Genomic DNA, 56551 nt, shown 5'->3' with positions numbered 1-56551 from the left:
ATGTTACGGATAGCGGCCTAAAATTGGTAGAGCTGGCAGAAGGCGTCAGTTTTGAAGAATTACAAGCAAAAACGCCCGTCAGTATCGCCCAATAGGACGACTATTTTTAGACCATAATAAGGAACATATATGGCAACCCAATTACAGCGGGATTTAACAGGCAAAGTGGCATTGGTGACTGGCTCTGCAAGTGGTATCGGTCGCGATATTGCTGAGACTTACGCGCAGGCAGGAGCCGCGGTTGGGATTGCCGATATCAATATTGAAGCCGCGCAGCAAACGGTTGACGAGATTAAAGCGAATGGTGGTCAGGCACTTGCGGTTGAGATGGATGTGACCTCCGAGATTGCGGTAAATGACGGCGTACAAAAACTGGTCGATACCTTTGGCAGTCTTGATATTTTGGTGTCTAACGCAGGCATTCAGATTATCGATCCTATCCATAAAATGGCGTTTGATGACTGGAAAAAAATGTTAGCCATTCATTTGGATGGCGCATTTTTGACCACCAAAGCCGCCGTAGAGCACATGTATAAAGATAATAAAGGCGGCACCGTCATCTATATGGGATCGGTGCACTCGCATGAAGCGTCACTGTATAAAGCGCCTTATGTCACCGCCAAACATGGCCTGCTTGGACTCTGCCGCGTATTGGCCAAAGAAGGGGCTGAGCACAATGTGCGCTCACATGTGATTTGCCCAGGGTTTGTCAAAACTCCGCTGGTTGAAAAACAAATACCGCAGCAAGCAAGCGAGAAAGGTATCAGTGAAGAATCGGTGGTCAACGACATTATGCTGGTAAACACGGTCGATAAGGAATTTACCACGGTTGATGACATTGCCCAGCTGGCGCTGTTCTTAGCCGCATTTCCCAGCAATGTATTTACAGGCCAGTCTATCGTTGCCAGTCATGGCTGGTTTATGAATTAAGAGACAACGATAACGGCGAATACCGCAGCAAACCACAACCTCAGACCTACTGGCGTTGTGGTTTTTTTATGTGCCTAATTGAGCTACACTGTCACGGTAACAGGTTTGTCTGACATGCTCGCTTATGCTTACTGCTACTACCGTGTAGCAGAGAAGCCGCAGGATACGATGCGATGCAGCGATACGAATTAAATGATTTGCCAAACCTACCCACTTGTATAGGCAACAATGACCGCTATGTTTAACTTTATGAAGAAAAAAACGACAAAAACTGAGACCCCGCAGCAGCAGGCAGAACGTGATAGTGCTGTTGACAAAGTATTACTAGGCTATGAGATAGGATCGGTCAGTATAGCCACTATGGTTACAGGCCTTGAGCGTGATAATGATGCGCTGACGTTAGACTTGCGTTTGCCACAAGACAGCAACCCTGAAGCCATCCAGCAGGAGCTTGGACAGTTGCTACAGCCGCATGGTATTACCACGATTCATATGAACGTACGTCTACCTGCGCCAGCAAAAGGCGCTGGTGCAAGCTTACCAAAGCAAATGCCCAAAACGACAAATGCCATGGAGACAGCGCCTAAAAGCCAAACCAATAGTGTCAGTAGTACAGACAGCGCCAACGCTGAGCCGCCTATCACCAAGGCTGCACCAACCCAAGCCTCATTGGCCGCGCATCCTCGTATCCGTCACATTATCGTGGTGGCATCAGGTAAGGGCGGTGTGGGTAAATCAACGACGACGGTCAATATCGCCTTGGCTTTGCAGAAGCTGGGCAATCGCGTTGGTGTGCTTGACGCAGACATATACGGCCCTAGCATGCCAACGATGCTGGGCGTCGCCGATATCAAGCCGCAGTTAGAGAACGAGCAGTTTGTGCCAGTGGATGCGCACGGTATCGCGATGCTCTCTATCGGTAGTTTGCTTGACGGAGACAATACGCCAGTGGCATGGCGTGGACCAAAAGCAACAGGGGCGCTGATGCAGCTTTATAATCAAACCAATTGGCCGCAGCTCGATTATTTGGTGATTGATATGCCGCCAGGTACAGGCGATATCCAGCTGACCTTGGCGCAGCGTATCCCTGTTACAGGAGCTGTCATTGTGACCACACCGCAGCATGTTGCGCTACTGGATGCGCAGAAAGGGGTAGAGATGTTTAACAAAACCAATATCCCTGTACTGGGTGTGGTTGAAAACATGGCGCTACATACGTGTAGTAACTGCAATCATACCGAAGCGATCTTTGGTACAGGCGGCGGTGAAATTATCGCTGAGCAGTATCAGGTGCCGCTACTCGGGCAATTACCGCTCGCCAGTGGTATCCGCGCCCAAGTCGATAAAGGCGTGCCAAGCGTATTGGCGGATGACGAGTTTGCCACTTATTATTTGAATATTGCCAAAAACATCGAAACCAATATTAATAAATTTGCCAAGCCTGTCGATGATAAGCGGATCTTTTAAGACTTAATAGGTCGATGGCAAAACGTGCTGATGCCAAAAACCGATTTATAATGTCGTCAGTTTTAAAATTATAGCGACTCTATAAATTGAGCCATCAATTCCGTATAATCACCATCAATAACAACCGTCGCTATTAAAAATTTGCTAAGGAATAACAATGTCTATCAAGTCTGACCGCTGGATTCGTCAAATGGCCGAAGAGCATGGCATGATTGAGCCATACGAGCCAGGTCAAGTACGCTTCAATGATGCAGGCGAGCGTTTGGTGAGCTACGGCACCTCAAGTTACGGTTACGATGTACGCTGCGCCCCTGAATTTAAAGTCTTTACCAACGTTCATTCAGTCGTGGTCGATCCCAAAAACTTCGATGAAAAAAGCTTTATCGATATCGTCGGTGATGAGTGCATCATTCCACCAAACTCATTTGCCCTCGCGCGCACCATGGAGTATTTCCGTATTCCACGTGATGTACTGACCATTTGCCTAGGCAAGTCAACGTACGCTCGCTGCGGCATCATTGTCAACGTCACGCCACTAGAGCCTGAATGGGAAGGTCATGTGACGCTTGAATTTAGTAACACCACCAATCTGCCCGCGCGTATTTATGCTGGTGAAGGTGTGGCGCAGATGCTATTTTTTCAAAGTGATGCGGATGATGTGTGCGAGACCAGCTACAAAGATCGCGGCGGCAAATACCAAGGTCAGCGCGGGGTGACGTTGCCGCGCACGTAGTTGGCGTTTAATAAGTTTAGATTTATTTAAAAGCTGAGATATCTCATTATCTAAAAGCAATGCGACATTAGACGTCGCATTGCTTTTTTTGTACTTATTTGCCTGATAAAAGTTTGCTATAGTCATGTTGCGTTTCAAGCATCTTTTACTTACGGCATCATTATGAACTCTATCAAGCACGCCCAAATATCCGCGCGTCGGCGCGGTGGACAACCCAGCGATTATATTGCTATCCATCAGTTTATTGATAATACCAAAAACTTATGTAGTGACAATCGGCATCGCATTTTTCACACCATGTGGGCGGTAAATGAAATTGTATTACCTATGTTTGGCCATGTATTAATCAACAGCGATGGTGCTGAGGTGGATATCAAAGATGTGTGTGAAAAAGATCATCTGTTGGTAGATTTTCGCCATCGCTTTATCCCTACTATTGGTGATTTTGTGCAAGCCATCCAAGGTGAGCTTAGCGTGGCACAAAAAAACAGTATTGAGCAGTTTCATACTGAGTTTGCACAGAGCAATCCTGCTATCAGCCGCTTATTACTGTCACCACTTGCCATTACAGGTCAACTCAAATCACTATTATTGACCCACAATAGCTGGTTTATGTTGGATGTTATACCGAGGGTTACGGCGCTCAAACCATCGCAATTACCCCTTACTGACTTCCAGTTATCAGGCAGTACAATATTTGAAAAAATGGCGTTTGAATTGTGGATGGATAATGGGAACGACTATCCGCCATCTGCAAGGTCGGTTCATTGCCCCTCTTTTAATTAAAAACATAACAACATCAATCATAAGGAACCCTACCATATGAAAGAGTACAACTTCTTCGCTTTTCATCCTGAGCGTTTTGACCCGCGTATTGAGAGTACCAGCAGCGATGAGCCGATTCGCTGGCGCATTGAGCGTATCACTCCGCATCCGCCAGCGGACAATCAAGCACTGGTAAAGCTCGGTCATGTACTAGAGGACTGGGCAACGCGCCAAGATACCAATGAGATACATGATGCGCATGCTATCGAGATGTACAGTGACGACTGGCACTCTGGCTTTGAGGAGAGCGATGCGCGCTTTTTTTACTTGCAAGCATTGCCAAGTGATGGCCTAGATGACTTTTATTATCACATGATCACCACGGCCAACCAGCTGGGATTGATCGTATTTTGCGATATAGATGACGGCCTTTATTATCCTGATGGTACCAGTGATCCTGCATTTTTATACCCAAACCTGATCAAGCGTAAGCAACAAGCAGCGAAGATCGTAAACACTCAGTTTGATAGCGACACGCCATTACCTCGTTACGAAAAAGAAATATTACCCTTGCTCAAGCCGATGATGAGCGATGTTTTAGATAAGCTCGGAGTCACGGGTGCTACCTTTAAATACGCTGATAGATGCTGGTCTTCCACTATCAAGTGGCAGGATGCTACTATCAAACTTTCGGCGTATATAAAGAATGTACCTCCAACAGATAAAACGTTGTTTAAGCTCGCCTTTGTCATTCAGCCCAAAAGCTACTCAAGAAATAAAAGCTACAAAGTACTATTTACTGAAGACGACGTGCCCTCATATTTTCTAGATATGCGAGACGAAATAGGTATTAAGGTAGATATGAGTGTTTTAGAGGAATTTCGATTTTTTAGTCCTTTGCGTCATCACAACTATAGTGAGGAGGAGGCTAAGGAGGTTCTCGTCAACTATCGCCAAAGCTTGGGCGCGGATACCGAAAGGACGCTTTATGACTATATCAGTACGCAACTACAGGAAGTGTTTTCGTGGCTTGCAGGGCCTCAGTCGCTATATGAGCTATATAATGATATTTATGAGGATACCAGCCACCCGCTGCATGAGTATTACTGGGCGCCACCGTTTGAGCATGTTACTTTCAATAATATAAATTACGCTTATAGGAATCGGTCTAGCTTGTTATTGGCACGCTATTTACATCATCCTGACTTGTTAAAAATGCTTGAACAGTGGCAAGTTTTTGAGTTGATATACATTGATATTTGGGACTCAAAGGACAGTCTTAAGGCATTGCACAAAAATGAGTTAGCTTACTTTTGCAATGAACTGCAAAAAGGCTATGAGCCTAAATAATGTGAGCGTCGGCACAATCAAGCAAATACCCCACCCACTACTGCACAAGGACTGTTTTTATGAGTAAAAAATATGCGATCCACAAATTTGACTTTATGTACAATGATGAATGGTACGACGTCGATCATCACAATGAGACATTATATGACATTGTTGATGATGAAAAAACAGCACGGCAACGCTGGGCAGCGCTTGAGCGAGACTCACTAGAGGAATATCCTTTAGACAACCTAAACACCTTTGCCAATGGTGAACTGAGTGAAGAGCAGTATCAACAAATTATCAGCTTCATAAAAGATGATTGTGGCCTGCAATTAACTATTCCTAGACATGGCTTATGTGGTGAGGATATACCTGCCGATCAAATGAATGATGAGCAATTATTAACTTTTTTAGAGATGGCGCAGAGTAATCATTACATGGTAAAGGAGTATACCGCCAGCAAACCACGTTATGTGATTTTTACGGCACAGCACGGTTATATGCTAGTGGATCCCTCTGGCTATTCAGATCAGATTTGGTTCACGCATGACGCGTGTGATGTCATGGAGCAGTATCGTAGAGATGCCCATATTAGTTATGGCCAAGAAATATACGAAAAACAAACCATACTGACTACAGCGGACTTAGAAAATCCAATTGTACAAAGCCTTATCAGTCAATATCAAGATGAGCTGAGTATTGAGTACAATGCGGATGAGACAGAAGGAAGTATTGATTTTGAGGACAGTCCTGATGATGTGATCACGGCATTTAATGCTGTATTACAAATGCCCATTTATCGGGTGGAACAAGTCGATGATGTCATGTTTACCAAAATTAGCTAATAGTCATCAATGCTCATAGGCTAACGGCCTTTTAGCAAAGTAGCATAGATATACGAATAACCATAAAAAAGCTGAACCTGTGACGGGTTCAGATTTTCTGTACTTGATTCCAAAGAAAGCATTTTTGTTCAATACGGCGGCTGGCGTTTGATGCAGACTCAAGTTTTATATTTGTAGAAGACAATAATGAGTATTGCAATGATCGTTCCGATGGCCACGTTTGCTTTGGTCGCGTCTATCTCTCCTGGGCCTGTCAACTTAGTAGGGCTGAGTACTGGCTCACGCCATGGTCTAACCAAAGGCCTGATTTTTGTTACTGGTGCAACGATAGGGTTTATTTTATTATTTTTGGCCGTCGGCTATGGGCTGAGTTCGTTATTTACGGTCATTGCTGACTTTGAGCGGTGGTTAAGCTGGGTAGGGATTGTGTTTTTATTATATTTAAGTTATCGATTAGCATTTGATACAGGCACGATTCAAGTAGAAGACCAGTCGCAAGAGGAGGCTACAAAAGAGCGCCTCAAGCCATCAGGCTTTTGGACAGGATTTTTGATGCAATGGCTCAATCCAAAAGCATGGCTGGCATCGGCCGCAGGTATCAGCGCGTATACCCAAAGTGGCAACATAGAGCAAATATGGGTATTTGCGATGATCTATGTGCCTGTATGCTGGATGTCGTTAAGCTGCTGGGTTTGCGTGGGCGTATATTTACGCCAAAAAGTGCAACAACCCAAAATTATGCGCGCCATTAATCGCAGTTTGGCGGCCATGCTTGCTGGGAGCTGCTTGTTTTTAATGTTTGGATAATGAATGGCGATATTGGTTGGGCGTTGCAGCGACCAAACGTTTAAAGGTACGCTGAAAGTGTGCTTGATCGGCGAAACCTGCATTCAATGCCGTAGCCGCAATCGTAGCACCTTGCTTGAGCTGCTGCTGACTGAACTGGATGCGCTGATTGATGAGGTAAGCGTGAGGCGTCATTCCAAAATATTGCCTAAAACGACGAATAACATGGCTTGGGCTATAACCGCTCAGTGAACACAACTCATCAAGCGATATGTCTTCGGCGCAGTGCTGGCGTAAATAGTTCGCCACAGATTGCATGGTTTCTGGTGTTTCTACCTCACTGCGCCGCTGTAAGCTGGTGAGGCTTTGCATCAGTTCTGATAAAAAGCTGACCACTTGGGTTTGTTTTTCAAGCAATGCTCTGTTGGGATCAAGTAGACAGGCTGCCATCTGGCAAAAGCCATTAAAAAACAATGGGTCACCGAGTACCGCCGTATCTATGTCTTGCCAATGATCAACACCATTTAAAGCATCGATAGAGTGACGTAATTGAGTCAGCCAGTCTCTATCGACGTAGAGCATAAAATACGACCAAGTTTGATCTTTAAGCGGGTTACAGGCGTGCGGCCACTGCGGGTTCATGAGTACCAAGTCACCTTGGGCGATCAGATATTTTTTTTTTTGATATAAAAAAGTGCTTTGACCGTCAGTAATTGCCCCTAGCGACCATTGCGGGTGACTGTGCAGTGCGTAACTTACATTGCGGCCATCAGTGACATGACGCAGCTCCACATATGGCATGCGACTGTCGCGCCAAAAAATGGGTGTAGCGAGCATACTCATGACTCATCCTTGATTGAAATCCACTACCGTACTATCAGAGTGTATTGCAGTCGTCTATTTGAGCACTTTTAGCCCTGCTTTATTATCACGCTTGGGCTTGGGTGCAGCAATGTTGTTGCTGGTAGTCGGTGCCACATCATCTGCTGGCTGATAGTTCTCGTATTCAGTGGGATCAAAGAACATGCCTTGCTGGTTCTCTTTGGCATAAATACCCATGACCGCGGTGATGGGTATCCAAAGTTCTTGCGACACACCACCAAAACGGGCGCTAAAATGAATAAAATCATTTTCCATGCTCATATTGCCTGTCGCACGGCTGGCAATATTTAACACAATACGGCCATCTTGGACATGCTGGACGGGGACTTGTACATTTTCTACCGTGGCATCCACCATCAAATAAGGCGTCAATGCGTTGTCTTCGATCCATTGATATAGCGCACGTACCATGTAAGGGCGAGTGGGCGTGATTGAGGTTTTTTCGCTCATCTTGGGTTTCCTATATTAATCGTATAAAGTGGCACAAAGGGTGGTTCAATAGTCGCCTTACAGTATTTAGTGGCCCCTGTTGGTTCATTTTTATCAGCGAATACTTTTCTGGAAGCTCTCTCGTTCAAACAAACGAGTCTGATAATCAAACAATGGACGGCTGATATTACGCGGCAGCGCGATACCCATCTCATCTAAGCGCCATAGTAAGGGTGCAAGGAGTACATCGCACCAACCAAATTCATCGGCCATAAAAAAAGACTTATGGGCAAATAACGGTGATAGCGTGATTAACGAGTCTGACAGTTGTTTTTTTGCCATCGTCGCCTGCGCCTTATTAAAACTATCAGGGTGCCTTAACAAACGTTTGCCCAGCACCAGCCAATCATGCTGAATCCGCCATGCCAGTTGCCGAAATTGTGCGCGTGCTTGCGGCGTCTCAGGAAGCAATTTGCTGGTGTGGTAGCGTTCTTCTAAATACTCAAAAATGACGTTGATTTCATAAAGCGCAATTTCACGCTGCTGCAAGACAGGGAGCGTATGATAAGGATTTAGCTCAGTAAGGTCTTCAGGACGCTCAGAGTGCAAACGTGATAAGTAATATGCCAACTGTTTTTCTTCAAGAAGCAGGCGTACCACATGACTGTCGTAGCCATCGTCAGCATACAAAATCAGCTGACTACTTGGAATGTCATTCGCGTCAATCATGAAAGCCTATTATTATTGGTTAAGGCTGTCATCGTAAACAAAGTTACCGCGTTTATCAAGGCAGTAAGCGTAATCTGGACTTTTGAAGCTATATTTCACCTTGTGTATAGACGGGCATTTATTATCGTAAACAATAAAAATTAGCCGCTATGAATAAGCATTAAAAAAGGCTCTACCGAAGTAGAGCCTTTTTTAATGATGAGAATATGCGCTGGCTTATTTGATATCTTTCCAGAACTCTTTATTGAGTAGATATACTGGAATGAGCAATACAAGCAAGAACAGAATAACAAAGAAACCAATCACTTGGCGATCATGACGAGCAGGCTCACCCATCCATGCCATAAAGTTGACCAAATCGCCAATTTCACTTTCAAACTCTTCTTTACTCAAGTCTTCTTGCAGGTTATGCAATACATGCGGCATTGCTGCATTTTTGAGGACTAAGTTGTTCGCGCCCCAAGGACGACCTGGATCTTCGTAGAATGATAGCAAGTAGGTATACACCCAATCATCACCACGCAGACGGTTTTCAAGTGATAAGTCTGGTGGCGCAGCACCAAACCATGATGCTTGAATGTCAGGATCAATCTCAGCGGTAATGTGATCACCGATTTGATCGGTGGTGACCATCAAATACTTCTCGACCAACTCAGGCGGTATCTCTAAGTCTTTGGCAATGCGTGAATGACGGACATACTTTGCTGAGTGGCAACCCACGCAGTAGTTCATGAACATCTTCGCGCCGTTTTGTAGCGAGCCTTTATTGGTAAAATCAATAGGGGCTTCGCTACAGGCCAAATGAATGTCTTCGCCTTCAGCATTGGTAAACGTACCACAGCCATGACCACCCGCTGCCGTTGCTGTACCTGCCGTCAACGTCAATGCCGCGCCTAAGCCTAGACCCGCTAGGGATTTAATTAGCGTGCTCATTAGTGACCTCCGGTAACGCGTTCTGGTGGCTGTTTACACTTCTCGATGGCAGTGTAGAACGGCATCAGTAAGAAGAACAAGAAATACAAGATTGTGAATACACGAGCCATTAGCGTTGCTGTTGGCGTCGCAGGTGTTGCCCCTAAGTAGCCCAATACGATAAAGCTGATAGCAAAGACGGTCAACGCAATCTTAGACAAGATACCTTTGTAGCGTATTGAACGTACAGGGGATCTATCTAACCAAGGAATCAGGAACAATACCGCAATCGCGCCGCCCATGGCGATAACACCGCCAAGCTTGTTAGGAACTGCACGCAAGATGGCATAGAATGGCGTGTAGTACCACACTGGTGCAATGTGCGCTGGGGTTTTCAGTGAGTTCGCCGCTTCAAAGTTTGGTGGCTCAAGGAAGAACCCGCCGCCTTCTGGGAAGAAGAACACCACCGCAAAGAAACAGATAAAGAAGACCACGATACCAACCATGTCGTGCACAGTGTAGTAAGGATGGAACTCAACGCCGTCCAATGGTACGCCATTTTTGTCTTTTAGTTTCTTGATATCGATACCATCAGGGTTGTTAGAGCCCACATGGTGAAGTGCGACTAAGTGCATGAAGACCAAGCCAACCAATACCAGCGGAATAGCAACCACGTGCAAGGCAAAGAAGCGGTTTAGGGTGATACCTGAGATGATATAGTCACCACGTACCCACTCAGCAAGACCATCGCCAATCACAGGCAATGCGGCAGGTAGGTTCAAAATAACCTGTGCACCCCAGAATGACATGTTGCCCCAAGGTAGTAGGTAACCGAAGAAACCTTCTGCCATCAGCGCCAAATAAATACCCATACCGATGAGCCAAATCAGCTCACGTGGTTTTTGGTATGAACCGTATAGCAGGGCTCTGAACATATGCAGATATACCACCACAAAGAACGCAGACGCGCCCGTTGAGTGCATATAACGGATCAGCCACCCACCTTTAACATCACGCATGATGTATTCAACAGACGCAAATGCCCCTTCGGCACTTGGGTTGTACATCATGGTAAGCCAGATACCTGTGACTAACTGGTTGACCAATACCACCATGGACAACACACCAAAAAAGTACCAAAAATTGAAGTTTTTTGGTGCATAGTATTTTGACATGTGGTATTCATAGGTTTCAGTCGCTGGAAAGCGCGCGTCCACCCAATGCATGATTTTTTTACCCATACTCATATTAAGCCTCCCCAACCGTCAAGATGGTACCATCCATACTATATTCTGGGATGGGTAAGTTAAGCGGTGCTGGAACGCCACTATAGACGCGACCTGCTAAATCATACTTAGACCCGTGACACGGGCAGAAAAACCCGCCGTACCAGTCATTGCCACCCAAGTCAGCAGCGCCAACTTCAGGACGGTAGTTTGGTGCGCAGCCCAAATGTGTACACACGCCTTCGACCACCAATACAGTTGGTTCCAAAGAACGAGTAGGATTGGTACAGTATTCAGGTTGCAAAGATGCAGAAGAGTCAGGGTCAGACAGTAGTGGTTTGACCGACTCTAATCCTGCAATCATATCTTCAGTACGCTTAACCACGTAGATGGGTTTGCCGCGGTATTTTACGACGATCATTTGTCCTGATTCGATAGAACTGATATCTTGGGTAACCGCTGCGCCCGCAGCTTCTGCTTTGGCGCTCGGGTACCAAGAACGAACAAAAGGTGTTGCCACTGCAGCTACCCCAGCTGCACCAATCGCGGCAGTCGAGGCAATCAGAACTCTACGGCGTTGTATATTAACGCCTTCGGCATGGCTCATTAATACTTCCTCCAGGTGAATGAAATGGGATTATCCCACACTGGGTTTGTGGCTTAGAAACTGACAATACCAATATGTAAGCCACGTTAGCTGTGCCTAATTTTGCTAATTGTTGCTATTCTAAGCTATTTTGGTCATAAAATAAATTATTGTGTTAAAAATAACGCCACGATGACAGAACGGATAACGCTACCGAGCATCTGACAAAATGCTACAGCCGCCGTATATTAAGGTATGGCGTTAGGGCTTAATAAATAATGCTCAAGATACAATTACCCTATAGATAATAAGGGTATCTAACACTAGAGAATGATACTCGAAATTTGGACAATGTTCACTAACTTTCCGTATCTTTCCTAGTGTGACAGATGACTTGATGGTTATTTACAGCGCAGGGGGCAGTGCTCGAAATCTTACCCGCCTGCGTAGGTGATAGGGACAGATATCTATCCTTCAAGTTCGTCCCAGCGCTCAAGCTTGCTGAGCATGTCTGCTTCGATTGCTACCAAGCGCTCACTGGCACGAGTAGCGGCGTCAACATCTTTGATGAACCATGAGCCATCAGCCAACTTGTCTTGCAGGGTTGCTTGTTCGGTCTCAAGCGCAGCAATCTCTTTTGGTAGGTTATCGAGTTCGCGCTGCTCATTGTAGCTGAGCTTTTTAGCCGCTTTTGCAGGCTTGGTAGGGGCGGGTACAGATTTGTTGGCCGCTTTGGTATTGGTGACGCCATTAGTGCTTTTGTTTGCTTGCGCACGATCCTTTTGGATTAGGTATTCTTGATAGCCGCCGACGTATTCATTGACCACGCCTTTGCCATCTTCGGTTTGGTCGAAGACCCATGTTGAGGTAACCACATTATCCATAAACGAGCGATCATGGCTGATGAGCAAGATGGTACCATTAAAGTTACTGACTGACTCTTCGAGTAACTCAAGCGTCGCCATGTCCAAATCGTTTGTCGGCTCATCGAGTACCAAAATATTGGCAGGCTTGAGTAGCTGTTTGGCAAGTAACACGCGGTTACGCTCACCGCCTGACAAGGCTTTAACAGGCGTACGTGCACGCTCTGGCGCAAACAAGAAATCCTGCAGATAGCTCATGATGTGTGTTTTTCGGCCGCCGACTTCGATAAAGTCTGAGCCTTCTGAGACGTTTTGCGCCACGCTGGCTTCAAGGTCGAGCTGATCGCGCAGTTGGTCAAAAAAGGCGATTTGTAAATTAGTACCAAGATTGACGCTGCCGGTCTGAGTCACATCGTCATCAGACATGTCCAGTAGCGCTTTGATAAGGGTGGTTTTACCCACGCCATTTGGCCCAATGATGCCGATCTTATCACCGCGCATGATGGTGGTGGTAAAATTATCGACCAGTACATTGTCATCATATTCTAAGTGTAGGTTTTTAACTTTACAAACCAGCTTGCCACTTTTTTCGCCTTCACCCATGGTGATATTAACATTACCCACTTGCTCACGGCGGCCGCTGCGCTCTTCACGCAAGGCTTTTAGCTCACGCACACGGCCTTCGTTACGGGTGCGGCGCGCTTTGATACCTTGACGAATCCATACCTCTTCTTGCGCCAGTTTTTTATCAAAGTTGGCATTGTTTTTTTCTTCTGCCAGTAGCTGCTGCTCTTTAAGTTCTTGATAGCGCGCGTAGCCTTTAGCGCCTTGCGTGACGTCATAGCTAGAGAGCTTACCACGGTCAAGCTCAACGATGCGCGTAGAGAGCTTGTTAACGAAGGCTCTATCATGGGTGACAAACAATAAGGTCAGACCCTGCCAGTCAAGCAAAAAGCGCTCAAGCCATTCAATGCTGTCCACATCCAAATGGTTGGTCGGCTCATCAAGTAACAATAGATCAGGCTTGGTGACCAGTGAGCGAGCCAATAGGACACGGCGCTTACGGCCACCTGAGAGCGAGGACAGATCATCATCTGGATTCAGCCCCATGGTGGTGATCAAGCGGGTGGCCTCACGCTCCAAATCCCAGCCATGGACTGCATCAATATCGTGCTGCAGCGTGGCCATATGCTCACACGCCTGCATGTCACCATCAGCGCACAAGTCTGCCTGTTTATTGTAGTTGATTAATAGATCGGCAGTACGGCGGCTGCCTCCCATGACGATATCGAGAATTCTACCGCTGGTTTCTGGCACATCTTGCTCAAGCATCGCCACACGAATACTGCTATTGACAATGACTTCACCACTATCAGGTTGCAGTGAGCCATTAATCAGCTTAAATAGCGTGGATTTGCCTTCGCCATTACGGCCGATTAAACATACGCGTTCGCCTTCATTGATGCTAAAATCGATGCCGTCAAGAACAGGAGCCACGCCAAACGCGAGATGGATATTTTTTAAGTGTATCAGTGCCATAGGGTATCTTAAGCTTATATATAGTGAAGAATGTGATGATGCGACTGTGAATAAATATGGTGAACAGTAGGCGTTTTAAAAGTGGGTGCAGTATAGCATGCGGTTATGCGACTTTATCGTGCACGGCAAAACTTTATTGATAATCCCATTTTGGCATTTTTTATGCACAATATAAAGATACCTCATTGCTGTTATATTGCTATTCGCATGGTATATCGCAGATAATGCCCATCCACCCTTAACCACTATGGAGAATATCATGGAATCTGTGAACCCTTCCGAAAATACCAATCTGGTCAGTGAGGCAATGTCTTCTTTAGATACGAGTATTGTCAGCCAAGAAGATTTGGCCGCGCAAGTGATCGATCTGCAAATGACGGTAGCGCACTTAGAGCTGAGCTTGGAGCAGTTAGATAGGGTCATTGCCAAGCAAGATCAGCACATTCAAAACATGCAGCGTCAGTTGCAAATGATCTATAACCACGTAGAAAACAATCAGGCTGAAGGTGGCATTGCCCCCTTTGACGTGATCGCTGATAAACCACCACATTATTAACAATCAATGCATGAACCAGACTGATCGTCAAATCGCAAGTAAAGTGAAATGATTATTTGATCGTCAAACATCAAACCCCAGCAAGGCAGCATCATACATAATAGATAGAAGGGATTGAAGTAAAAAGTGGACACGAATAAGCAAATATGGTGCCTGTGGGCACGTTTGAGTGGTATAAAATGACTATAAAGTCACTATCAGACAATAATGCGCTCTTCCAGTTGTTTTCGTTTAAAAAAGCCATTAATATCCCCTGACTAGGATGCCACTTGAGCAGCACGTCTGACAGGTAGGTAAAACAATGAGGATGTTCGGAGAGATATAATGCGCCCTACCTTTCAATTAAAAACCCTTACGGTAGCTGTCGCTGCTTTTTCTATTGCCAGTGTGTCTCACGCTGCTGGTCTTGACCGTTCAGGACAAGACGTCACCGCTTTTTTGCAAGATGGCACATACGCTGAGGCCGTCTATACTTATATTGATGCCGATGTTTCAGGCTATGACACCGCTAACAAAGTGCCACAAAGCAATACCTATCAGCAAGGCAAAAAAATCGATGACATCGCCGAGTCTTATGACTTTTTTCGCTATGGCGTAAAAACTGATATCAATGATACCTTTAGCGTAGGCGTGTTATATGACGAGCCGTTTGGTGCTGCTGCTGACTATACAGGTGACAATAACTTTGTCGCACAAAGTGATGCCAACGCCACTATCAGTGCCATCTCTGCTGGACAGATTACAAACTTTGCAGGCGCCGAAAAACTGGTACAAGACCTACGGGAAAAAAGAGCGACAGGTGGTACTTTGACTGCAGAAGAACAAGCCCAGCTCCAAGAGTTAGCACCAGCAGTAGCCATTGCCAGCGCAGAGCTTAATACCAGCGGTGAAGGCACGCAGGTTGAAGTTCGTACCGAAAGCGTCACTGGTATCTTGGGTATGAAGCTGGGTGAGAATAAAAACTTTCAAGTCTATGGTGGCCCTGTTGCTCAGCGTCTCAAGGCTGATGTAAAACTGCGCGGTATTACCTATGGCCCTGCAACGGGTTATACGGCGCATATCAGCCCCAATCAAGATTATGGTTGGCTGGCGGGTTTGGCTTACAGCAAGCCTGAGATTGCGCTTAAAGCGGCGTTGACCTATCGCTCTGAAATCGAACACAATGCGGATTTGGCAGAAACGTATCCGTTCGCACCAGTGGTCGGGATCAATGGTACACAAGCTGATACTATCGAGATCATCACGCCCAAATCTATCAACCTTGATTTTCAGACAGGCATCAACCCAACCACCTTAGCGACTGCCAAAGTACGCTGGGTACCATGGGGCGACTTCGAGATTGTACCACCACTGTATAACGAAGTGAGCAAGCGTTCTACGGGCGATGACAAAGGGTTGGCCTTGGTCGACTACGATGATGACCAATGGTTGGTAGAACTAGGACTTGCCAAGCGTTTGACGCCTGCATTGGCGGTATCTGGTAATATTGGCTGGGATAGCGGTGTGGGCAATCCAGTCACTTCACTAGGGCCGATTGAAGGCTACTATAGTGCAGGTCTGGGCGCAAAATATAACCTCACTGAAAACTGGGCGGTCTCAGCTGGTGGCAAATATTTGTGGTTTGGTGATGCCAAAGGTCAGTTGCCCACAGAAAAAATCGTGGGTAATTTTGAAGACAATGATGGCTACGTGGTTGGTGTCAAAGTCTCTTATCAAGCCCAGTAATCAAATAGTGTGCATGGCTGCATAGCACGAGCTGTCTGTACTGACGTAAAAAAGCGATCCATGATGGGTCGCTTTTTTTGTGAGGCTTTTTGTTTATACTGATATTTTATATGCTTGATAATAAATAAAGTACATTTAAAAATATATATAATATCAATAGGTTAGTTTTTTATATATCTACATAGTCAGAATAAGGTTAGAAAACATTACTTTTCAGAACTGGGCAGTCATATTCATCAAATAAAGCATTTTGCATGTTGTTTTAGTCGACGAAAGTGATTACTATCGAAAGTAGGAGATCGTTTTGGTCACTATCGATGATTGCAGATGATGCTGTGGATGAGTGAGCAAAATGATAAAACAACAAGGATGTTTGGAGGTACAGGATGCGACCTAATTTTCATTTAAAAACCTTGACGCTAGCAGTCGCTACGCTCTCGATTGCCAGCTTATCGCAAGCGGCAGGCCTTGATCGTTCAGGCCAAGACGTGACCGCCTTTTTGCAAGATGGCACCTACGCGGAAGCGGTCTATACTTATATCGATGCCGATGTCACTGGTAAAGACAGTGCCAATGGCCTACCGACCAACAACACTTATGTAGAAGGTAATGACACGGGTGATATCGCCGAGTCCTATGACTTTTTCCGCTACGGTGTAAAAACAGATGTCAATGATACGTTCAGTGTCGGTATTTTGTATGATGAGCCTTTTGGCGCGGCGGCTGAGTACACGGGCGATAGTAATTTTGTCTCTCAAGGCGATCCAAATACATCTATTCAACGATTAACCAATGGTGCTTACAACGGCTTAACCCTCGGTCAGGAAATAAATACACAAAAAGCAATCGCGCAAGATGCCACAGCCACTGCTGCTGAGCGTGCAGCAGCGCAAGCAACGGCCACCTCACTTAGCACGATAGGAGCCATAGCACAAGCTGAAGCATTAAATGCAGGTGAAAATACCAATGTTGAAGTGCGCAGCGAAAGTGTGACTGGGCTTTTGGGCATGAAATTTGGTCAAAACAAAAACTTCCAAATTTATGGCGGTCCAGTCGCTCAGCGTATTCAAGCTGATGTGAAATTGCGTGGTCTGGCCTATGGCCCAGCCACAGGTTATACCTCGACCAGTAACCCCGATATGGACTACGGTTATATTGCAGGTATATCTTACAGCAAACCTGAAATTGCGCTAAAAGCTGCACTGACGTATCGCTCTGAAATTGATCATGATCTCGATATTGCTGAAACTTACCCAGTGTATGGCATCAGTGTTGCAGCAGGGGCTCAGCAGCAAGGCGTTCCTGCAGATCAAGCGGCCGCTTTAGGAGCCGCTGCCGCAAATCAAAGTAGTAAATATGAAGTCACCACGCCCAAGTCCGTCAATTTAGACTTCCAGACGGGTGTCAATCCGACCACGCTAGCTACCGCTAGAGTACGATGGGTACCATGGGGAGACTTTTCGATCACGCCGCCTTTATACAATGAAGTCAGTAAAAATCGTTTTCCGCCTGACGGTTTAAACTTGGTGGATTATGATGATGACCAGTGGCTGGTTGAGCTGGGACTCGCCAAGCGTGTTACTCCTGCGTTAGCGGTGAGTGGCACCATCGGCTGGGATAGTGGTGCGGGTGACCCAACAACCTCACTGGGTCCTATCGAAGGTTACTACAGTGCTGGTTTGGGCGCGAAGTATAACGTGACAGACAACTGGGCAGTCTCTGCAGGCGGCAAATACTTGTGGTTTGGTGATGCCAAAGGTCGTTTGCCCAGTGGCAAAATCGTTGGTAACTTTGAAGACAACGATGGCTATATCTTAGGGGTGAAGCTGTCTTATCAAGACAAGTGATCGTGAATAACACATAACAGCTCTGATAAATCCTATAAAAACGATGACAAAAAGCGACCTGAACGGGGTCGCTTTTTTTGGTCTGCTTAGTGCGAGAGCCATAAGTATCAGCGTAGTGGCGTTTAGTGATGATATATCGTGAGATCAGCTGATGGTGCGGCATGAGCATCTTGATATGAACGCCGCTGTCAAATTTAGACACGCCCTAGATAAGATAATAAAAAACCTCGCTACTTAGGTAGTAGCGAGGTTTTGGATAGGAAAAGAGTAAAATATAATGGCTGGCTTACTTTTGTAAGTAGGCTTCCATCTCTTTGTATTTTGCTGATACAGACTCTCTTGGACCACCAGTCATAATACTAACGGCAAAGATAGCAATGGTACTGATGATAAATCCTGGTACGATAGCAAATAACCAGCTGTTCAGCGCAACGCCTTCTGAGGTCTCAAAGCCGCCGTAGATCCATAGGATAACGGTTAGGGCACCAAGAACCATACCAGCAACAGCACCGTTACGGTTCATACCGCGCCACATCAAGCTGATGATGACAAGGGGACCGAATGCCGCACCAAAACCTGCCCATGCGTTAGATACTAGGTCTAAAACAGAGCTATCAGGATCAGAAGCCAATAAAATTGACACAATGGCAACCACAACGACTGAGATACGACCAACCAATACCTGACGAGCTTCAGGTGCTTCTTTATCTAAGAACAGCTTATAAACATCTTTAGTGAGTGAGCTTGATACCACAAGTAGCTGTGATGAAATGGTACTCATGATCGCAGCCAAGATTGCCGCTAACAAGAAGCCTGATACCAAAGGATGGAATAAGAACTGAGTGAATACAAGGAAGATGGTTTCAGGATCGTCTAAGGTCATGGCAGTTTTTTGCACATAAGCACGACCTGCAAAACCAGTCATCAATGCACCGATAAGGCTGACAATCATCCAGCTCATACCAATATTACGCGCGGTAGGCACATCCTTGACAGAGCGAATGGCCATAAAGCGAACGATAATATGCGGCTGGCCGAAATAGCCCAAGCCCCACGCCATCAGTGAGATAATGCCAATAGCAGACATGCCCTCAGTGATATTTAGCATGGTTGGATCAATATTTCTGACAGCGTCAGTAGTGGCAGAGACACCACCAAGATCAGTAAAGGCGACGACAGGTACGATCACCATCGCAAATAACATGATAACGCCCTGAACAAAGTCAGTCATCGATACCGCTAAGAAACCACCAAATAGCGTATAAGCCACAACCACACCAGCAGTTACCCAAAGACCGGTGCCATATGACATGTTGAGCGAGCTTTCAAATAGTTTACCGCCACCGACCAAACTTGCAGCAGTATAGACCGTGAAGAATAAGATAATAACAATCGCTGAGATGACACGCAGCATGTGCGATTTGTCTTCAAAACGGTTGGCGAAATAATCGGGAAGGGTGATTGAGTTGTCCGCAATCTCGGTGTAGACACGAAGACGCGGTGCAACAATGAGGTAGTTCAAAAAGGCACCCAAAGTCAAACCTAGGGCAATCCAAATACTGACAACACCGTCACTATACATATAGCCTGGCAGCCCAAGGAGCAACCAACCTGACATATCTGAAGCGCCTGCAGACAGGGCAGTCACTGCAGGGCCTAGGTTACGACCACCCAGCATATAGCCTTCTGAGTCATTAGCTTGCTGAAAATACGCGTATACACCAATCCCGATCATGACCAAGAAGTAAGCGCCTAGCGATATCAGCACGCCACTAGAAATTCCATTCATATAAACTGTCCTTAACCAACACCGTTGGCTGTCATGTTTAACTATAAAACGTTAATATTTAATTTAAAGGTGCTATCCGAAGATAACTAAAGTTATTAGGAATGAAGTAATGGCTTCTAACTTAAGATAAGTATTCGCTTTTAGTTTTACATGATTAACACTAGGTGATGGGAGGTGACCAGATACCTTTGGTGTGGCGCCCATAAATAAAATCAATCATTTAAAACTGTCAGAGCTGCTATTGGTTGATATAAAAGCAAATAGCAGGGATCAAACACAAAGCGCCATTTACAAACATATTTACTCATAAACATCTTATTCAAAACGATTCAAATCAGATTAATAACGTGCATTTGCAAAGTTTTGCTATCGTACCTTACTTGAATCATTCAGTAGGTGTCTATCAGTGCCATTCTAGTAACTGTATGTTATAAAAGCAAATGCAAAATTATTATAACGTATAGATTTTAGAATTGCGACCAAAGCCGTTCTTCATAATCAATCTTCTCCATCAGATTGATTTGTATAGTCAATGGGTGCAAGCAGTGCCAGTAAGGCTTCAACGCTACTTGATGGCGTTAATTTGGGATTGATAACCACCCCTAAATAACGTTGTAATTCTATGTTATCGGCCATATCTATGCGTTCTAAATCTTGACTGACCAAGGTTTGCGGCAGTACTGACCAGCCCAAACCTACCGATACCAGCATGCGAATGGATTCAAGCGGATTGGTACTCATGGTCGCATAGGGTTTTAAGTTGTGTTTAGCAAATTCTGCCAGTGTGATCTGACTGGTGAAGGTATTGGCAGAGGGTAAAATAGCAGGGTAGTGAGCCAGCTGCTCTAAAGTGACGTTGGTCTTTTTGGCCAGTGGCGATAGCGCCCCAGTCATAAAATACAGTGGATCAGACCACAGAGTATGATAGGTCAAACGCTTGTCATAGACGGGCGGCAGGGTCAAAAAGGCTAGCGATAGATTGCCATCGATGACGGCTTTATGAGCCTCCTCTGAATCAACGAAATGAACCTCAAGCTTTACGGCAGGATACTGCTGGATAAAATGTTTGAGAACGGGTGCCAGATGATGTAGACCAATGTGGTGGCTGGTGCCAATAACCAGCTTGCCTGATACGGTCTGTTGGGAGTTTTGTAGGCTAATCTTGAAATTTTTGTAATCTTCGAGCCAGCGTTTGGCATGTGGCAACATTTCATTGGCAGATTGTGTTGGCACGATACCACGTCCTACCGTGTCAAATAAGGTGATTTTAAACTCGTCTTCTAAGTTTTTAATGCGTTTGCTGACCGCAGGCTGAGTAATGAATAATTTTTCTGCTGCGCCTGAGATGCTGCCTGTTTGCATAACGGTCACAAATGTCGTCAAATTGGTAGTATTCAAACCGATATCCTCAGCTTATATAAGCCATAAGTAAAAAATGGGCAGAGTGATTCACAGCTATCAGAAAAAAAAGTTTGCGAATAGATAAAAATCATCAATTATTATTATAGGATTAGGCTGTTATAATCACAAGACATCGAGACGCTTTTTGATATTTTTATTCTAGTAGCACGATAGGCGATACTTTGCACCGCAAAATAGTCGCTGTACGATAATAATAAATGAGTGTCATCTAGCGCCAACGCTTAATCGGGCTTACTGATATGTTATGAGTGAGCCAACTGAATAAGCAATTAGCAACCAATAAAGGATAGTATTATGGCCGGTCAAACGTTATACGACAAACTTTGGAATGCCCATGAGGTCACGCAGCGTGATGATGGTTCAAGCCTAATTTATATCGACCGTCATTTGTTACATGAGGTGACCAGCCCGCAAGCATTTGAAGGCTTAGAGCTTGCCAACCGCGAACCTTGGCGTTTATCTGCCAATATTGCCAGCCCCGATCACAACGTGCCGACGGTTAGTAAAGAGCGCATGCAGGGCGTATCAGGGATCAAGGATGAGGTGTCACGCTTGCAGGTCGTCACTTTAGATGACAACTGCACCAAATTTAATATTGCTGAATTCACTATCAATGATGCGCGTCAAGGCATCATGCATGTGGTGGGTCCTGAGCAAGGTTTGGTACTACCTGGCATGACGGTGGTTTGCGGCGATTCACATACCGCCACACACGGCGCGCTTGGTTGCCTTGCCCACGGTATTGGCACTTCCGAGGTTGAGCATGTGCTGGCAACTCAGTGCTTGATTCAAAAGAAATCAAAAAATATGCAAATACGTGTCACCAGTACGCTCGGTGCTGGCGTGACGTCAAAAGATGTGGTGCTTGCCATTATCGCTAAAATTGGTACCGCAGGCGGCACAGGACATGCAATTGAATTTGCAGGCCAAGTGTTTGAAGAGATGAGCATGGAAGGGCGTATGACCGTCTGCAATATGGCGATTGAGGCCGGTGCGCGTGTGGGTATGGTCGCGGTAGATGACACCACGATTGACTATGTCAAAGGTCGTCAATATGCACCAACCGCGGAGCAATGGGATCAGGCAGAAGCCTACTGGCGTACGCTCTACTCAGACGATGATGCGGTATTTGATACCGTCATTGAAATGGATGGCAGCGAAATCGCACCACAAGTGTCTTGGGGTACTTCACCTGAGATGGTCGTCGATATTACGGAGTCTGTGCCCACACCTGAACAAGCGGCTGATGACACCCAGCAAGAAGGGTGGATGCGTGCTTATACTTATATGGGTTTAGAAGCAGGGCAAAAAATCACTGATATCCAGCTTGATCGTATCTTTATTGGTTCTTGTACCAACTCTCGCATTGAAGATCTACGTGATGCGGCGGCTGTTATCAAAGGGCGTAAAGTGGCTGATAATGTCAAAGAAGCCATCGTGGTGGCAGGCTCAGGACAGGTCAAGTTACAAGCAGAAGCAGAAGGTTTAGATCGCTTATTCACCGATGCAGGCTTTGAGTGGCGTGAGCCGGGTTGCTCAATGTGTTTGGCGATGAATGCTGATAAGCTTGAGCCACAAGAGCACTGCGCATCGACTTCAAACCGTAACTTTGAAGGGCGTCAGGGTAACGGCGGTCGCACGCATTTGGTCAGTCCAGCGATGGCCGCTGCCGCTGCCTTGGCAGGTCACTTCGTCGATGTGCGTAGCTTTTAATAGGTATGGTTTGAGATAAAGACAATGCGGGCAAGTAAGCGGTGAGATAAGCGCTATAGAGAGCACCACACCGCTGATATATGGATACAAACGTACTGTCTATTAGCCACGCCAGCATTCTTTATAAACCAATAATACTGATAATTTATAGGAAATTATGATGCAAGCTTATAACACCCAAACCGGTATCGTCTGTCCCCTTGATCGCTCAAATGTTGATACCGATCAGATCATTCCAAAACAGTTTTTAAAATCAATCAAGCGTACAGGCTTTGGGGTCAATTTATTTGACGAATGGCGCTATTTAGACGAGGGTTATCCGGGTCAAGACAGCAGTAAGCGCCCTGTTAATCCTGATTTTGTGCTTAATCAGCCGCGCTATGAAGGCGCCACTATTTTGCTAACGCGCAAAAATTTCGGTTGCGGTTCAAGCCGTGAGCATGCGCCGTGGGCGTTGTCTGAGTATGGGTTTCGTACAGTCATTGCGCCAAGCTTTGCTGATATCTTTTATAACAACTGCTTTAAAAATGGCATGTTACCCATTGTATTGGATGAAGCGACTGTCGATAGTCTGATGAAAGAGACGGTAGCCAATGAGGGTTATCAACTCTGTGCTGATTTGGAGCGTCAAGTGGTCATCACTCCAGCGGGTAAAGAATACCCATTTGAGATTGATGCGTTTCGTAAGCATTGCTTGTTAAATGGTCTTGATGACATTGGCCTCACTTTGCAGCAAAGCGAGGCCATCAGTGCCTATGAGCATAAAATGATGCAAAAAACGCCATGGATTTTTAATGATGTTCATGCCTAGAGTGCAACCGTCATATATTGAATAAAAGCCTGACAGTTGGGCTTGTGACGTTGAGTTATGATGGCGAACTGGCTAAAATGAAGGACCTCTATCGGTTTGCTGTGTCTGAATATGTACGCAGTAAACTGATGATGTTTATCGTCCTTTTCTTTTTATCACCATAGTAGCCGTTATTATGAATAAAAAACATTATGCTGTTTTAACAGGCTGTATTGTCGTTACCAGTACGCTATTGTCTGGCTGCCAGCTATTAACTGGTTACCAGAAAATTGAACAGGGCAGTACTGCTCCAACATGGGCAGGCGCCGTCCAACCTCTGGCTGGCGAGGTCAATATTACCTGCGCGGGCACTTACCACTGTGAGATCACGCAGATTGACAGGACATTGGTGATTGATCCAGATACGCATCAGCCTATCGATAACGATATGTTGGCACAGGTATCACAAACGGCTGTGATGGATAATGCCAAAGCAAAACATACCGCAGCAAATTATGTGCAAATGGACAAGACGCCATTGCAAAGTCCCAATGCGATCAAAAATGCGATCAAAGTAGTGCCCCTATCAAAATCGGGCATGGCTGGGCTGAGTAATTACTACGTGCGTATGATGCCAGCAAAGCGCGAAGTACACGTGGACTTTTATCCTGAGAACAACTTGGGCTATGTCGAACGCTTTGCCCTGATTCATGAGTTTACCCAGTCAGGTGTGTATCAGCTGCAGGCGTATCGCAAAAAATCTGTTCAAGCAAATGACAGCTTACTTGAAGCGGCGTCTCCTGCTCCCTTGTGTATCGATCTATTACAAAATGAGCGCCTTGAGCGCCGTTTTTGTAAACAGATGCATACAGAGCACCAAGGCGAATTTGTAGAAGTTAACGTAACGAACAAAAAATCTGCAAGCCGTATCAGCGAAACCAAGATAAAAGCGACAACATAAGGTCTGATCTGCTCAGATCAACTGATATTCACTTTTTTAACTATTCACAAGGATTAGTATGGCAACGATTTTAACATTAGCAGGCGATGGTATTGGCCCTGAAATCATGACGCAAGCCATCAATGTGCTAGAGGCGGTCAACAAAAAATTTGCACTTGATTTGAGTTTAGAGTCAGGCTTAATCGGCGGCGTTGCTGTCGATGCAACGGGTGAGCCACTGCCCGAAGAGACCTTGGCGCGCGCCCGTGCAGCAGATGCTGTCCTTTTAGGTGCTGTTGGTGGCCCTAAGTGGGATGCTATTGAGCGCAGCAAACGCCCTGAACGCGGTTTGTTAAAAATCCGTAGCGCCCTTGGCTTATTTGCCAACTTGCGCGTGGCCAAACTGTATCCGCAATTGGCCAATGCGTCGAGCATCAAGGCTGATATTATTGAGGGTTTGGACTTGTTAATCGTGCGTGAGCTAACCGGTGGTATTTATTTTGGTGAGCCTCGCGGTATTCGCACCTTAGAAAACGGCGAACAGCAAGGCTATAACACCATGGTGTATAGCACCAGCGAAATCCAGCGCATCGGTAAAGTGGCTTTTGAGCTGGCAAAAACGCGTGCCACCGCTTCTGGTAAACCTGCCAGTATCTGCTCAGTAGATAAAGCCAACGTTCTTGAGGTCACGGAATTGTGGAAGCAGACCATGATCCAAATGCAGCAAGCAGACTATACCGACGTGACGTTATCACACATGTATGCAGACAACGCTTGTATGCAGCTGATCAAAAATCCTAAGCAGTTTGATGTGATGGTCACGGGCAACATGTTTGGCGATATTCTCTCTGATGAGGCCGCTATGTTGACAGGCTCTATTGGTATGCTGCCATCAGCGAGCTTAGATGAAGATGGCAAGGGCATGTATGAGCCATGCCATGGCTCTGCCCCTGACATTGCAGGTCAAGACAAAGCCAACCCACTGGCGACCATCTTGTCAGTTGCCATGATGCTGCGTTATACCTTTAAACAAGAAGCGGCGGCGCAAGCGATTGAACAAGCAGTCAGTGACGTGCTTGATGACGGACTGCGTACGCTTGATATCTTGGATACCAAAGAAGAAGGCTTAACCCAAGTGGGCTGTCAGCAAATGGGCGAAGCAGTATTGGCAAAATTGGTATAAACCAGCATTTGCGCTAGAGGCGATGCACGCCTTTTTAAGATAAACAATAAACCCATAAATTGCTCAGCAGTTTATGGGTTTTTTTGTGCGACACACCTTGCACCGTGCCTTATTGTAAATAGATCAGTGCTTTCATTCACCCTATTAACAAAGATAGGGCAAGAATGACTCGTTATTAACATAAAGCCGTTAGGGCGCGTGACGGCGCTATGGCAAGATATCTTTATAATAAATTTTGATACATTTTGCGTCGCATCGTGATGAATTAGGAGGGTTTTATGTCTCAATTACTAAAGGTTGGCAGTCTTATCGTTGCCGTGGGTACAGCGTCAGCACTATTGGTCGGTTGTAACAACACCAATACCAATGAAGAAGAGACACAAACAACCAGCACTAGCGCGCCTTCTGAAAGCGCTACTACAGACAATAATATGGACGCCAATGCTACTACAGACGCGGCTACGGTAGACAAAGACACGGCAACAACGTCAGACAGTGACATGAATGCAGCCACTGATGCAGAAGCTGACATGAATGACAGCAGTAGCCAAAATAGTGACATGGACGATGGTGACGTGACCAATACCGATGGCACAAGCAACACGATGAACAATGATATAGATGGCACCACTTCAGATGGCGCTACGACAAACAGTGATGAGGTCAGTCCAGTTACCAATGGAGTGAGTCAGCAAATTAAAGGGGACAGCACCACTGCCAACTCACTAAATGAACTGCTGCCAAAAATCAAATACAGCACAAAAAATCTGTCAGAAACTGCCAAAAAAGTGAACCAAGCAACATGGACGGCGGACAGCAAAATTGACCGTAATATCGGTACTAAGGTGCAAGCACTATTGAACTGGAATCACAGCGGTGTCGGTGCTGTTGATGGCTATTGGGGAAAAAATACACGAAAAGCCATGCAAGCCTTTCAAAAAGCACAAGGATTACCCATTACTGAAAAGTTGGATACCACAACATGGCAAGCGTTGACCAAAAACAGCTCGCTCACTTCGCAGCCTGTATTGGTCAGCTACCAACTCACTGACGCCGATGTTAACGTCAAAACCACTCAAATTCCTGCTGGTGCTGAGGCAAAAGCCAAGCTTGATGGCATGTATTATGAGAGTGTCCTTGAAGCTTTGGGTGAAAAATTTCATATCAGTCGCGACTATCTAAAATTACTCAACCCCAATGCCAGCTTCAAAAGTGGCGAAACCATTACGGTTTATAATCCTGGTAATCCCAATACCAAGCCTGTGAGCCGCGTGGTTGCTGATAAAGGTACCCAAACCCTATATGCCTACGATGACCAAAATAATCTGGTCGCAAGCTATCCAACCACTGTCGGCAGCGCGGCCACACCATCACCAACTGGTACGCATCAAGTCAAAGTTAAAATTCATGAGCCCAATTATACCTATAGTGGTGATAATGGAGAGCAATCTATCATTCCACCAGGCCCCAATAATCCAGTCGGTTTGGTATGGATTGGCCTGAGTAAGCCTTCTTATGGTATCCATGGTTCACCTGATCCTGAGCGCATCAGTCGCCAAGCTTCAGCGGGCTGCGTGCGCTTAACCAACTGGGATGCACTAGCCTTATTAGGTACAATTAAAGAAGGTGCGACTGTTGAGTTCAAATAGTCGATGGCGATGTGCATGAGAATAGCGACAGCTATTAGAGTGAACTTCTAGACAAAAAAAATACCGCTTATGATGAGCGGTATTTTTTTATATCAGCAGGGGTAATAACTCGTATAGTTGTTGCCTGATGCGAACGTATCAATCAACCAATCTGTTGCCAATATAAAGACAGCCATTTTATATCGGAAATACGACCACCACTAGCAGGCATTCTGCCCTTTGGATCGTAGTGAATGGGTTATCGGTATTGTTGTTCGTATTGAGCAGATTGGAATGATCAACATAAATAACAGTCGTTAAAAACCGTTAGCATATATCAGTTTTTGCCGCGATAAGTAATGCGACCTTTAGAGAGATCGTATGGAGTCATCTCGACTTTAACTTTATCACCAGTCAAAATACGGATATAGTGCTTACGCATTTTACCTGAAATGTGAGCGATGATCTCATGTCCGTTTTCTAAACGAACTTTAAACAAGGTGTTTGGAAGGGTGTCGATGACTTCGCCTTCAAATTCAATAATATCGTCTTTTTTGGCCATAATTCATAATCAATCAGTGAAAAATAAGCCGATATTATACGCAAGTTTGCGCATTAACGCAACAAAAACCTGATTTTTACTTGACAGCGTGTAAGTGTTATGTATATCAATCTGGAAGGTTTAACCATACAGGCGTAAGCGGTGGCGCTGGCAGTAGCTGTTGGTAGACTTTTGGATAATAAGCATTGATGAAGTACAGTCCATCTCCAGACGCCGTTGGTGGGGCGATGGTACGGTCTTTTTTTGCTAGAATGTGCTTAAAATCTGTAGGCTGGAGCTCATGCTTACCAATAGCAAACAAGGTGCCCATCAGATTGCGCACCATATGATGTAAAAAGCCATCTGCTTGGATATCAAAAACGATAAAAGCGCCATGCTGGAACAGATTGGCATGACGAATGGTGCGAACAGGCTGGTTGGATTGACAAGCAGCGGCGCGATAACTGCTAAAGTCATGTGTACCCACGATATCAGCGGCAGCTAATTGCATGGCAGCCAAGTCCAGCGGCTCATGAATGTGTGTGACTTGATGATTGAGAATCGCAGGTCGCTGCGGCTGATTGAGCGTGATATAGCGATAACGGCGAGAGATGGCTTTAAAGCGTGCATGAAAGTCAGCAGGCATGGGCTGAACCCAGCGCAGAGCAATGTCGTCTGGCAGCAAGCTATTGATCCCGCGCAGCCAGTTATGTGCTGGGCGGTAGGCATGAGTGACAAAGTGAGCAATCATATTGCTAGCATGTACCCCAGCATCGGTACGACCAGCGGCAACGACCTCAACTGGCTCATTGGCGACTTTGCTGATGGCTGCCTCTACCGCCTCTTGCACTCCAAGCACTTCCTGCTGCCGCTGCCAGCCGCGATAATGCGTACCCAAAAATTCAATGGCAATGGCTAAGGTATGAATGGGCTGGTTAACAACAGCTTGGTCGTCAGATTGGGCGGAAATAGACATAGGGATATAAAGGTCTGCCTGATAAGGTCATCAATGATGAAGTATGGATATGATGGTTTTCTTAAGCGCCTGCATATTAAGCGAATGACAATCTATGTGCCTAATGTGCAGGCAGGCCAGCGTTCACTATATATTCAATATCGAGACGTGACCTGCAAATGTTAGCGATTTTTGGTGGTGGTACTCGTCTGTGAGACAGTATGTGTCCAGCGCTGACGCCGTCTGGCTGGCGTATCGTAACGCAAAAGCAGCCATAGTAAGCGCGCGTAAATCGCAGGTATCGTCAAGCGACCACCAGCGATCACGTGATAATCATACTGCCAGCTGCCTGCAGCGTAGCTGTCGCTCACGCCGCCAAAGGGGCATTGACTGGCGCAAACGACCATATGTCCTTGCTGATAGGCGGTTGTTAACGCTTCAGCGAGTGCTGGCGAGTAGGGTATGTTGCCAGCCCCAAATCCTAACAAAATAATACCACTGGGCGGTTTGGTGGTCAGCATGGTCAGTTGTTCACATAAGACCTCAGTATCATTGGGCATACAGTATAGTGCGTGTACGGCGGCATCTTTAGCACGATGCATAATGCCGTCAGAAAATGCTTGCTGGTCTTCAAGCCAATGTTGCTTACGAGCTGTAGGCAACTGCTTCACATAACTACTGGCGGGGTAGGCCGCTCTTGAATGGCCAGTGAAGGCCATTAAGTCATGGCTATGGATCTTCTGTACCGTTTGAGCAGGCCATGCTTCACCGCCAAAAGTGATTTTGACGCCAGCGTCTCCTGCTGCTGCTAAGCGTAAGGCATCTTTTAGGTTATCCCATGCGTCACTATTGCTGTCAACACAGTATTCAGTGATGTTTTCACTGTCTAATAACGGACGCATGCTACCCGTCACGATCAAACAAATATCTGAGCCAGAAAAAGCCTCTGCTAAGAAAGCACCCAGATAGCTGAGACTATCGGTACCACTAATCAAGACAAACTGCCTCTGTCCCTTGTGATAAGCCTCTAAAATCAATTGATAAAAATGTAAAAAATCAATCGCATCAAGCTGGCTACTGTCTTTAATCAGTCCATTATCCAGCCAAGATACTGCAGGCAATGCGCTATGCTCGGCATCAGCCGTCAGTAATGTTTGCAGCGCGGGCAAAAACTCTACTGCAGGAAGTGGTGCGAGCGGGCGTCCATAGCTACCAAAGGTACCACCTGCATAGATCAATTGTATGGTGTTTGAAGATGGTGAGGGAATCGTAGAATTTGATTGCATGAGAAAATTGCCGTTAACAAAAACAAAAGGGTCATAAGTAAAAAAATTATTGCAAGCAGTCAAATTTATAATGTGACTGACTTGCAATAATAGTATGGGCTGGTGAACAACGCATCATTGATGAGCGAATTAAGCGGTGCGCAACAGTAACGCCTTGGCTTCAGCTTGCTGTTCGGCATCACCGTGGGCGATAACCTCATCCAGTAAGCGCTTGGCGCTATCATATTCACCCAGTTTTAAATACTGACTGGCCAAATCTAGTGTGACTTGGTTGCCATCTAATGTTTTGGCAAAATCAAGGTCGGCCGTTGAAACAACAGGAGCGTTATCACCAGCTGGCTCACTATCCTCTACAGGAGCAGGTGTCTGAACATCCAAGGCTTCTTCGTCATGGACGGGGTTGATGTCAGTTGGTGTTAGTGTCGCTGTTTCATGAGACTCAGGAGTCTCCTCTAAGATGACAGGGGCATCTAGTGATAGTGGCTCATCTGAGGTGTCTGTATCAAAGGTAATGTCTTCAAGCGTATTACCCTCATCTGCAGCAAACAACGTAAAGTCTTCTCCCTCACTTTGCAAAGCTGCCTCGCCACTGATGTCAGGCTGGGTGCTGTCTTCAGTCTCTTTAACCAGCTCCTCAAAATCAAGGACAAAATCGTCATCGTCATCGACAGTGCTATCCTCACTCATCGTAGCATCTAAAGTGATGTCTTCTAAATGATCGTCACCAGTTGGCTCATCAGTTGACCAATCACTGCTGAGTATATCCTGACGCGCTGAGCTGTCTTCTAATTCACTATTATCTAGTGCTGAATCCTCTTCGCTATCCACAGACAGACTATCAGCGGAGTCCGTGTCATCAGCTGCTAGGTCAAAATCTAAAACAAAGTCGTCATCAATATTATCAACAGTAGGCTCTGATTGACTATCAACTGCTTTGCTATCTTCAATCTTAGTATCGGATTCGACAGGCGCTGTAGCGCTGCTTAGTTCTGCAAAGATATCGTCATCGTGTGTTTCTGTCTCTACTGTGCTCGAACTATCAAAGGCATTTGAGTCATCTACAATATCTGAAGCTTGCGGCTCACCATCAGTTTTATCGGTATCAATATTAGGTGTTTCTAGGTTATCTAAAAGTAAGTCAAACGCATCGTCATCCAAGCGAGTGATGTCTTGACTGTCAGTATCAGTGGCTACTGGTTGTTGATTGCTGGGCGCTACATCAAGTGCAGGCTCAGCATCAGGTGAGGCGGGTTCAGAGACATCTTGTTTGTCACCAAGATCGAAGTCTAAACTGTCCATCTCAAAGTCAGGCTCATTATTTTCTGCTACTGAGGCTGTACTGGTGGTTTCAAACGTTTGTGACTGCTCACCATCTATTAAAGCCTTTAGCTCTTGGGCTTGAGCCAAGGTCTGTGTATCACCATGTGTCTCGAGCTTCTCATAAGTACTATAAAATTTATCTGTTTGTTCAGTGAGCACATAGACATTAAGCAATTTAAGCAAAAGTGGTGCATTATTGGGCTTTTCAGCAAGTCCGCGCTCCAAGGTTTCAATGGCTTTATCATAGCGCTGTTGATCCATGAAACGCTGAGCCACAGTCAAGTTATCAAACTTAACCGTCTCTGCAGGTGTCGGCGCAGCATGCTCAGGCGGGGCGGTACTTGGTGTGCTACTACGGGCAGGGGTGCTTGGTCTTTCTTGTTGTTGGGGCGGCGTTTGCGCCCCTTTGTTTTTGCGCATGACCACGACGGCTATTACCGCAATAATAACCAATCCTGCGATGATATATAGCATAATATCCATAAAAACTCCCGCGCCTAGTTGTCCTGTTTACAGCAGCTTCTACTGAGCAGTTAGGCTGTTGTTGGTAACGTCATTTTTCAAACGAGCATATAGATATAGCCCAGATGATTTATATATTTTAATGACTGTATTTTGATGTTTTGAAATCGTATGTTGCCTTGGTATTATTTTAGCATGCTATGCGCGGGCATTCTGTAGTGCCACTTGCTGGTTATCTTCTACTGTATCAGTCGTATTTGCAACGGTGATTTTATCGTCTTTTATCGTTGCTGGCCGAATTTTTACTCTGGTTTCTTGACTGATAAGCGTTTTTTGTTGCTCTAACCCCATTTTTGCTTGTAGGTTTGAGTCATCTTTAGCTGGTGCACGTGTGGTTGTTTTTATTGATTGTAAATACTGTTGTTTTTTGGCACGAATGGCAGTTTGGAATTCATTTTGTGTCGCAACCGTATCATAGCGACTCAGATCAAGTTGCGCCATTGGTTTTAAGCGATGAGAGGTGCTATCGACAAAGGCATTGCTATTGTTTGTACGAATATCTGTCATGACTTTTTGGGTGTTAAGGTTGTTCTGCTCAGCGATTTGCTGCGCGATCAACCACAAGCTGTCTTGACGTTGTACGGTATACTGTTTGCTTGCTTGATTGCCGCGATTTTTTGGGTTTAATAATAGTATCGGCGTTGGCTCATTGGTATCCAGCTCAGGCGGTGGCTGATTGCTAACCACCAATACCGCTTCATCAGAGGTGATATCAGGTTGTTGTACGTCACTACGGCTTTTTGCCACTGTAGGGTGGTCATTGGCGCTGTTGAGGGTTCGCTTAACCTCTACCTTAAGTACTTCTGAGTGGATTTTGTCAGCTTTGGTATCTTTTGCCAATAAATCTGATGCGATTTGCTGCGTATCGGACTCATTGATCTGAGCGCTAGGTAGCGGCGGCATCACTGACGTGTGAGTGACAGGTAATGCTCTGGCAGTATACGTTTCTGACTGATTGTTCGGTATCGCTTGCAAATTGTCAGTATCAAACAACGGCGGTGGCAAAGTGTTGTTGACCAGTAAGGGTACGGCATGCGTTACTTGTGCGCTAGGCTGACTTTTTGTTGTTGATGCAATGGTGTCTACGGCTTCTTGTCCTGCTAATGGTATCAACAAGGTTCTTGGTATCACATCACGCTGACCGCTATTATTAAGCGTTAGCACCATATCTGTGAAAGGTGCGTCTACAGGCTGCGTAGTCGTTACCAGCAAATGCCCACTGGTTTCTGACGCAGGTACAAAGCGTACTGACATAGACTCTGTCGGTGTCAGACCCATTTCTTTATAAATCACGCCGCCTGCTAATGTGGCGGAAAAGTCAGCAGCAGTGATGTCCGTTACCATCATGCTGGCGGTCAGTGGTTGATCTGGGTTAGAGGTAATGACGGCTTGCCCCACAACGGCAGCCTGCGTGACCGAGGGTAAGAATGCTGCACCTACCGAATAAATCAGCGCCATAGAGACTGCACGATGCATAGTATTCAAACGATAATGATTGGGTAAATGCCAAGACATATCTAGCCCTTCTACGATGAGTGAGGTAATGGGTTACAGTTTGTGGGACATGTACACAATGCACTGCCGCCAATGACCAGTTTGTCCCAATGAGAGCACTGTTGTACCGCTATCCTGTCAGACACAAAGCAGACAGAAAAACCCCGTGCTAAAAAACAAATGGTTACCGCTTTTATAACAAAATCCTGCCCAGTTTACCAGTTTATTTGTAGGCAGTGGCAACCAATAGTCATCAATTTCGCTTAACTGGAGATTTTATCAAGCAGCATCGCATCACCATAGCTAAAAAAGCGATATTCGTTTGCGATCGCATGTTGATAAGCGTGCTCAATAGGCGCTTTACCTGCAAAGGCAGAGACCAGCATGAGTAGCGTTGATTTAGGTAGATGAAAATTGGTCAATAATTGATCAATAACGCCAAATTTGAACCCAGGATAAATAAAAATATCAGTATCACCTGACCATGTGCTGAGTGTTTGGCCGCCCGCAGTGGTTTTTTGATAAGCGGTTTCTAGAACACGAGTCACCGTCGTCCCAACGGCAATGACTTTGCCACCATTGGCATGGGTTTGGTTAATCAAATCTGCGGTATTTTGTGGTAAGTGTGCATATTCACTGTGCATGGTGTGATTGAGCAGGTTGTCCGTTTTGACAGGAGCAAAAGTACCAGCCCCAACGTGCAAGGTGACAAATGCGGTACGAATACCTTTGTCGGCCAGTGCTTGTAGTACCGTATCGTCAAAGTGCAGGCTGGCCGTAGGGGCGGCAACGCTGGCGAGCTTTGCAGGGTCGTGAAAGACCGTTTGATAGCGGTTGTTGTCTGTATCGTCAGCATGACGCTCAAAATAGGGCGGTATGGGCAGTTCGCCAAAGCGTTCCAAATCTGGCAAGATAGGCACGTCAAAAGCCAATATAAACAAATTATCTTGGCGTGCGATCATCTCAGCGCTCATTTGACCACCACCAAGTTGCAAGCGTTGGCCAATCTTGGGCGCTTTACTGGCCTTGATATGACACAGCGCCATATGAGACCGATCAGGGAGCGTATGATCAGAAGTTGCTGTGTCAGCAAGCAGCCGCTCGATCAAAACCTCAACACGACCTCCTGTGTCTTTGTTACCAAAAAGCCGCGCCTTCATTACTTTGGTGTCATTGAACACAATCAAATCACCTGCATTTAATAGTGCAGGCAGCTCAGTGAAAGTATGGTCTTCAGGTACACCAGTGGTCGGTAAGTAGAGCAGTTTTGAAGCGGAGCGTTCTGATAGTGGGTAGCGAGCAATCAGATCATCAGGTAGCTCATAATCATAATCGGCAACGCTCAGATAATCTGAGCTGTGTTGATCAGTAGTGACGGCGATAGAGGTAGAAGATAAGGTTTGAGAGTCGGTCATAATCAGCTAACTATACAAAGAATAATTTTGGTCGTAGTGTAGCAGAAAGCCGCGTGCGGCGTTACGGTTTGCTTGGTATTTATCATGACACGGTTACGCATGTTTCACTATTTTTAGATAAGCAATTATAGTAAATAGCCTAAGCAAATAACGATTATTCAAAAAGATCAGGCTGCGGTATCACACTACCCTTAATGACCAAAGAGGAGTAGGTTACGCCAACCAAACGAATAGGCAGGGCACGTGGAATGTCTAAAAATAATTTATCCAGCCAATAATGGGCGGACTGTGCATCAGCAAAGACACCTGATACAGTATGAGAGCGCGTGATTTGGGTAAAATCGGCGTACTTAATCTTTAAGGTAATGGTATGCGCTATCAGCTGCTTACTTTGTAGTTGCTGAAAAGCATCTGCATTTTGTTCATAAATTTGTGCGCGCAGCGCCGCATCATCACTGAGGTTATCGCGAAACGTGGTTTCAGAACCGACTGACTTGTGCTCACGTTCGGCTTTGACTGGACGCGTATCACGCCCATTGGCAATATCGTGATAAAACTGTCCGCGCTTACCAAACTCAGCGATCAAAACCGCAGCAGATATCCTGCGCAAATCAGCACCGTTATGAATATCCATGGCATGCAAGCGCTTGGCCGTAGCCTTGCCAATACCATGAAAGCGTTCAATCGGTAGGGTGCTGATAAAGGCGCTGGCATCTGCTGGCGTGATGATGGCGGTGCCATTGGGCTTGTTGAGGTCGGAGGCAATCTTAGCGAGCATTTTATTAAAGGAAACTCCTGCAGAGGCGGTTAGCCCAGTTTGCCGTAATATCTCAGCACGTAGCCAGTTCGCCATCAAGGTCGCTGAGCCACGATGGACTGGTAGCCCTGTCACATCGAGATAAGCCTCATCCAGCGAGAGTGGCTCGATAATCGGTGTTAACTCGCGCATGATGGCACGAATATGGGCGCTGACGGCGCGATATACTTCAAAACGTGGTCGTACAAACACCACGTCAGGACAGCGCTTACGAGCTTCATAGCATGACATGGCCGAACGCACCCCAAACTGCCGTACTTCATAACTGGCTGCCGCCACCACACCGCGTCCATTAGGATCACCGCCCACCACCAAGGGCTTACCGCGATACTGCGGAAAATCGCGCTGCTCGACGCTGGCATAAAAGGCGTCCATATCGAGATGAATGATTTTGCGCGTAGGACGATCGGGCGTTATTAAAGCAGTCATATGCGCTATTTTACGTCAACGGCGGGCAGGTTTGACAATGGTATTTGGTATTAACTTTGCACCAAATATTCAGTTCGCAGTACTATCATTCCCAATCAAAATATTATCGATGATCCTTTATTGCGCTGCAGTTTTTGCATCATCGCTTTTTGCAATCTTGTGTTGATCTTCGGTGCTGTCGATTTTCCAATAGCTGGAGATATATAGATGCGTTTTTGCAATCTCTCGTGTTTCTTTAAAATAGCGGCGCAGTTTTTTCATACTGTGAAATTCGCAAGCTACCCAGACGGCGGGTTGTCCAGTCAGCCATGTTAGGCTCTCAACCTTGTCTAACAACGGACTGCTTTTGCTTTGCGGGTGGGGGTTGATGACCCAGTGTAGCTCAACAGCATCAGGCTTAGTGAGTGATTGAATGTCCGCTTCGGTCGTCACTTCGATGACGGCATAGCCGCGCGCATCGATGGGCAGCTGAGACAGATTTACCGTAATAGCAGGTAAAGATGTCATATCACCTGCGAATAAAAACCAATCGGCGTCATGATTGATCAGCTTTTTAGGGCCTGGGCCGCCGACCAAAATTTGATCCCCCACGCGAGCTTGCCGCGCCCATACGGATGCAGGCCCTTCCACATCATGTAGCGCAAAGTCGACATCAATTTCGCAATCACGCTGCTGGCTGATGGTATAGGTACGCAGAAGCGGCTTTTCTGCACCGTCTTTTGGAAAGATAAGTTTGATATAAGCGCTCTCTTGCGCCTGCGGGAAGGCGGTCATCGCGGCACCGCCTAAGGTAATGCGGCGCATGTTCGGAGTGAGGTACTCAGCGCGAATCACGTCTAAGGTTCTAGGGGCTGGTTTTGCCATAGGATAGTTGTCCTTAATGGGTGTTGTTTGTTGATGCTGCGCTGGCGATCATGAGCTGACTGATGTGTAAAAACGAATCCAACTGCTCATCAGCTAAGCCGTTTGTCAATTGCGCTACCGCCCATTGCTCAGCGAGATTGAGCTGGGTCATGATCGCCTCGCCTTTGGACGTTGGTATTAGCAGCTGACTGCGACGATCTTGCGGATTGTCTGTCTTATAAATCAGATCACGAGCAATCAGGTCATTTAAGGCGCGGGTAATCTGCGCTTTGTCACGTTGCATGTATTGGGCAATAGAGTGGGCGGTGCTGCTTGAATTGTGGCACACGCCCTTTAGGGTTCTAATTTGGGTGACAGACAGCTCAATCTGCTGTTGGGCAATGCCTGCGCGCAGGAGTCGCTTGTAGGTATGCATCAGTCGATGCATAGTATCGCTCAAGGACATATCAGGCATGATGCGCTCTTTAATTAGTTGATGATGTCAACTATATTGAAAAAATTTGATAGTGTCAACCAAATATTAGAAATTCAAAAAATGGCGTGGTTGACATAGCTACCCTTACGCCCATCTGTACTGATGTTGTGTTGTCGTATTTTGTCTACGAGTTATGCGGCGCTGAATGCTATGATTTGCCTTGTTTGGTAATGTGCATGTGATGGGTGTCAGTGTTTATTTTTGCGAGTGGGTAGTGGGTACAGATGAAGCAAGATAAATCGAGTGACAATAATCATTTAGAATCGTTTGGAATAATTTGGCTGTTTGAATAATAGGGCAAGAAAAAATGGATACCTTGAATATCCTGTATTTGGTTGGCGCATTTTTAATATTTGCCAGTATCATGGCAAGTACCTTGTCTGCACGGCTGGGCATACCACTGTTATTGCTGTTTTTGGTGATCGGTATGCTGGCAGGCGAACAAGGCATTTTGGGTATTCAATTTTCACAATACAATTTTGCCAACTTCATTGGTCAAGCGGCGCTGGCGTGTATTTTGCTTGATGGTGGGCTGCGTACGTCCTTTCGCTCGTTTCGGGTGGGTCTCAAGCCAGCGGTGGTGCTGGCGACTTGGGGCGTGTTTGCTACTGTCTTTATTCTAGGTGTATTCGTTACTTGGCTATTGGATGTGGACTGGCGGGTTGGACTGTTGATGGCCGCTATTGTCGGCTCTACGGATGCGGCGGCAGTATTCTCGTTGCTGCGTAATGGCGGCGTAAAGCTGAACGATCGCGTGCAAGCCACACTGGAGCTTGAATCTGGAGCCAACGATCCCTTGGCTATTTTATTGGTGACGGGACTGATTGCGCTCAATGTCGATCCGAAAGGGCAGAGCATATTGGGATTTATCGGATTGTTAGTACAGCAGTTAGGCTTTGGTTTGGCTATGGGACTGCTTGCAGGTTATCTGTTGTCGCGCTTGTTGCCAAAAGTGCACTTGGCAGAAGGCATGTATGCCATTTTGATTTTGTCCGCAGGCTTGTCCGTGTTTGCTGCGACTAATTTGCTCGGCGGTAGCGGCTTTTTGGCCATTTATTTGGCAGGCGTTATCATTGGCAATCACAAAGTGCGCTCAACAGAGCATGTGATGCGGGTGATGGACAGCTTTGCATGGTTGTCACAGGCCGTATTGTTTGTGGTATTAGGACTGCTGGTTACACCATCAAATGTACTCAATGTCTGGCATTATTCGCTCGCCATTGCTGCGTTTATGATTTTTATCGCGCGTCCAATTGCAGTCTACACGAGTGTCAAACCCTTTAAATTTAAAGACCGCGAAATCGGCTTTATCTCTTGGGTAGGCTTGCGCGGTGCGGTGCCGATTACCCTTGCAATCTTACCCGTGATGGCGGCTGTCGGTGATGCCTTTATGCTGTTTGATATCGCATTCGGCGTGGTGGTGATGTCATTGATTTTGCAAGGTACGACCATCCCGATTATGGCTACATGGTTTAAAGTGCGCATTCCGACCAATGATGTACCCAAAGAGGAGCATGAGGTATGGGTGTCAGATAGGGCGAGCATCACGTTATATGAGTTTGAGGTCAAAGCGGGTGCGTTTGCCATCGGCCGCCACCCCAAAACCATCTCCAATCGGGTCAGCTCTGATGAGATCAGTATCTTTGCACTGGTGCGTGGCCAGCGGCTGATCGTGATCGAGGCAGATACGCAGCTGATGTTTGGGGACAGTGTTTGGTACGCCATGCGCGGCGATCATGCCAGACAGATTGCCAAGATTTTTAACAACACCAAGCTAAATCGTAAAGAAATTGACGATTTTTATGGTGATTGGCTGTTGTCTCCGAGCGTAAAACTTGGCGATTTGCCTTTTTTCACTGAAGCCAAGCGCTTAGAGGCAGATGCGAAGGCCGATACTATTTGGGAGCAAACGGTGGCTGAATACGTGATTGCCAGCTTGAGTACCGCACCGGTATCAGGCGATACCGTGGTCATCAATGACGAGTGGTCGCTGGTTATTAAAGAAGTGGACAATAAAGGGGTGCTTAGAAGTATAGGCCTCAAACATCATCAGCTGTCTATGGTTGCGTAGGGTGGGGGTAGTGATGAAATGATGAGTTATCGCTCCACCGATGCAGGCAGCAGAAATAACGCTATAGATGGCAGTGGACAAACTGCCTGATTTGTTGGCGCAAATTGAATCGTTTGGATAAGTTGCTGAAGTAGGATCAGTAGATAATAAGAAAGCCTTACTGTAGAGTAGGGATTTTTTTGTAAAGTATATGAATACTCTTTAATTCCTAATATTTACTGCTTACAAGATTTTAAGTTCTATTATCAATGAGTAACAAAAAACTCATCTATAAATTCAAAGTCATTAGAAATACATATGGTATATGTAGCAACTATATGATCTTTGATTAAAAAATAGGTTTTCAACGTATTAATTGGTATTAAGTAATTGTCAGGAAGCTCTTCATAAGAAAAATACCATTCACTTTTTCTCAGATCCTGAAAGCCAAAAGGCAAATCTAAGTCTTGGTACTCTATGGCTGTTATAGAGTTTAACTGACACTCTGCTATTTCAATAAGCTTATCTTTTTTATAAATCATCTAAATACCATTCATAGTGAGCTGTGTTTTAGAGCATGTACGCTCAGGATGATTGATATCAGCTGATTTGCAAGGTTAAATCGCCTAGCTTGTTCATACAAATAATCATCGGGATATTACTCAACGTCTTTCAAGAGCGCTTCATTCGCTATTTTAGTCGGTGATTTACCCCAATTTTTTTTGACACTTGGGTCTTTGAGCCAGCGCTGTAAAGCAGTTTTGCTAACGCTATAGAAAGTATATGCTTGACGCTTTTAATCACTTGCGCCGACAATCTGCTGAATAGGTCATATGCTCCTCTACCACCTAGCTTGTTTTAAAACGATTGTATCTTCTTTAAAAAGAACCGACTGTATCCTCATAAAAATGACCACACTAAAAGCTAGCGTGGCCATTATCTTTGCTGTGGCTATCAATTACTCTAAATGATGTACTTCTTGTAAGCCGTAAACGGGGGTGTCGAGACCTTCCATTCGAGCTTTGATTTGTAATGACAGATACTGAGAGTAATGCCGTGATTGATGCAAGTTACCACCGTGGAACCATAGCGCATCCTGCTGAGTGGGCTTCCACATATTGCGAAGCTCTCCTTCCCAAGGCCCCGGATCTTTGGCAGTGTCTGAGCCCATACCCCAGCATTTACCAACTTTATCAGCCACGTCCTGCGAGATGATTTTGGCCGCCCACCCGTTCATCGAACCAAATCCAGTCGCATAGACGATAAGATCAGCCTCTAGCTCCGTGCCGTCAGTTAAGACGACTGAATGCGCTTTGATGTGATCGATACTGACGCCTGACTTGAGTTTGATTTTGCCTTCGGCAACCAGCTCAGACGCGCCCACATCGATGTAATAGCCAGAACCTCGGCGTAAATACTTCATAAATAGACCGGTATGGTCTTCACCAAAGTCGAGCATAAAGCCTGCGTCGGTAAGCCTTTGATAAAAATCGGCATCCAGCTCGGCGACTTTGCGATACACAGGTTCATGGAACTCGGGCATGAGTTTGAATGGGATCGAGCCAAATGTCAGATCCGCTTTATAGGTGGTCATGCCATTTTCGACCGCCTCTTCTGAGTAGAGGCCGCCGAGCACTTCTGTCATCAGGGTATCTGATTTAATAATATGCGTCGATGAGCGCTGTATCATGGTGACGTCTGCGCCATTTTCCCATAGTGCGGCACAAATATCGTGCGCTGAATTGTTGCCGCCGAGTACAATACATTTTTTGCCGCGATAGGCCTCGCCGCCCGGATGCTGACTGGAGTGATGTTGCTCGCCAGCGAAGTCGTCCATACCTTCAAGGTCAGGAATATTTGGTAAGCCAGACATACCCGTTGCTAACACCAATTGCTTAGGATGCAAGGTGAGACGCTCGCCATCTCTATCGACTTCAACGTTCCACTGCTGCAGTGCGTCATCGAATTCAGCACTGATACATTCTGTGGAGCCCCAATAGTTCAGCTCCATAATCTTGGTATACATCTCTAGCCAGTCACCGACTTTGTCTTTGGGTGTAAAGACAGGCCAGTTCTCAGGAAAGGGCAGATAGGGCATGTGGTCATACCAGACGGGGTCATGTAAGCATAAGGATTTATAGCGGTTACGCCATGTGTCGCCGGGTCTGGGCTGTTTATCAATCACAATGGTCGGTACTTCGAGCTGACGCAGGCGTGCGCCCAGACCGATACCACCTTGGCCACCACCAATCACCAAACAATAAGGCTGCTCGGTGTAGCCTAGATTTTGCGCCTCGTTTTCACGCTGTTCTTGCCACGTGATACGGTCGGGATTGACGCCGTGCTCTGCGCCTTTTGGACGTCGTTTGTTGCGTTTTTCGGGAAACTCGGTCAGCTCCTTCATCGTGGTCAAAAGTGTCCAAGCCTTGCCATCACGCAGCCGTAAGTGCCCATAGCCTTTTGCGACGTTGGTGCGAAAGCTGATCCATGCTTCTATCACGCCATCGGTCTCAGTCGCGTCTTCTTCAAGTTGCCAGTCATGCGGTTGTGTGGTCTCTAGCGTATGCGACAACATGTCCTTGATGTCGCTTTGTCCCTCTAGCGTTTTGATATTCCAAGTAAACGCGACCAAATCACGCCAGTAACCGTCTGCTTCAAAATAATCGGCAGCTTTGTCAATGTTATTGGTACGCAAGGCTTGGTCAAAACCTTGCAGCCAATCCATCGCTTGTTGGCTTGCAGGTGGTGGGTTGTCGATTTGTTGAGCACTCATAAATTACCTCTCCATGGTTGTTTTTATTGACTCGATTGTGACACGTTCATGCAACCATAAAAGTCCACCAGATATCAAGTAGCACCGCTTCTAAGCTAAGCTGACAGTGCTGATGATAAGCTTGAATGGGACAATTGCAGAACGCAAAGCGATATGCTTAAGAAGAAGCATATCTGTCACTGACTATATATTCTATAAACATCTGTTGTCAAACATAGTTTGTTGTTTCTGTATAAACGTTTGAAATAGGGACACGCCCTAAGGTAATGGACGTGGTTTTATGTAAATCATGAGGTTACTAACTATCAGTTAATTTTGGTTCAGAGTCAGAGATTAGATATGGCGCGGTGCAAACATGATGATGGCCATGCCCAGAAGCGCCACTGAGGTGCCTAATATATCCCATGTCGTTGGACGAATGCCATCAACAGCCCATAGCCATAAAATAGCCATCGTCACATAGACACCACCGTAGGCGGCATACACTCTACCTACTGCAGTTGGGTGTAAGGTGAGCAACCAGACGAAAGCAGCCAAGCTGAGTACACTGGGGAAGAGAAGCCACACAGATTTGCCCTCTCTGAGCCACAAATAGGGCAGATAGCAACCGATAATTTCGGCCAGTGCCGTAACGACGAACAGTCCAACCGTTTTTAATTCAGACAAAACGCGTACTCCTTTAGCCCTCTATTCAGCGGTTGCTATCAATGACCTACATGATTATTCTCAAATGCTCGTAACACTGATGATTAAATACAGAAAGGTATAGATGAGGGAATAAACCCGTCATTGAGGTGATGTCAATATGTAAGACGGGCACTGTAGCGGGGTGTTTTGGGGCAAATAAGGCAAAGAAAAAGCTGTTGTTAGGACATAAAAAAGCCCCCAATGAAGGAGGCTGATTTATTAAGTTAGCAAATAGCTGCTGAACTTAGATATGGTACCAGTGGTCGGACTCGCATTAATATCTTAAATAATTGATAGTAAAAGGATTTTGGTTTTAAACATCGGTATTTACTGCTATTTTTACTGTTATCAATCATCATCAGGCATTTTCAGCGTCGTCTTTTGCCGCCTCGTCACTGGCCTTAGGTTGTAGATTATGACGCTTTGCCAGCCATGCGTCAATCTCGTGTTCAAACCAAAAGGCCGAACCGCCATCTTTATGCTGAAGCGGAAATTCGCCACTCTTTACTTTTTTATGAATGGTTGCCTTACTCCAGCCGACCTTTTCCACTAACTGCTTCATTTTGATACGTCTTAGGTTAGTCACCTTGCACCTCCTTTGATCTATCCCCAATCATTTTTTCGGTCGCTTGCCGCAACTCCCATTCCAGTTCTTGCTTTGTCTTGCTGAGTCGGCTTGTCTCTCTCATATCCACCCTTACCTGCGCCATAACTGTTACCCAGTCGCCGCCAAAACCGTCATAAATCCAAATACAATCTTGGATGCCGACATAGTAAACGTCAGGTTTTTCGCTTGCGCCCACAGCCAGACGCTTGCCAACAAAGTGGGCGCGTAGCTCTTTTTCAATTTGGTCTTTAGTCATCGCTATCACCTATCAAATCACTGCGTAATTGGTCTATGGCTTGCGACAACAAAGCCTTTTGGGCTGCCTCCTCACTGCCTGAGAAGCCAATCATTACGTCAATTTCAACATTGATTTTTACAGTTGCAGATCGTATAGAGCCTTTTTTGTTAAAGCTCACAATTGTCACTTCGTTTTTAGCCATCGTTAACCTCGCTTGCCACCGCATAGCTAACACTAATATTGGCCACAACGTTAAAAACCTCTTTGCAGCTCCGACACTCAATATCAAAGTCGTCACCGTCACGCGTAAAACACTCAACCCAGTTCATCGTGTCATGCTCAAAACCGCAGTGCGGACAGTTAACATCACTCATCGCTTGACTCCTTAAAATCTACAGTACCCAAATCAATAGCACCATCGCGCAGGCCGATAATCACAAACTCTCTTGCGCCATCTGTGCCATATACCGCATTGTTACCACCCTTTAGCAAACCGTATTTGATGCTGGTATTTTCGCCATCGGTCATACCGTAAAGCGCTTGTATCAGGTAACCCCTGTTTATACGAGCAGCCCCATCCCTTGTGATTGCTGCGCCAAAAAAACCGCCTTTGTTGATCATGCCGCCAAGGGTTGTCACCTTACTGTCAGCGCGTACCTGATCGCGCCATTCAGCAAATCTTGCGGCCATATCTAAAGACTCGGGCGTTCCCGACTGCTCTTGTGTCAACAGCTCTATGCTGTCAATATCCAGACCATGCACAGATACATAATAGACGCCATTCTCAAGCTTGGTTGGCGCTACGTGCATACGACGGCCGTCGGTCGTGTAGGCCTTGCCTCGACTGCGCTTTTAATATCTACGCCACGCATCAGCGTGTAAGGAGGTCGATCAAGAGCTGCTAGCGTTATGCGCCACGGCCTAAACATCAGGCTTATCTAGCAAACCGCGTCACCGTATTAGCCCGCGATGCTCGGTAATCCTTTAAAACTGGCCGTCAAAATGCTTGTTAAAAGGGATGTCGTCGTCTACTGGGCCAGCTGGCATAGACGTTGGCGCTTGGTTATGTTGCGGCATAGGCGGCGCTGAGTAATTACTCTGCTGTGGCATACCTTGTGGCTGCGTTTGCTGCTGGGGTGGTGTGCGCTGATAACTTACGCCTTGGCCTTGGCTTGGAGGCTGCGAGCCATACCCACCATGAGCACCGCCGCCGCCCATCTTGGCATCCGCTTCTTTTTCTGACTTTTGCGAGTAGCTGATCATTCGCTCTTTTTGCACTTCGATTTGTTGCGGGGGTGCTTGGTCTCGTTGCTCCTGCAGTGACTGGCGATTTTGGTTAAACGCGGTAAATAACTGCGTCTTGGTCTTTTTCTCGCCGTTATAAATCTCAAACTCATTGATAAAGAGGCCGACAAAATATTTACCCATCAACTCGTTTGCCACAGTCATTTGAGTAGGGACTTCGCGCCCCGCGTCATGACTATACTTGCTGATATTGGCAGCAGTTGGCGTAAGGGTATTTACGCCACAGACTGCCATCAAGTTTTGCAATTGGTTATAAAAGCCCTCGATGCGCTCGCCATTTGCTTTGAGATACCACAGGGTAAAATAGCCCTTTTGCTTGTCTTGGTTGTAGACATCAAAGCTGATGCCAGTCGTACCTTTCTCAGAGGTGGTAAATTCGGCGCGGACAATCTTTACCAGTTGCTCGCTGTTGCCGTCAAAAAACATACCGCCTGAGCTGTTGGCTTTAAGGGCGGCGCTTTCGTCTAATTGGATGGCTTGAAAGTTCATAATGATTCCTTATTGTTCAATAGTTTCGGGTTGGGTTTGGTGTTTTTGAATGCCGTAGTATTCGCAAATAGCGTCATCTACAGCGTTCAGGTCGTTTGCGATTAATTCACTGCTAAACATTTCATGTGGCGTTTTAACAGTGGTTGTGCCGTCGTTTTTGGTCATAAAGTAGTGCTCGCCGTTTCTGATAGCGGTTTGCAGTACGATAGTAACCATGCCTTCTAAGACAATCTTTTCATCAAGCATCTTGCCCATCGTTTTGATCTTAGTTTTGCCATCGACCTCTTCGATGTGAGACAAGATATAAATACGCTGATCGGGGCCAGTGTTATTGATAGCTGTATTTAGGATGTTCCAAGCATTCTGCCCAATTCGGTTAAACCGCTGAAAAACAGAGTTACCCGCACCCTCGTCAGTCACGCCGCGCATAAACTCGTTAACCATGACGTACTGAAAGTCATCAATAACAACAATCGGGCACTTAAACGCTGGTAGATTTTCATTAATCCAGTAAGCGTTATCCGTGTTTGCTGCGCGGATGTGGCGACCAGCGCGAAAGGGCAGCGGCTTGCCCATCACGTTGATCATCGCGCATTGCTTGGGATCTAAATTGTGCAAGCTGTAAGACTTGCCAGTACCGCTATTGCCCAATACTAGGATTACGATAGCCATGGTGTTTATCCCCTTATCCTGTTTGGTTGTGTCTGGCTAAACGCTTGGCATAATTGAGCTTTTGCTCATACTCAATATCTGCCATCATTTCCGCCCATGTTTGATCCTTGGGATGCTTGAGTGGGCTGATATAACCGCCAGCCGCACGCGGGTCGCTTTGATTGCTCATGATCAATTACCCCGCATCCGATTTGTACGACGCTCATATTGTCGCTGTGATGTTGCGTATTGGCCTGTACTGTGGCGATAGTTGTGCATGTCGCCCCAAGTCTTAAAGCCGATGGGCTTTGCATCTCGTGCACGCTCGTAGCGATCATGCGCAACCCGCATTTGCTTTTGCAAGCGCTCCAATAACCTGCTGGGCTTGTCGAGTCGCAAGCTGTGCGAGCTAAACCCAGTGTCACCAATTACTTTGTAGCTGATCGACTGTGCGCCTGGCGCCGCCAAGTCATAGCCGCTGTGCGTCTCAAATATGTAGCTGCCGATCTTAATCGTGTGACGCTTGTAATAATCAGCATCAGCAGCCATCACAATAGTGTCCGACCACATTGACTTTTTGCCGTCCTTATCATCTTTGACAAACAGATGATAGTATTCAGTGGCCAGCTCCTTGATGCTGTCAAACAACATGTCTGCTGTGTCGTCATCGACCGTCACTGTCTGCCATCTGCCGTCGTCAAAGGCTTTGATACTGTCACGCTCTAGCTTTGCTTTAAAAGCAGTGACGCGCTGAGCGCGGCAAGCGTAGTAAGCGGTTGCGCCGTTGATGTCAGTTATGTCAATGCGAGCACCGATCAGGCCATCAGCGCATTTGCGTGCGCTTTTGAGGTTGAGCGCTGCGCGTGCTGGTTTAATGCGTATCATGGGTCACCTCCGTGCGTGCTGTGGCTAAAAACTGGTTGGCGTGTCTGGCAGCTGCTGCTTGCGGCGATGACTCATAGTCATCATCACAACCTATCTGGCAGCCGTTCTTTGTGTAGTAGCCGTGGATGTAGAGCTTGTGGCGCTCCGTCATCTCGTCTTGCTGCTGGATCGATGCGTCTATTGCATGTGCACCGCTGTAGGCGATGCCTGTGCCCATGGCTGTTGCTATAAGCGCAAACATAACTTTGTCTTTTAAAGACCAAGGTTTTGCTTGCGATATTCTGTTTAGCTGTGTCATAATTGACTCCTTGCTAGTTCTAGTTAAGTAAAGCCGCCTCCGTTTCCAGACACAGGCGGCTTTTTTGTGGGTGTTAATTTCTGCTAATTACTTTCCAGTATTCGCAGCCGTAGGGTAGTGACCCACCACCTCTTCTTGTCAAAATTCTTTTAGCTTGACCGATGATATATTCGTCATCATCATTTTCATCACACGCAACCTCGATACTGCCTTCGTAAGTTGCTACCTGATAATCTACTGTTGCGGTCTGTTCTGGCGTTCGCATACCTTTCCCCTTTATTTACCATCAAGCGCACGTTCTGCGGCGCTCATTGCTGCGTGATACCCTCGCTCCCAGTCTTTCGGGATAGTGCGCTTGCCGTCACGTAGCGCTTCCAAAACGCGCATCTTTTGCTGACGTTCAGCAGCATTGATGCGATCCTTTGTACTGCGTCGGGCTTTTGGCTCTGACTTGATAGCGCCAATGCCGATACTTTTTAGATTCTTGTTACGCTGCTCTTGAGCTGCGATATCGTCCTGTAAAGACATGTTTGCCTCCTTTTTTAATACTCAGTGCCACAAAATGGGCAGTAAGAATGGGTTACATAGGTCTTCTTTGGTGTTTGCCGACCTTTGACCGTGAGCGCGATGTTCGATTTAAGGACAGTCGATAACTTGCCATCACATATCGGGAAAACCATATCCTTGAAACAAGCATCTGTTACCGGCTTTTCCTGATGTTCTGGCTGCTCGTTCATAAGAGCCATAACTCGCTTTGGCACTTCGTCTATGCATTTACATGCCATACTTCTCTCCTTTTCAGTTATTGCGCCATAGCCGACTACTGATAATCGGCTATATTTCAATAGCTATCACGCCGCTAGTCCCTTGCTAGGACGTATTGATAAACGAATTATCTTTTTACCTTGTTCTTCGAACACTTCCGAAATAATATCCGCCAACTCCTTTTGACTACCAACCCCTTCTTTCTTGGTTTTGTTCACATCAAAACTGCCTACAAGCTTCTCGGCTTCGCAGTCTGAGAACACAACATAAGCATCTACTAATTCCAACATAGTCTTATTCCTTTTTTTGGTGAGCTATTGCTCGTTGAGTTATTAACTGCCTGCGATTGCCTTGGCGCACGCAGGTATGTAAATAACCAAATCCAATACCATGCTGTTAAATAGTTAATCGCTGCGTCGTCCGCTCGGTGTTCCGTTGCGATATGATTTATTATAGGTATACCTTTATTTAATGTCAACAGGAAAGCCGATATTTTTAAAATTAAATATAGGTAGGCCATTATTGGCAGACGAAAAAAAACCCGCAAATAGCGGGTTGTATTTGTTACCTTTGTGATATTTTACAGCATACCGCCTTGCCAGATAACACGGCCTTGAATGTCAACATTGCTCATGCTTTCTGAGGTGATCTCTATATCTGGGTAAAGGTTCTTGTTGGGGTTGTCCGAGCGCATTACCCATTTGTCGTACATATTAACGAGTCTTTTAATGTAAAGCTGCCCATCTATACATACTACATATATCTTGGCTGACTGAGGTTGTATAGCGGATTGATCAACGACAAGAGCCCGCCCTGATACAACAGTAGGACTCATTGACTCCCCTTGCGCGTAAATGACAGCCAAATCACTGGCCTTGACGGATAAACCGTCCACCCAGTCACGTCTAAATAGCAGATCGCCCTTAACTACTACATCCCCCACCATTGATCCGCCGCCACAGCTAGCGCTTACATCATACTCTTTTATGATCACATACTCATCGCTACTGGGCGACTCATCACCGCCAGTAATTATGTAGTCATGCAACGACTTGTAGTCGACGCGCATTTCTCCGCTGCCATTTGCCAACCATTCGGCGCTCACATCAAACAGACTTGCAAGCTCCACAATTCGGGACGTGCTTTTGCTAATCCCTCTTTCTAGCTCGCTGTATGTTGATTGCTTCAGGTTGGGAATATTCTTTTCAACATCTTTTTGAGTCAGCCCAGCAGCTTTGCGTGCCTTTTTAAGTCTGTCTTTAAGTTCCATAACGCCCTCCAATTCTGCCGCTTATCTTATAGGCTTGCCTATAATCAGTCAACATGAAATTTTAGATTGGTATCATTGACGTTATAAAGGTATACCTATATAATCAATAAGAAACAAGAGGATAGACTATGAAAAATATAGACAAGCAAGTATCAGAGCCAGTAAAAAACTTGGTTGCCTATTTTGGCAGTCAAACAAAAACCGCTACTGCGCTTGGCGTTAAGCAGCCAACAGTACGTGGATGGCTCTTTAAAAAGCACGGCATCACATCGCTTAACGCGCAGAAAGCCGAAAGATTAACCAAGGGCAAGGTAAAGGCTAAAGATCTATGCCCATCTCTTGCTCAGCTTGAGGATATCAAATGAACTGCAACAACTGCCCACATCACATCAATGGTAGCCGCACATGCTGCCACGGATCAATCAGACCGATCAAAGCCAGTGCCTTGGTCATCACAGCGCAAACGCTGGACACGCTACCGCGCTACAAAGGCAGTCCCAGCAAGGTGCTTAAGTTTAACACAGCGCTTATCAGTGATTTTAAGCGAGCACTACAGTCGGGCAAGGTGGTCAGACCATGCTTTTTTGATCGTCGACTACCGCGCACCGCCATGTCACGCATCATATCAGAGCTTGGCAATATGGATATGGTTGTCCACAGGATCAATAAGTCAGGCGTAAGAGTCGGCTATATCATTTTGGACAAGCATTAAAAAACCCTAATCAGGTCGGACTGATCAGGGTTTTGAATACTACTTAACGAATAATCGGAGTATATCAAGATGGGAAATACAAATCAATTAAATGTAAGAGACAGCCACAAAATAATTGGGTTGTCTTTTAAAGATATATCTGCTTTGGAAAACGGCCTAGATTTTCTGTCAGCCGACATTGAATCGGGACTTGTATCTGAGATAAGAGCGATGGAGGTAGCCATGTACTCCATTGGCTACACCATGGCTAGATACCAAGAGGCGCAAGATATTACAGAGTCTTTTCTGGATAACCCTAAAGACTATAGAGACTCCATGAATAGCGCCTGTTATCAAATGACACTGGCAAAAGACAACCTAAAAACAATGCTCAAGAGTTTTGGGCATTATCCATTAGTCATCAGCACAGCAAACAGTCTTTTGTCGATGCTTGTTTATTACGAGGGTTACATGATTATTCCATCTATATCAAGCACTCGTTTGGGGCAGGCCAGACAAAAAAATATATCAACTTACTTTTTCAAAAACCCAATAACAGGACTGGTGAAAATAGGTCGGTCTACGGATGTAAAAACCCGAAAGCAATCTATTCAGTGCGGATCAGGTGTTGTCTTGGATGTTCTACTCATAATTGACCAAGACATCGAACGACAGCTGCATAAAGAGTTTTCTAAATACAGAAAGCACGGAGAATGGTTTGAAGACGCTGATGGATTAATTGCTGATTTTATTAAAAACGCCAAAAAGGGAGGGACTGACAGTGCATTACTACAGCTTCAACATTGCGGACTATAAAAAAGACACTGCCCACCTTACGCCGATGGAGCACTACATTTACCGCGCCCTTATTGACCTCTACTACTTAGACGAAAAGCCAATACCCATCAAAACCCACTCGGTTATGCGTCGGTTAAGTTTGGATATTGCAGAGCATGAAAAGATGCTGCTTGACGTGCTAAACGACTTTTTTGAAGAGCGTGAAGACGGTTTTTATCACAAACGCATTGAGTCTGAGATCGAAAAGTATCAGGCCAATGCGGAAAAGAACCGCAAGAACGGCAAAAAAGGCGGTAGACCACCTAAAAAAGAACCCAAAAAAACCCAGTCGGTTTCCGATGGGTTGCCACTGGAAAGCGGATTAAACCCTAACCAAGAACCAATAACCAATAACCAAGAACCATTTATTAGTAGTAACACAGCTGATGAATATTCAGTGCTTGATTCAATATCCGACTGGAAAGAACCTGAGCTAACAGAGATCAACGCAATGCTGATGATGGGATCACCTCCAGTACCGGCATTAACTGACAGCCAGTACCAATACCATTCGGATAAATTCAAGAACTATTACGCAGAAAAAGAGATTGAGGGTTCGTACATCCACACTGAGGGCAGACGCAAAGATATGTTGTCTGACTGGATCAAAAGAGACTATCAGCGTAATAAAGCTAAATATCAGGGGAATAACAATGCAAACAGCCAATCACATAGCAGCCAACCTAAGCAGTCACAAGCAGACAGCTATGCAGCCAACCTTGACGCACAACTCGCAGCAGAGCGAGCAGCTAGAGAAAGAGAATATAGCTAGTTTGTTCAAAGGCTGGAAAAAGTTGTTTAGATCAAAAATGAAAGATGAAGATTGGGATTTGGACACAGTAACCGTTTGGCATATCGCACTAAACGACCTAGACATCACAGCAGACGAGTTTCATTCAGCCAAACGCAAGTCATTAGGTTTGCAATGGCCCCCAACGGCACCAGCCGACTTTCTTGAACTAGGACGCACTGAGACAGCTAGTAAATACCCTGATATGCGTAGTGAGTACCTAGCAGCAGCACAAGGCCAGTATAAGCACGAAGTAACGCTTGAGACGGCAAAACGAGTCGGTACGTGGGAACTCAAGACACAGCCTGAATCAGTCAGCTACAAAGCATGGCAAAAGCATTATCCCGAGGTCTGCAAAGAGCACAGCGAGGGCGCAGATTTTAAAGTACCTGAAACACATCAGTTGGCATACGAGCATACGCCAGTACAAGCAGGTTCAGAGGCGGATAAGCAAATCACCAAGCAGTTAGCAGAATTACGGAGATTGAGCGCATGAGAAATATAAAAATAGTGGCTTCTGGTTTTGATGATGCCTTGCGAGTGATGGAGTTGTTAGTACCTACGGCTGGAATTGACAATGTATCTATATCGCCCAGCTCAAAAACCGAAAGATGGTTTGTTGATATTAAAGACCACGGCAAGGGATTAGCTGAAATGGTTGAAACAAAAATGATAGACATATCAAAGGTGGAACAGTCATGAGCCAACCAAAACGCAAAAACTTCAACAATCAAAAGTATGTTCAGAGTCTAACGGCAATCGGAATGCACAAGCTACTCGTTAAGTACACGGACGGTACGAGTGAGGAAATGGCAGCGAGTAAAGCTAAGCAGATCATTAGAGAGGTGAAGTGATGGATAGATTAGAGCAGGAATTAGGCGAAGGTTATCAGCAGGTATTACTTGATTATTTGGGTCGAGAGCATGTAGTTAATCACGGTTATGCGCCCACATGGTGGATTACTTGCGACAAAGATACTAATTGGAAAGGCAAGTCTTATTGGGTGCGTAAGGCACTTAATCAGTTACAAAAAAACGGTAAGGTCGAATCATTTAAATCACGTACAGGTAGTGTTGGCTGGTGTTGGGCGCTCGCTGGAAAAATGAAAAAGGATGACCGCTAATGACCGAACTATCAGAGGCGCAAATACAAAACAAAGTTATCCGTGAAGCTAAGAAAATACCGTACAAAGGTAGGACGCTATCAGATTACATCGTACACGTACCAAATGGCGGTAAACGGTCAAAGCGAGTCGCAGCAGGGTTAAAACATAGCGGTGTCAAGAGTGGGTATCCAGACTTGGTGATAGATATAGCTCGTAATGGCTACCACGGACTCAGGATTGAACTTAAAGATGAAAGTGGTGGCATTACCTCAGACGAGCAAATAGAACGATTACAGATGCTCTCAGACGAAGGTTATTTAGCAGTAGTGAAAAGCGGTTATCAGGAAGCATTTAAGCAGTTGCTAGATTACATGGGAATCAAAGGATAATCACGCACACAATCGCATCAAATCGGCTCAAGGTGAGGTTTTAAAGTTGGTTTGATGCAAGGGTGGCTTAAAAGGTCAGAGCGTGCTTAGAACGCAAATATGGAGCATGTGGGTATAGATTTATATAGGTGGCAATATGGATATAAGCGGCAAATGGAAAAACAAGCAAAGCGGTGCGATGGTTTTAGTCTTATACGTGAGTGATGCAAATGTGAGTTATCAGACTGAGCACAAGACCGTCAATGTGGCGCGCAAGATGGTGTTTTTGCAGGATTTTGAAGAGGTGATCTATGAGTGATATCAAGCTAAGACGACCTATCAACGTGGGCATGAGCTGCACGCACAAGCGCGAAAATATGCGATGCGAGGTAACGGCGATATCAGTAGATTGCGATGGCCAAGCGCTTATTGAGACAACGCCGATGGATGGTGGTGATGTTTGTAAAGACAGTGTGGCCAATTTTTTGAGAGATTACCGACTGAGCGAGAGCGCAGCAACGGCAACAAAACGGCAAGGGGGTGATTGTGAGTGAGATTGAGATTGGTAGTGAGTTGGTTCACAAGGATAGCGGTGTAAATGTTGAGGTTGTTGACTGCAAGGGAGGTCAGTACCGCTTGAAAACCGAGTTTATCGACGTTTGCGCTTGGTACTGCAAGGAAGAGATTTTAGATAAATATGAACCAAGAGAAAAAGGCCGAAAACATTCGCACTATCACAAAGACGTGAGCGACTACGACACGATAGATGTTTACGTTATCTGTGATTTGTACGTTGAGGATAATTCAGGCTGTATTCAACATGCAGTTAAAAAACTGCTATGTGGCGGTAAGCGTGGCTCTAAAGACCTGATTAAAGACTTGCAAGAGGCGCAAGACACAATACAGCGCAAGATTGAGATATTGCAGGGTAAAAATGAATAGAAATCCGCAGCGACTTAATCTGATTAGGTCGCTTTCTTGCTGTGAGTGTGGGGCAAGTCCGAGGAGTCAGGCAGCACATAGCAACTTTGGTGTACACGGTAAGGGCAAGGCGATTGACGAGGGTATGTACAAATCAATAGCCGCAAACGTCATTAGACAAACAAGCACAACGAAAGCCAGCACAGCACAAATGAAAGAGTATTTAGACAAAATTGAGCGTTACTGCTACGCAAAAGACGTGATGTTAAAGATACCAGACGAACTTAAATGGGTGAGGGATTGAGTATGACCGATAATATCGTAGAGCTACTAGAGCAATGGGGTGCATGGAGTCGTAGCGGACTCGACAATCTGAGCTACAAATCCAACATGGAATCTATCATGCACAAAGCGCCGATTGTCGATGTGACTACAGCTAGACAGTATCGCAGTGTAGCAATGCTCAACGATGACGATGCTATGAGAGTTAACGAGGTCCTGATTGAGTTGAGAGATGATGACGTTGATGCTTATAACTCAGTGTTTTTGCACTACTATCTACAGCAAAAGCCTGAGTATATCGCGCATACTCATTTTACGCGCATTAAATACGGTGAGGACAGTAAGCGCAAAGTGAGTAAGCATATCGTTTATCAGCACTTAGCACGAGCCGAGGGATTTGTCAGATATGCGCTAAAGTGTGAAATAGTTTGATTTATTTTAAATAAATGGTTGTATTAGTACCTATTACGAGGTACAATAAATCATCAAGTCAAGGTAATCGTACCAGACTAACTCTAAGAGAGATAACATCATGAACAAGTCAAATATCTTCAAAAAAGCCCACCAAGTTACTCGCAACATCATCAAAAAAGGTGACAGCTACAGCGCAACTTTTGCACTTGCTCTGAAATATGTATACGGCTTGGCAGCAGATCCAGTACAAAAATTAGTAGCGATTGGCGGCAACACTTGGACTGGCTATGGCAAAAACCGCGTTTATTTTGATGATGATGTCGTGCTTGCTATCTTGGGTCACGACTGGAAATCAATGAGTAATAACGCATGGTACAAATTACGCGCATCTGTGGCGCAGAACAAACACTACTACGATATTGATTTGGGTCAGTTTGAGACTAAAACTGGTAAAAATCAAGACTCATGGATTGAGGCTGGACAAGCGTTTTTAGCTAAATAATCATCGATACGGAGCGGGATCATGAAAAAAATAAACATAATCAATGAGTTTGCAAATTTAGATATCAGAGGTGCCGACATCATGGTCGGTAAATTAGATACTCACGAGAGCATGTTGGCTCGTGACAATATATACAAAACAATCATGACGTTATCTGTTAAAAGACGTGGCATTATCGCAGAATTGGAATATGATTTTAGTTTCGGCGTTAGACTGTCAAATGTTGAAATTTCAGTGGTTAGAATCCCGCCACCAATGCGGAGCGGCATAAAAATAGGTGACGTTCCGCCAGCGACGCTAGCAGACATCGACCTATCAGATGTATTTGTTGAGATTGCAGATAATCGAGAATTAATTGAGCGTTTGGTTAATGAGTCAGCGCAGCAGGGAGGTTGTGATGAAATTTAGATTGATTTGCAGGCGTAAAAACGACTCGATAGAGTTTGATACCGATGGTACAACAATCGATTTGCTTGAACAGATTCAACATCATGTTAAATATTTCTCCAATCCGATGTTGAGTAGTGAGCAGCAAGCGCGGCGTGATGATATTCTGAATTACGAATATCGGTTGATGCAGAATCTACAGCCAGTAAATAGGGCGCAACGAATACAAAAATGGGCGCTAATGGGTCACGAGGATACTGCGAAAATGTGGCGTGACTACGAGATGGGAGTAATGGCGAGAATTGAGGCTGCAAAATCCAGCACTCCGCAACTGCATCCTGTCTATAGATTGCAAGTACAGTTTCAAGGGGATGTGTATGGTGACTGGGTATCACCCGATAATACTAGGCCATACTACATAAATAGCTCGTTTGGCGAGGCGGATTTATTAGATTTAGTATTAAAAATAGAGCATATGCAAAAACTAGAGGCGGCAATTGG

67 protein-coding genes (2 of these 67 only partly in view) are annotated in these 56551 nt (G+C 45.7%); 32 read left to right on the top strand and 35 right to left on the bottom strand.

Features of this window, described 5'->3' with window-relative positions; translation table 11 throughout:
• The 8 genes from ACFI32_RS08275 to ACFI32_RS08240 all read left to right on the top strand — a co-directional run.
• On the top strand, positions 1–95 hold the end of the coding sequence (locus ACFI32_RS08275) for a CoA transferase subunit B (RefSeq protein ID WP_462626056.1). Its footprint begins 535 nt before the window's first position; 95 of the gene's 630 nt are visible here — the last part of the coding sequence; its start codon lies beyond the left edge, outside the window; its stop codon occupies positions 93–95.
• 34 nt (positions 96–129) lie between these two features.
• Positions 130–930, top strand: coding sequence for a 3-hydroxybutyrate dehydrogenase (locus tag ACFI32_RS08270; RefSeq protein WP_462626055.1), 801 nt, complete (start codon positions 130–132; stop codon positions 928–930).
• A gap of 237 nt (positions 931–1167) precedes the next feature.
• Positions 1168–2397: an iron-sulfur cluster carrier protein ApbC gene (gene apbC, locus ACFI32_RS08265; protein WP_462626054.1), complete on the top strand. Its 1230-nt coding sequence runs from the start codon at positions 1168–1170 to the stop codon at positions 2395–2397.
• Positions 2398–2554: 157 nt separating this feature from the next.
• Positions 2555–3130, top strand: a complete 576-nt coding sequence (dcd, locus tag ACFI32_RS08260) for a dCTP deaminase (protein WP_346717503.1) — start codon at positions 2555–2557, stop codon at positions 3128–3130.
• Positions 3131–3292: 162 nt separating this feature from the next.
• Positions 3293–3916: a DUF6915 family protein gene (locus ACFI32_RS08255; RefSeq protein ID WP_462626053.1), complete on the top strand. Its 624-nt coding sequence runs from the start codon at positions 3293–3295 to the stop codon at positions 3914–3916.
• Between the two features lie 36 nt (positions 3917–3952).
• Positions 3953–5245 (top strand): hypothetical protein, encoded by a 1293-nt coding sequence (locus tag ACFI32_RS08250; RefSeq protein ID WP_462626052.1) that lies wholly within the window; start codon positions 3953–3955, stop codon positions 5243–5245.
• Positions 5246–5304: 59 nt separating this feature from the next.
• The gene (locus ACFI32_RS08245) at positions 5305–6072 is read left to right on the top strand and encodes a hypothetical protein (RefSeq protein ID WP_462626051.1); all 768 of its coding nucleotides are present in this window, start codon (positions 5305–5307) and stop codon (positions 6070–6072) included.
• Positions 6073–6258: 186 nt separating this feature from the next.
• Positions 6259–6879, top strand: a complete 621-nt coding sequence (locus ACFI32_RS08240; RefSeq protein ID WP_462626050.1) for a LysE family translocator — start codon at positions 6259–6261, stop codon at positions 6877–6879.
• On the opposite strand, the gene ACFI32_RS08235 is transcribed toward ACFI32_RS08240, so the two are convergent.
• The 7 genes from ACFI32_RS08235 to ACFI32_RS08205 all read right to left on the bottom strand — a co-directional run bounded on the left by ACFI32_RS08235 (position 6865) and on the right by ACFI32_RS08205 (position 14024).
• Positions 6865–7701, bottom strand: coding sequence for an AraC family ligand binding domain-containing protein (locus tag ACFI32_RS08235; protein WP_462626049.1), 837 nt, complete (start codon positions 7699–7701; stop codon positions 6865–6867). The two genes, ACFI32_RS08240 and ACFI32_RS08235, sit on opposite strands and share 15 nt — an antisense overlap.
• 54 nt (positions 7702–7755) lie before the next feature.
• Positions 7756–8190 (bottom strand): ClpXP protease specificity-enhancing factor, encoded by a 435-nt coding sequence (locus tag ACFI32_RS08230; RefSeq protein WP_462626048.1) that lies wholly within the window; start codon positions 8188–8190, stop codon positions 7756–7758.
• A 93-nt stretch (positions 8191–8283) separates the two neighbouring features.
• Positions 8284–8898, bottom strand: a complete 615-nt coding sequence (locus ACFI32_RS08225; RefSeq protein WP_462626046.1) for a glutathione S-transferase N-terminal domain-containing protein — start codon at positions 8896–8898, stop codon at positions 8284–8286.
• A gap of 216 nt (positions 8899–9114) precedes the next feature.
• Positions 9115–9831 carry a cytochrome c1 gene (locus tag ACFI32_RS08220; protein ID WP_462626045.1) on the bottom strand — a complete coding sequence of 239 codons (717 nt, stop codon included), beginning with the start codon at positions 9829–9831 and terminating at the stop codon, positions 9115–9117.
• Positions 9831–11036 (bottom strand): cytochrome b, encoded by a 1206-nt coding sequence (locus ACFI32_RS08215; RefSeq protein WP_462626072.1) that lies wholly within the window; start codon positions 11034–11036, stop codon positions 9831–9833. The genes ACFI32_RS08220 and ACFI32_RS08215 overlap by 1 nt, the downstream gene beginning before the upstream one ends.
• A gap of 22 nt (positions 11037–11058) precedes the next feature.
• Positions 11059–11643, bottom strand: coding sequence for a ubiquinol-cytochrome c reductase iron-sulfur subunit (petA, locus tag ACFI32_RS08210; RefSeq protein WP_462626043.1), 585 nt, complete (start codon positions 11641–11643; stop codon positions 11059–11061).
• A gap of 446 nt (positions 11644–12089) precedes the next feature.
• On the bottom strand, positions 12090–14024 hold the full coding sequence (locus ACFI32_RS08205) for an ATP-binding cassette domain-containing protein (RefSeq protein WP_462626042.1): 1935 nt from the start codon (positions 14022–14024) through the stop codon (positions 12090–12092).
• Between the two features lie 259 nt (positions 14025–14283).
• Between ACFI32_RS08205 and ACFI32_RS08200 the strand changes: the two genes are divergently transcribed.
• The 3 genes from ACFI32_RS08200 (at position 14284) to ACFI32_RS08190 (ending at position 18152) form a co-directional block, all read left to right on the top strand.
• Positions 14284–14580 carry a SlyX family protein gene (locus tag ACFI32_RS08200; RefSeq protein WP_462626041.1) on the top strand — a complete coding sequence of 99 codons (297 nt, stop codon included), beginning with the start codon at positions 14284–14286 and terminating at the stop codon, positions 14578–14580.
• 324 nt (positions 14581–14904) lie between these two features.
• A complete protein-coding gene (locus ACFI32_RS08195) occupies positions 14905–16305 on the top strand; it encodes an OmpP1/FadL family transporter (protein WP_462626040.1) in 1401 nt (466 codons plus the stop codon).
• Positions 16306–16691: 386 nt separating this feature from the next.
• Complete coding sequence (locus ACFI32_RS08190; protein ID WP_462626039.1) at positions 16692–18152, top strand: hypothetical protein; 1461 nt, start codon at positions 16692–16694, stop codon at positions 18150–18152.
• Positions 18153–18438: 286 nt separating this feature from the next.
• Here ACFI32_RS08190 and putP read toward each other — a convergent pair whose 3' ends face one another.
• The gene (gene putP / locus ACFI32_RS08185; RefSeq protein WP_462626038.1) at positions 18439–19941 is read right to left on the bottom strand and encodes a sodium/proline symporter PutP; all 1503 of its coding nucleotides are present in this window, start codon (positions 19939–19941) and stop codon (positions 18439–18441) included.
• A gap of 498 nt (positions 19942–20439) precedes the next feature.
• Complete coding sequence (locus tag ACFI32_RS08180; protein ID WP_462626037.1) at positions 20440–21339, bottom strand: LysR family transcriptional regulator; 900 nt, start codon at positions 21337–21339, stop codon at positions 20440–20442.
• Between the two features lie 318 nt (positions 21340–21657).
• Between ACFI32_RS08180 and leuC the strand changes: the two genes are divergently transcribed.
• The 5 genes from leuC to ACFI32_RS08155 all read left to right on the top strand — a co-directional run bounded on the left by leuC (position 21658) and on the right by ACFI32_RS08155 (position 27638).
• Positions 21658–23076, top strand: a complete 1419-nt coding sequence (leuC, locus tag ACFI32_RS08175) for a 3-isopropylmalate dehydratase large subunit (protein ID WP_462626036.1) — start codon at positions 21658–21660, stop codon at positions 23074–23076.
• Between the two features lie 160 nt (positions 23077–23236).
• A complete protein-coding gene (gene leuD, locus ACFI32_RS08170; RefSeq protein ID WP_462626035.1) occupies positions 23237–23887 on the top strand; it encodes a 3-isopropylmalate dehydratase small subunit in 651 nt (216 codons plus the stop codon).
• A gap of 175 nt (positions 23888–24062) precedes the next feature.
• On the top strand, positions 24063–24827 hold the full coding sequence (locus ACFI32_RS08165) for a hypothetical protein (protein ID WP_462626034.1): 765 nt from the start codon (positions 24063–24065) through the stop codon (positions 24825–24827).
• Between the two features lie 58 nt (positions 24828–24885).
• Positions 24886–25989, top strand: a complete 1104-nt coding sequence (gene leuB / locus ACFI32_RS08160; protein WP_462626033.1) for a 3-isopropylmalate dehydrogenase — start codon at positions 24886–24888, stop codon at positions 25987–25989.
• 278 nt (positions 25990–26267) lie between these two features.
• The gene (locus ACFI32_RS08155; RefSeq protein ID WP_462626032.1) at positions 26268–27638 is read left to right on the top strand and encodes a L,D-transpeptidase family protein; all 1371 of its coding nucleotides are present in this window, start codon (positions 26268–26270) and stop codon (positions 27636–27638) included.
• Positions 27639–27954: 316 nt separating this feature from the next.
• Here ACFI32_RS08155 and infA read toward each other — a convergent pair whose 3' ends face one another.
• The 9 genes from infA to ACFI32_RS08110 all read right to left on the bottom strand — a co-directional run bounded on the left by infA (position 27955) and on the right by ACFI32_RS08110 (position 37714).
• Complete coding sequence (gene infA / locus ACFI32_RS08150) at positions 27955–28179, bottom strand: translation initiation factor IF-1 (protein WP_169391838.1); 225 nt, start codon at positions 28177–28179, stop codon at positions 27955–27957.
• Between the two features lie 106 nt (positions 28180–28285).
• Entirely contained in the window at positions 28286–29134 is an 849-nt protein-coding gene (truA, locus tag ACFI32_RS08145; protein ID WP_462626031.1) for a tRNA pseudouridine(38-40) synthase TruA, read from the bottom strand.
• A gap of 161 nt (positions 29135–29295) precedes the next feature.
• Entirely contained in the window at positions 29296–30399 is a 1104-nt protein-coding gene (locus ACFI32_RS08140; RefSeq protein ID WP_462626030.1) for an asparaginase, read from the bottom strand.
• A gap of 129 nt (positions 30400–30528) precedes the next feature.
• Entirely contained in the window at positions 30529–32202 is a 1674-nt protein-coding gene (locus ACFI32_RS08135; protein WP_462626029.1) for a FimV/HubP family polar landmark protein, read from the bottom strand.
• Positions 32203–32379: 177 nt separating this feature from the next.
• Complete coding sequence (locus ACFI32_RS08130; protein WP_462626028.1) at positions 32380–33756, bottom strand: FimV/HubP-related protein; 1377 nt, start codon at positions 33754–33756, stop codon at positions 32380–32382.
• A 242-nt stretch (positions 33757–33998) separates the two neighbouring features.
• Positions 33999–35150 (bottom strand): tRNA preQ1(34) S-adenosylmethionine ribosyltransferase-isomerase QueA, encoded by a 1152-nt coding sequence (gene queA / locus ACFI32_RS08125; protein ID WP_462626027.1) that lies wholly within the window; start codon positions 35148–35150, stop codon positions 33999–34001.
• Between the two features lie 154 nt (positions 35151–35304).
• A complete protein-coding gene (dinB, locus tag ACFI32_RS08120; RefSeq protein WP_462626026.1) occupies positions 35305–36396 on the bottom strand; it encodes a DNA polymerase IV in 1092 nt (363 codons plus the stop codon).
• 117 nt (positions 36397–36513) lie between these two features.
• On the bottom strand, positions 36514–37260 hold the full coding sequence (locus ACFI32_RS08115; RefSeq protein WP_462626025.1) for a siderophore-interacting protein: 747 nt from the start codon (positions 37258–37260) through the stop codon (positions 36514–36516).
• A 13-nt stretch (positions 37261–37273) separates the two neighbouring features.
• Complete coding sequence (locus tag ACFI32_RS08110) at positions 37274–37714, bottom strand: MarR family winged helix-turn-helix transcriptional regulator (RefSeq protein ID WP_462626023.1); 441 nt, start codon at positions 37712–37714, stop codon at positions 37274–37276.
• Positions 37715–38042: 328 nt separating this feature from the next.
• Here ACFI32_RS08110 and ACFI32_RS08105 point away from each other — a divergent pair, with 328 nt between their 5' ends.
• Complete coding sequence (locus ACFI32_RS08105; RefSeq protein WP_462626022.1) at positions 38043–39806, top strand: potassium/proton antiporter; 1764 nt, start codon at positions 38043–38045, stop codon at positions 39804–39806.
• A 245-nt stretch (positions 39807–40051) separates the two neighbouring features.
• Here ACFI32_RS08105 and ACFI32_RS08100 read toward each other — a convergent pair whose 3' ends face one another.
• From ACFI32_RS08100 to ACFI32_RS08020, 17 genes are all read right to left on the bottom strand, one after another.
• The gene (locus ACFI32_RS08100) at positions 40052–40327 is read right to left on the bottom strand and encodes a hypothetical protein (RefSeq protein WP_462626021.1); all 276 of its coding nucleotides are present in this window, start codon (positions 40325–40327) and stop codon (positions 40052–40054) included.
• 416 nt (positions 40328–40743) lie between these two features.
• Complete coding sequence (locus tag ACFI32_RS08095; RefSeq protein ID WP_462626020.1) at positions 40744–42558, bottom strand: NAD(P)/FAD-dependent oxidoreductase; 1815 nt, start codon at positions 42556–42558, stop codon at positions 40744–40746.
• 333 nt (positions 42559–42891) lie between these two features.
• On the bottom strand, positions 42892–43224 hold the full coding sequence (locus tag ACFI32_RS08090; RefSeq protein WP_462626019.1) for a YnfA family protein: 333 nt from the start codon (positions 43222–43224) through the stop codon (positions 42892–42894).
• Positions 43225–43603: 379 nt separating this feature from the next.
• Positions 43604–43831, bottom strand: coding sequence for a helix-turn-helix transcriptional regulator (locus ACFI32_RS08085; RefSeq protein WP_462626018.1), 228 nt, complete (start codon positions 43829–43831; stop codon positions 43604–43606).
• The gene (locus ACFI32_RS08080) at positions 43824–44108 is read right to left on the bottom strand and encodes a hypothetical protein (RefSeq protein ID WP_462626017.1); all 285 of its coding nucleotides are present in this window, start codon (positions 44106–44108) and stop codon (positions 43824–43826) included. Before ACFI32_RS08080 ends, ACFI32_RS08085 begins: the two co-directional genes overlap by 8 nt.
• Entirely contained in the window at positions 44101–44292 is a 192-nt protein-coding gene (locus tag ACFI32_RS08075) for a hypothetical protein (protein WP_462626016.1), read from the bottom strand. The genes ACFI32_RS08080 and ACFI32_RS08075 overlap by 8 nt, the downstream gene beginning before the upstream one ends.
• Entirely contained in the window at positions 44285–44464 is a 180-nt protein-coding gene (locus tag ACFI32_RS08070; RefSeq protein WP_462626015.1) for a hypothetical protein, read from the bottom strand. Before ACFI32_RS08070 ends, ACFI32_RS08075 begins: the two co-directional genes overlap by 8 nt.
• Positions 44457–44900, bottom strand: coding sequence for a hypothetical protein (locus ACFI32_RS08065; RefSeq protein WP_462626014.1), 444 nt, complete (start codon positions 44898–44900; stop codon positions 44457–44459). The genes ACFI32_RS08070 and ACFI32_RS08065 overlap by 8 nt, the downstream gene beginning before the upstream one ends.
• A 174-nt stretch (positions 44901–45074) precedes the next feature.
• Positions 45075–45884 (bottom strand): hypothetical protein, encoded by an 810-nt coding sequence (locus ACFI32_RS08060; RefSeq protein ID WP_462626013.1) that lies wholly within the window; start codon positions 45882–45884, stop codon positions 45075–45077.
• Positions 45885–45893: 9 nt separating this feature from the next.
• Positions 45894–46556: an ATP-binding protein gene (locus tag ACFI32_RS08055; RefSeq protein ID WP_462626012.1), complete on the bottom strand. Its 663-nt coding sequence runs from the start codon at positions 46554–46556 to the stop codon at positions 45894–45896.
• 13 nt (positions 46557–46569) lie between these two features.
• Positions 46570–46725 (bottom strand): hypothetical protein, encoded by a 156-nt coding sequence (locus ACFI32_RS08050; RefSeq protein WP_462626011.1) that lies wholly within the window; start codon positions 46723–46725, stop codon positions 46570–46572.
• A 2-nt stretch (positions 46726–46727) separates the two neighbouring features.
• Positions 46728–47420: a hypothetical protein gene (locus ACFI32_RS08045; RefSeq protein WP_462626010.1), complete on the bottom strand. Its 693-nt coding sequence runs from the start codon at positions 47418–47420 to the stop codon at positions 46728–46730.
• A complete protein-coding gene (locus ACFI32_RS08040) occupies positions 47407–47718 on the bottom strand; it encodes a hypothetical protein (protein WP_462626009.1) in 312 nt (103 codons plus the stop codon). The genes ACFI32_RS08045 and ACFI32_RS08040 overlap by 14 nt, the downstream gene beginning before the upstream one ends.
• A 73-nt stretch (positions 47719–47791) precedes the next feature.
• Complete coding sequence (locus ACFI32_RS08035) at positions 47792–47983, bottom strand: hypothetical protein (protein ID WP_462626008.1); 192 nt, start codon at positions 47981–47983, stop codon at positions 47792–47794.
• An 11-nt stretch (positions 47984–47994) separates the two neighbouring features.
• A complete protein-coding gene (locus ACFI32_RS08030; protein ID WP_462626007.1) occupies positions 47995–48246 on the bottom strand; it encodes a hypothetical protein in 252 nt (83 codons plus the stop codon).
• Positions 48247–48569: 323 nt separating this feature from the next.
• Positions 48570–48773 carry a hypothetical protein gene (locus ACFI32_RS08025; protein WP_462626006.1) on the bottom strand — a complete coding sequence of 68 codons (204 nt, stop codon included), beginning with the start codon at positions 48771–48773 and terminating at the stop codon, positions 48570–48572.
• Positions 48774–49063: 290 nt separating this feature from the next.
• Positions 49064–49753, bottom strand: a complete 690-nt coding sequence (locus ACFI32_RS08020; RefSeq protein WP_462626005.1) for an XRE family transcriptional regulator — start codon at positions 49751–49753, stop codon at positions 49064–49066.
• A gap of 128 nt (positions 49754–49881) precedes the next feature.
• On the opposite strand from ACFI32_RS08020, the gene ACFI32_RS08015 reads away from it, so the two are divergent.
• The 15 genes from ACFI32_RS08015 to ACFI32_RS07945 all read left to right on the top strand — a co-directional run.
• Complete coding sequence (locus ACFI32_RS08015; RefSeq protein ID WP_462626004.1) at positions 49882–50118, top strand: Cro/CI family transcriptional regulator; 237 nt, start codon at positions 49882–49884, stop codon at positions 50116–50118.
• Positions 50115–50465 carry a hypothetical protein gene (locus tag ACFI32_RS08010; RefSeq protein ID WP_462626003.1) on the top strand — a complete coding sequence of 117 codons (351 nt, stop codon included), beginning with the start codon at positions 50115–50117 and terminating at the stop codon, positions 50463–50465. Before ACFI32_RS08015 ends, ACFI32_RS08010 begins: the two co-directional genes overlap by 4 nt.
• A 69-nt stretch (positions 50466–50534) precedes the next feature.
• Entirely contained in the window at positions 50535–51260 is a 726-nt protein-coding gene (locus ACFI32_RS08005) for a GIY-YIG nuclease family protein (RefSeq protein WP_462626002.1), read from the top strand.
• Entirely contained in the window at positions 51226–52053 is an 828-nt protein-coding gene (locus ACFI32_RS08000) for a YdaU family protein (protein WP_462626001.1), read from the top strand. Before ACFI32_RS08005 ends, ACFI32_RS08000 begins: the two co-directional genes overlap by 35 nt.
• Entirely contained in the window at positions 51989–52567 is a 579-nt protein-coding gene (locus ACFI32_RS07995; RefSeq protein ID WP_462626073.1) for a hypothetical protein, read from the top strand. Before ACFI32_RS08000 ends, ACFI32_RS07995 begins: the two co-directional genes overlap by 65 nt.
• A complete protein-coding gene (locus ACFI32_RS07990; protein WP_462626000.1) occupies positions 52564–52773 on the top strand; it encodes a hypothetical protein in 210 nt (69 codons plus the stop codon). The genes ACFI32_RS07995 and ACFI32_RS07990 overlap by 4 nt, the downstream gene beginning before the upstream one ends.
• Before the next feature lie 151 nt (positions 52774–52924).
• Positions 52925–53194, top strand: coding sequence for a hypothetical protein (locus ACFI32_RS07985; RefSeq protein ID WP_462625999.1), 270 nt, complete (start codon positions 52925–52927; stop codon positions 53192–53194).
• Positions 53194–53565 (top strand): VRR-NUC domain-containing protein, encoded by a 372-nt coding sequence (locus ACFI32_RS07980; RefSeq protein WP_462625998.1) that lies wholly within the window; start codon positions 53194–53196, stop codon positions 53563–53565. Before ACFI32_RS07985 ends, ACFI32_RS07980 begins: the two co-directional genes overlap by 1 nt.
• Before the next feature lie 136 nt (positions 53566–53701).
• Positions 53702–53863: a hypothetical protein gene (locus ACFI32_RS07975; protein ID WP_462625997.1), complete on the top strand. Its 162-nt coding sequence runs from the start codon at positions 53702–53704 to the stop codon at positions 53861–53863.
• On the top strand, positions 53856–54098 hold the full coding sequence (locus ACFI32_RS07970) for a hypothetical protein (RefSeq protein ID WP_462625996.1): 243 nt from the start codon (positions 53856–53858) through the stop codon (positions 54096–54098). The genes ACFI32_RS07975 and ACFI32_RS07970 overlap by 8 nt, the downstream gene beginning before the upstream one ends.
• Complete coding sequence (locus ACFI32_RS07965; protein WP_462625995.1) at positions 54091–54486, top strand: hypothetical protein; 396 nt, start codon at positions 54091–54093, stop codon at positions 54484–54486. Before ACFI32_RS07970 ends, ACFI32_RS07965 begins: the two co-directional genes overlap by 8 nt.
• A gap of 285 nt (positions 54487–54771) precedes the next feature.
• Positions 54772–55179 (top strand): antiterminator Q family protein, encoded by a 408-nt coding sequence (locus ACFI32_RS07960; RefSeq protein ID WP_462625994.1) that lies wholly within the window; start codon positions 54772–54774, stop codon positions 55177–55179.
• Positions 55180–55279: 100 nt separating this feature from the next.
• Entirely contained in the window at positions 55280–55663 is a 384-nt protein-coding gene (locus tag ACFI32_RS07955) for a hypothetical protein (RefSeq protein WP_462625993.1), read from the top strand.
• A gap of 21 nt (positions 55664–55684) precedes the next feature.
• The gene (locus ACFI32_RS07950) at positions 55685–56071 is read left to right on the top strand and encodes a hypothetical protein (RefSeq protein ID WP_462625992.1); all 387 of its coding nucleotides are present in this window, start codon (positions 55685–55687) and stop codon (positions 56069–56071) included.
• A protein-coding gene (locus ACFI32_RS07945) for a hypothetical protein (protein WP_462625991.1) crosses the window boundary here: on the top strand, positions 56061–56551 show its 5' portion. The gene runs 28 nt beyond the window's last position; only the first 491 of its 519 coding nucleotides appear in the window; its start codon is at positions 56061–56063; its stop codon lies off the right edge, out of view. The genes ACFI32_RS07950 and ACFI32_RS07945 overlap by 11 nt, the downstream gene beginning before the upstream one ends.

This window comes from Psychrobacter sp. PSi21, assembly GCF_054960615.1.
This window is presented reverse-complemented; position numbering and strand designations above follow the sequence as displayed.

What these genes read in the sequence shown, in the direction of transcription:
- ACFI32_RS08270 (WP_462626055.1), top strand. Translation starts at nt 130, where the DNA reads ATGGCAACCCAATTACAGCGGGATTTAACAGGCAAAGTGGCATTGGTG.
- apbC (WP_462626054.1), top strand. Translation starts at nt 1,168, where the DNA reads ATGTTTAACTTTATGAAGAAAAAAACGACAAAAACTGAGACCCCGCAG.
- dcd (WP_346717503.1), top strand. Translation starts at nt 2,555, where the DNA reads ATGTCTATCAAGTCTGACCGCTGGATTCGTCAAATGGCCGAAGAGCAT.
- ACFI32_RS08255 (WP_462626053.1), top strand. Translation starts at nt 3,293, where the DNA reads ATGAACTCTATCAAGCACGCCCAAATATCCGCGCGTCGGCGCGGTGGA.
- ACFI32_RS08250 (WP_462626052.1), top strand. Translation starts at nt 3,953, where the DNA reads ATGAAAGAGTACAACTTCTTCGCTTTTCATCCTGAGCGTTTTGACCCG.
- ACFI32_RS08245 (WP_462626051.1), top strand. Translation starts at nt 5,305, where the DNA reads ATGAGTAAAAAATATGCGATCCACAAATTTGACTTTATGTACAATGAT.
- ACFI32_RS08240 (WP_462626050.1), top strand. Translation starts at nt 6,259, where the DNA reads ATGAGTATTGCAATGATCGTTCCGATGGCCACGTTTGCTTTGGTCGCG.
- ACFI32_RS08235 (WP_462626049.1), bottom strand. Translation starts at nt 7,701, where the DNA reads ATGAGTATGCTCGCTACACCCATTTTTTGGCGCGACAGTCGCATGCCA.
- ACFI32_RS08230 (WP_462626048.1), bottom strand. Translation starts at nt 8,190, where the DNA reads ATGAGCGAAAAAACCTCAATCACGCCCACTCGCCCTTACATGGTACGT.
- ACFI32_RS08225 (WP_462626046.1), bottom strand. Translation starts at nt 8,898, where the DNA reads ATGATTGACGCGAATGACATTCCAAGTAGTCAGCTGATTTTGTATGCT.
- ACFI32_RS08220 (WP_462626045.1), bottom strand. Translation starts at nt 9,831, where the DNA reads ATGAGCACGCTAATTAAATCCCTAGCGGGTCTAGGCTTAGGCGCGGCA.
- ACFI32_RS08215 (WP_462626072.1), bottom strand. Translation starts at nt 11,036, where the DNA reads ATGCATTGGGTGGACGCGCGCTTTCCAGCGACTGAAACCTATGAATAC.
- petA (WP_462626043.1), bottom strand. Translation starts at nt 11,643, where the DNA reads ATGAGCCATGCCGAAGGCGTTAATATACAACGCCGTAGAGTTCTGATT.
- ACFI32_RS08205 (WP_462626042.1), bottom strand. Translation starts at nt 14,024, where the DNA reads ATGGCACTGATACACTTAAAAAATATCCATCTCGCGTTTGGCGTGGCT.
- ACFI32_RS08200 (WP_462626041.1), top strand. Translation starts at nt 14,284, where the DNA reads ATGGAATCTGTGAACCCTTCCGAAAATACCAATCTGGTCAGTGAGGCA.
- ACFI32_RS08195 (WP_462626040.1), top strand. Translation starts at nt 14,905, where the DNA reads ATGCGCCCTACCTTTCAATTAAAAACCCTTACGGTAGCTGTCGCTGCT.
- ACFI32_RS08190 (WP_462626039.1), top strand. Translation starts at nt 16,692, where the DNA reads ATGCGACCTAATTTTCATTTAAAAACCTTGACGCTAGCAGTCGCTACG.
- putP (WP_462626038.1), bottom strand. Translation starts at nt 19,941, where the DNA reads ATGAATGGAATTTCTAGTGGCGTGCTGATATCGCTAGGCGCTTACTTC.
- leuC (WP_462626036.1), top strand. Translation starts at nt 21,658, where the DNA reads ATGGCCGGTCAAACGTTATACGACAAACTTTGGAATGCCCATGAGGTC.
- leuD (WP_462626035.1), top strand. Translation starts at nt 23,237, where the DNA reads ATGCAAGCTTATAACACCCAAACCGGTATCGTCTGTCCCCTTGATCGC.
- ACFI32_RS08165 (WP_462626034.1), top strand. Translation starts at nt 24,063, where the DNA reads ATGAATAAAAAACATTATGCTGTTTTAACAGGCTGTATTGTCGTTACC.
- leuB (WP_462626033.1), top strand. Translation starts at nt 24,886, where the DNA reads ATGGCAACGATTTTAACATTAGCAGGCGATGGTATTGGCCCTGAAATC.
- ACFI32_RS08155 (WP_462626032.1), top strand. Translation starts at nt 26,268, where the DNA reads ATGTCTCAATTACTAAAGGTTGGCAGTCTTATCGTTGCCGTGGGTACA.
- infA (WP_169391838.1), bottom strand. Translation starts at nt 28,179, where the DNA reads ATGGCCAAAAAAGACGATATTATTGAATTTGAAGGCGAAGTCATCGAC.
- truA (WP_462626031.1), bottom strand. Translation starts at nt 29,134, where the DNA reads ATGTCTATTTCCGCCCAATCTGACGACCAAGCTGTTGTTAACCAGCCC.
- ACFI32_RS08140 (WP_462626030.1), bottom strand. Translation starts at nt 30,399, where the DNA reads ATGCAATCAAATTCTACGATTCCCTCACCATCTTCAAACACCATACAA.
- ACFI32_RS08135 (WP_462626029.1), bottom strand. Translation starts at nt 32,202, where the DNA reads ATGGATATTATGCTATATATCATCGCAGGATTGGTTATTATTGCGGTA.
- ACFI32_RS08130 (WP_462626028.1), bottom strand. Translation starts at nt 33,756, where the DNA reads ATGTCTTGGCATTTACCCAATCATTATCGTTTGAATACTATGCATCGT.
- queA (WP_462626027.1), bottom strand. Translation starts at nt 35,150, where the DNA reads ATGACCGACTCTCAAACCTTATCTTCTACCTCTATCGCCGTCACTACT.
- dinB (WP_462626026.1), bottom strand. Translation starts at nt 36,396, where the DNA reads ATGACTGCTTTAATAACGCCCGATCGTCCTACGCGCAAAATCATTCAT.
- ACFI32_RS08115 (WP_462626025.1), bottom strand. Translation starts at nt 37,260, where the DNA reads ATGGCAAAACCAGCCCCTAGAACCTTAGACGTGATTCGCGCTGAGTAC.
- ACFI32_RS08110 (WP_462626023.1), bottom strand. Translation starts at nt 37,714, where the DNA reads ATGCCTGATATGTCCTTGAGCGATACTATGCATCGACTGATGCATACC.
- ACFI32_RS08105 (WP_462626022.1), top strand. Translation starts at nt 38,043, where the DNA reads ATGGATACCTTGAATATCCTGTATTTGGTTGGCGCATTTTTAATATTT.
- ACFI32_RS08100 (WP_462626021.1), bottom strand. Translation starts at nt 40,327, where the DNA reads ATGATTTATAAAAAAGATAAGCTTATTGAAATAGCAGAGTGTCAGTTA.
- ACFI32_RS08095 (WP_462626020.1), bottom strand. Translation starts at nt 42,558, where the DNA reads ATGAGTGCTCAACAAATCGACAACCCACCACCTGCAAGCCAACAAGCG.
- ACFI32_RS08080 (WP_462626017.1), bottom strand. Translation starts at nt 44,108, where the DNA reads ATGACTAAAGACCAAATTGAAAAAGAGCTACGCGCCCACTTTGTTGGC.
- ACFI32_RS08075 (WP_462626016.1), bottom strand. Translation starts at nt 44,292, where the DNA reads ATGGCTAAAAACGAAGTGACAATTGTGAGCTTTAACAAAAAAGGCTCT.
- ACFI32_RS08070 (WP_462626015.1), bottom strand. Translation starts at nt 44,464, where the DNA reads ATGAGTGATGTTAACTGTCCGCACTGCGGTTTTGAGCATGACACGATG.
- ACFI32_RS08065 (WP_462626014.1), bottom strand. Translation starts at nt 44,900, where the DNA reads ATGCACGTAGCGCCAACCAAGCTTGAGAATGGCGTCTATTATGTATCT.
- ACFI32_RS08060 (WP_462626013.1), bottom strand. Translation starts at nt 45,884, where the DNA reads ATGAACTTTCAAGCCATCCAATTAGACGAAAGCGCCGCCCTTAAAGCC.
- ACFI32_RS08055 (WP_462626012.1), bottom strand. Translation starts at nt 46,556, where the DNA reads ATGGCTATCGTAATCCTAGTATTGGGCAATAGCGGTACTGGCAAGTCT.
- ACFI32_RS08050 (WP_462626011.1), bottom strand. Translation starts at nt 46,725, where the DNA reads ATGAGCAATCAAAGCGACCCGCGTGCGGCTGGCGGTTATATCAGCCCA.
- ACFI32_RS08045 (WP_462626010.1), bottom strand. Translation starts at nt 47,420, where the DNA reads ATGATACGCATTAAACCAGCACGCGCAGCGCTCAACCTCAAAAGCGCA.
- ACFI32_RS08040 (WP_462626009.1), bottom strand. Translation starts at nt 47,718, where the DNA reads ATGACACAGCTAAACAGAATATCGCAAGCAAAACCTTGGTCTTTAAAA.
- ACFI32_RS08035 (WP_462626008.1), bottom strand. Translation starts at nt 47,983, where the DNA reads ATGCGAACGCCAGAACAGACCGCAACAGTAGATTATCAGGTAGCAACT.
- ACFI32_RS08030 (WP_462626007.1), bottom strand. Translation starts at nt 48,246, where the DNA reads ATGTCTTTACAGGACGATATCGCAGCTCAAGAGCAGCGTAACAAGAAT.
- ACFI32_RS08025 (WP_462626006.1), bottom strand. Translation starts at nt 48,773, where the DNA reads ATGTTGGAATTAGTAGATGCTTATGTTGTGTTCTCAGACTGCGAAGCC.
- ACFI32_RS08020 (WP_462626005.1), bottom strand. Translation starts at nt 49,753, where the DNA reads ATGGAACTTAAAGACAGACTTAAAAAGGCACGCAAAGCTGCTGGGCTG.
- ACFI32_RS08015 (WP_462626004.1), top strand. Translation starts at nt 49,882, where the DNA reads ATGAAAAATATAGACAAGCAAGTATCAGAGCCAGTAAAAAACTTGGTT.
- ACFI32_RS08010 (WP_462626003.1), top strand. Translation starts at nt 50,115, where the DNA reads ATGAACTGCAACAACTGCCCACATCACATCAATGGTAGCCGCACATGC.
- ACFI32_RS08005 (WP_462626002.1), top strand. Translation starts at nt 50,535, where the DNA reads ATGGGAAATACAAATCAATTAAATGTAAGAGACAGCCACAAAATAATT.
- ACFI32_RS07995 (WP_462626073.1), top strand. Translation starts at nt 51,989, where the DNA reads ATGCAGCCAACCTTGACGCACAACTCGCAGCAGAGCGAGCAGCTAGAG.
- ACFI32_RS07990 (WP_462626000.1), top strand. Translation starts at nt 52,564, where the DNA reads ATGAGAAATATAAAAATAGTGGCTTCTGGTTTTGATGATGCCTTGCGA.
- ACFI32_RS07985 (WP_462625999.1), top strand. Translation starts at nt 52,925, where the DNA reads ATGGATAGATTAGAGCAGGAATTAGGCGAAGGTTATCAGCAGGTATTA.
- ACFI32_RS07980 (WP_462625998.1), top strand. Translation starts at nt 53,194, where the DNA reads ATGACCGAACTATCAGAGGCGCAAATACAAAACAAAGTTATCCGTGAA.
- ACFI32_RS07975 (WP_462625997.1), top strand. Translation starts at nt 53,702, where the DNA reads ATGGATATAAGCGGCAAATGGAAAAACAAGCAAAGCGGTGCGATGGTT.
- ACFI32_RS07970 (WP_462625996.1), top strand. Translation starts at nt 53,856, where the DNA reads ATGAGTGATATCAAGCTAAGACGACCTATCAACGTGGGCATGAGCTGC.
- ACFI32_RS07960 (WP_462625994.1), top strand. Translation starts at nt 54,772, where the DNA reads ATGACCGATAATATCGTAGAGCTACTAGAGCAATGGGGTGCATGGAGT.
- ACFI32_RS07955 (WP_462625993.1), top strand. Translation starts at nt 55,280, where the DNA reads ATGAACAAGTCAAATATCTTCAAAAAAGCCCACCAAGTTACTCGCAAC.
- ACFI32_RS07950 (WP_462625992.1), top strand. Translation starts at nt 55,685, where the DNA reads ATGAAAAAAATAAACATAATCAATGAGTTTGCAAATTTAGATATCAGA.